The following is a 55,626-nucleotide window of genomic DNA, read 5'->3' on the forward strand; positions in this document are numbered from 1 at the left end:
GCCCCCGCCCTTCGCTCCGCTTCGGGCGGCCAGCGGAAAAACCTCTTTGCCTCGCAGAAAAAACCATAACGTACTTTAATGAGGCCTGAGCCTAGGCTGCGGCGGAGGAGTGCGCGTCCATGGAAGTCTCCTTTCTGTATGAGATCGTCATCATTTTCCTGCTTTCCATCGGCGTCACCCTCCTCTGCAACCGGCTCCGGCTCCCGGCGACGGTGGGCTTTCTGCTCACGGGCGTGCTCTGCGGGCCTTCCCTGCTCGGCATCGTCAACGATCACAAGGCCATCGACCAGGTGGCCGAGGTCGGCGTGGCGATGCTCCTGTTCACCATCGGCATGGAGCTTTCCGGCGATGCCCTGAGCCGGCTCAAGCGGCCGGTCTTTCTGGGCGGCAGCCTCCAGATCGGGCTGACGGTCCTGGCGGTGACGGGGCTGGCCCTGCTCTACGGCACCTCCTGGCAGCGGGGCGCCTTCTGGGGCTGCCTGGTGGCGCTCTCGTCATCGGCCATCGTGCTGCGTATCCTCCAGGAGCGCGGCACGGACAGCACGCCCACGGGCAGGCTCTCCCTCGCCATCCTCGTCTTCCAGGACATCATGGTGGCCCCCATGCTCCTTTGCGTGCCGCTGCTGGCGGGCACGCTGGATCTTTCGCTGGAGCACGCGGCCTTTTCCGTGCTCTGGGTGGCGCTTGTGCTCGGGGGCGTGCTCCTGCTGGCGCATTTCGGACTCAACCGCCTCATGGAGGCGGTCATGCGCACGCGCACGCGCGAGATCCTCCTGCTCACCACGCTGGGCCTCTGCCTCGGCATGGCCCTGCTCACCAGCGCGCTCGGCCTTTCGCTCTCGCTGGGGGCCTTTCTGGCCGGCCTGCTCCTGGCCCGCTCCCAGTACAGCATGAGCGTCATTTCCGGCATCCTGCCCTACCGGGATGTCTTCATGAGCCTGTTTTTCATCTCTGTGGGCATGATGCTCAATGTGGGCTATTTCGCCGCGCATTTTGCGGACATCGTGCTTGGCACCCTGCTTTTCGTGCTCATCAAGAGCGTGCTCACCCTGCCGGCCGTGCTCGTCCAGGGCTATCCGTTGCGCGCGGCCATCATCACCGCGCTCTCGCTTGCCCAGGTCGGCGAATTTTCCTTTGTGCTGGCGGCCCAGGGGCTGGGCGCCGGGCTTTTTGACATGGCCTCCTACCAGAATTTCCTCGCGGTGAGCGTCCTGACCATGATGCTCACCCCCGGACTCATCGCGGCGGCCCCGCGCGTGGCCGGAGCGGTGGAGCGCCTCCGGCGGCACGGCGCCCCCCCCGGCGGCGCGGAGGGCGGGAAAAAGCGGGACGGGCTGGAAGACCACCTCATCATCGTGGGTTTCGGCATCAGCGGGAAGCATCTCGCCCAGGTGGCGCAGGAATCCGGCATTCCGTACACCATCCTGGAGATGAATCCGGAGACCGTGCGCCGTTACCGCGACAAGGAACCCATCGCCCACGGGGATGCCACACAGCCCGTGGTGCTGGAGCATCTGGGCGCGGAGCGGGCGCGCGTGCTCGCCATCATCATTTCCGATCCCGCGGCGGTGCGCGCCATCACCATCGAGGCGCGCAGGCTCAATCCCAACCTGTATATCGTGGCCCGCACCCGTTTTGTGACCGAGGTCGGGCCGCTGCATCGCCTGGGCGCCAATGAGGTCATTGCCGAGGAGTTCGAAAGCTCCATCGAGGTCTTCAGCCATGTGCTCGCCCAGTATCTGGTGCCCCGGCAGGATATCGACGCCTTTGCCGCGCACCTGCGCCAGGCCAATTACCGCATGATCCGGCGCATGAGCAGTACGGTGGATTCGCTCACGGATGTGGCCGGGCGGCTCCCGGACATGGGCGTCCAGGCCATGCGCGTGGGACCGGAATCGCCCCTGTGCGGGCAGGAATTGCGGGAATGCGGCCTGCGTCCCACCTACGGGGTGACGGTGGTCGCCATTCTCCGCCATGACGAGGTGGAAGCCTCGCCCGGCGCGCACTTCCGCTTCGCGGTGGACGACGTGGTCTATATCTTCGGGCGCACGGACAGGCTCTATGCGGTCAAACCGGTCTTTTCCGGGCCTGTGCGCGGGCAGGAGGAGGCGGCCGCCCGGAACTCCCCGTCGCTTTCCTCGTAGAGCGTTTTCGCAAGGAAATTGCGTAACGTTCTGGTGGCTGCGCCGCCGCAAAACCCTTACGGGTTTTGTAGTGTCTACTTTTGCAAGTAGACACTAGGGGCTAGCCGTCCCGGGGGGCGGACTCTTCCCCGCACGCGAACGGCCAGTCCTCCACCGTGAGGGGCACGCTGGCCGCGATCTCTTCCAGCGCCAGCCGCACGGCCTCTTCCTCCTGCGGCGAGAACAGCACCTTGAGCAGGGCGGTCTTGCGCTCCAGCGTCGTGAACAGCGCGAGGTTGTCGTGCGCTTCAAGGTGAAAACGGAAGAGCGCCACATCTTCGGGAGCAAGGCGCACGAGCAGGCGCGCGCTGTGCCTGGGCGGCGCCCCGCACGGGCGGCTGCCGCGCATCAGACGAAGCCCGCCCAGCGGGCGAGGATGACCAGGCCGATGCCCACAGCGATGGTGACGAAATAGTTTTTCGTCTTCCAGGCCACGAGAAAGGTGGGGATGGAGACCATGAGGAAGAGATTGTCCGTGGAAAGGTCGAACCGGCCGTTGTAGATGAAGATGTCCGGTCCTACCAGGGCGGCCATGACCGCCACGGGCACAAAGTCCAGCCAGCGGCGCAAAAGCGGCGGCAGGCAGTCCCCCCGCAGAAAGGTCACGGGCAGCACCTTGGGCAGGACGGTCACGAAGGTGGCCGCGCCCACGCAGAGCAGGAGCGTTTCATGCCCGCGGAGCCAGAGGAGCCAGTCGCTCATGCCGCTTCCTCCGGCGCGCCTCGCCGTGCCCGCAGGGAGAGCGCAAGCCCGAGACTCGCCCCGGCCACCGTTGCCACCGCCACGTTCCACTGGCTCATGCCCCCGGCCTTGAGCGCCACGGACAGGGCGCCCGTGAACACGGCCACCAGCACATGGAGGCGGCTCGCGCACTGAGGCACGAGCAGGGCCAGGAACATGGCGGTGATGGCGTAGTCCAGGCCGAGCGGGCGCACGTCATTGACGAGGTTGCCGCAAAAGGCGCCGATGGCGCAGCCCCCCACCCAGGAGAGATGGGTGGTGGAGTTGCAGACATACATGGTGGCCGCGTTGAGGGTCCAGCCCTCCTGCAGGGCCGTGATATGCACGGCAAAGGTCTCGTCCGTGAGGCCGAGTCCAAGAAGGAAGCGCTGCGCGCGCGGAAGCCGGGAAAGCCATGGGGATTCCGCCGCGGACATGAGCAGGTAGCGCAGGTTGACGATGCCCACCGCCGCCGCCGTGGACAGGATGCCCGCGCCGCCGCCCCAGAGGCTGGCGAACACGAATTGCCCGGAACCGGAAAACATGAGCACGGCCATGGCTACGGCCAGGCCGGCCGGGATGCCGTTTTTCACCGCGAGAACGCCAAAGGCGAAGCCCACGGGCACATAGCCGAGGGTGATGGGCAGGGCGCGGCGCAGCCCCTCGGCCCAGGCCGGGCCGGAAAAGGAGCGCGCCGCGCCGGTTGTTTGTGACATGGAACTATCCTTGTGGAACGCGTCATGCCGGGGCCGTCCGCGCGTCGCTCCCGCGGGCCGCGCGGAGCACTCCGCATTGCCCCGGACGGTCAGGCCCGCGTGTCCGGCTCCCGGGGCGCGTCGATCTTGCGCACGATCCAGACGGAAAGGACAATGCCGAGCAGCAGGCCGACGCCCATGCCGGCAAAGAATATTTCACTGGCGCCGTCGACAAAGGGCTGGACCATGCGGAAAAAGAGGATGGCGAAGACCGTGGCGACGATGCCGAGGACGAAGGCAATGAGGAACTTGTGTCTCATGGCGATATACCTCCGGGATCGAGGGTACGGCGTCCCGGCAGAAATTTCAAGGAGTCCGGTTCTCTGCGCGTTCCACGCCCGCGCGCGGCGGCACGGTCCGGCGCGGGACCTGAGGAAAACTGTCCTGCGGCTGTTTCCCTCAGCAAAATGTCCTACTGGAACAGCGTGCTCATCCCCCGCAGGAGGTTGACGAACAGGGCGTCTAGGCCGCTGATGAATGCCTCCACCCTGTTTGCCATGATCACCAGCAAAAGGCCCACGAAGAAAAAGCCCACCCCGATCTTGATGGGAAAGCCGAATTCCATGATATGCACCTGGGGCGAAGTGCGCGCCACCAGCCCCAGGGCCACTTCCACCAGAAAAAGCGCCACCATGACCGGGGCCGCGATCTTGAGCGCGAGCACGAAAACCTGGGCGGAAAGGTCAAGCACCGTCCAGAGCAGGTCTTCACCGATGAAGAGCGCGCCCGGCGGCACAATGGCGAAGGAGGCGGCAAACCCCTTGATCATGTAAAGGTGCCCGTCGAGCACGAGAAAGGTGAGCAGCCCCACCATCCAGAGAAAAAACGCCGTGGCGCCGGTCTGGTTGCCGGTGAGCGGGTCGGCGAAGTTGATCATGGTGAAACCCATCTGGAAGCCGAGCAGTTCGCCGCCGGACTGGATGCCCATGAACAGAAAATTGACGGCCATGCCGAGCACCAGGCCCATGAAGACCTCTCCCAGGGCCATGAGCGCGAGGTCGAACGGATGCTGGGGCATGAGCGAGCCGGAAAGCGCCAGATGCGGCCACACCGCCAGGGAAAAGACCAGAGTGACGGCGGCCTTGACGAGCATCGGGATATTGTTGGTCGAAAAGACCGGGAGCATGAACATGACGATGCTCACGCGCATGATGGTGAGCAGAAGGCTCAGCACCGCGTTGGGATCGTAACTGAAAATGTCCATGCGGAACGGTATGCAATTCGTCTGCCAGGCGCAACGGGAGGGACGCGCCCGGCCGCCGGGTGTCCGCGTCTACTTGTTGTGCAGGCGTTCTTCCATGATTTCCTTGACGATCTTGTCCAGGCCCGCCAGATCGGGCTTGGAGACCTGCCTGTCCGCGCCCACCTTGATGCCCTTGGCGCGCAGCGCGTCCGTGATGAGCGAGGAAAAGAGCACCACCGGCAGCTTGTGCAGGGCGGGGTTCTCGCGGATCTTGGAGGTCAGGGCGTGGCCGTCCATCTCGGGCATTTCGATGTCCGAGATGACAAGGTCCACGATGTCGGAAAGCTCGCTGCCCGCCACACCCTGCCCGGACTGGCTCTGGGCCTGGGCGAGATTGCTCAGGTATTCCCACGCTTCGCGCCCGTTGCTCGCCGTGGTCACCTGGTAGCCGGACTTTTCGAGGAAGGACTTGACGATCTTGCGCAGCGAGCTGGAGTCATCCGCCAGGAGCAGGCGCACCTGCTCGGGCATTTCGGGATGGCCGGACTCCGGTTCCATGCGGGACATGTCGAGGGAGCTGTCGAGGCTGGCAAGGATCTTTTCCATGTCGAGGATGAAGATCACGCGTTCGTCGATACGCAGGATGCCGGTGATGCTGTCGCGGGAAAAGAGCTGGACGTACCTGTTCGGCGGCTCGATGCGCTCCCAGTCCAGCCGGTGGATGCTCAGCACCGAAGAGACGAGAAAGGCCGCCTTGACGCCGCAAAATTCCGTCACCAGCACCTTGTCGCTCTCGGTCACGGCCATGTCCTTGCCGAGCCACGCCGCCAGATTGAGCAGGGGCAGCACCTTGCCGCGCAGGTTGAACGAACCCATGACCGAGGGATCGTGCGTGCCGGGCATGGCCGTCACCTGGGGCAGGCGGATGATCTCCAGCACCTTGGCAACATTGATGGCATAGTGCCCGGTGTAGATGCCGCCGTCCTCCTGGCGCTCGTCCAGAAGAAATTCCACCACTTCCAGCTCATTGGTGCTGAGCAGGGGATTCATGCTCATGATCTGCCTCGTCCTGCGCGGCCGCCGGGTCCCGCCGCCGGTGCCGCATCGCGCGGCGGCTCCTGTCTGGGGCAGAAGGCTGCCATGGGGCACACATCGCACCCCGGTGCGCGTGCGCGGCAGACCTCCCGGCCGAACCAGACCATGCGGTGATTGACATCGCCCCATTCCTCGCGGGGAAAGATCGCCATGAGGTCACGCTCCACAGCCACCGGGTCCGTGGCGGCGGTCAGGCCGAGCCGGTGGCTGATGCGTTTCACATGCGTGTCCACGGCAAGACCCTCGTTGATGCCAAAACCCCCGAACAGTACCACATTGGCCGTTTTGCGCGCCACGCCCGGCAGGGTGACGAGTTCTTCCAGCGTGGCCGGCACCTCGCCCGCGAAGGCGTCGCGGACGCGCCGCGCCGCTGCGCGCAGGTTTTTGGCCTTGTTGCGGTAAAAGCCCGTGGAGTGGATGACCTCTTCCAGTTCCTCCTGGCCGGCTTCGGCCAGTTCCGCCGGGCCGGGCCAGCGCCGGAACAGTTCCGGCGTCACGGTGTTCACGCGCGCGTCCGTGCACTGCGCGGCCAGCACCGTTGCCACGAGCAGCTCCCAGGGGTTGCGGTAGTCAAGATGGGAAGCCGGCTCGGGGTAACGGGCGGCGAGTGCCTCAAGGACGCGGGCGGCCTGTGCGCGACGTTTCTGGAGTGTCATTCCAGCACTATGCCACAGGAGGCGCCGCCCCGCAAGGCGCCCTTGCCGCCATGTTTTCTCCATCGGCAGAAATGGCGAAGAGATAAGGGCCAAAGGCGGGACGTCTGTCTGTCGACCGCGCACGCGATGAGCTTGAACGGCGATGGCAGGCAAAGTGTTGCCGCCGCGCGTCGACGCACTCCTTCCAGAAAAATGACGAGATATGACGTGGATGATTACAACTGTCAGCAGTATTTCGCGGAGGTGCTCCGTCTTGCCGCAAGTTATGAAACGCCGGAACTCCCATTGGTTCTGTCGCATTAAAGCGTGAAGGCAGATTCATCTGATACGAACTGGATGCCAGCGGGCACGACAGCCGACATCCGGACTGTCGTGCCCGCTAGCATAAAATATGATGGTCAGCAATTTCCAAGGCCGATGGACAGAAGAAATGCTCCAATGCCTATGACTATGGAGAGATAAAATTTTGACAAGGCAATATATATAAAAAAGGTAATGAGTGGAATTTTTATAATGGATTTTAATATCGTCATTTCTTTAAAGAAAAGTGGTGAAAAAAGCAGTGAAAAGATGGCGGATATTAAGCCATCCAGTATATCCGGAGGTATGTGGCTTTCTCGTGTCAGGATTCTTAATGTGTTCGGATGTATATTAACTGTGCCAATTATATTGAAAAAAATCATTAATGCCAAAAGTGGAAGTATATAGATGAAGAGGCGCCGTTCGAGATGAAACTTTTTCAGCAAAAAGATGGAAGCAACGATTCCCAGGGTTCCAAGTGCCCAGTCAGGACTCTCATGCCAGAGAACTGGCGTGAGGCAGCGGCTCCCCACCGCCACAAGAACAAAGGCCACAAGCGGCCATTGGCGCCTGAGAAAGCGCCCCAGGTGGCGCGGAAGGGAGGGGGACTGCGGCGTTGCATCCATACTGCCTCCGCAGGGGTTTGATTCTGATGGAGTTCTTCAGCCATAGCAGCGGGACGCGAGAAAGACAATGCTCTTTCACAGGCAGAGATGGACGCGGGGCGGTAGTGAGATTTTTCAGGCGTACCACATGCGACGCGTCTGTTCTTTCCTCAAAAACAGTCCGCTTTTTTGACAGGTACTTTGGGCAATACTCATACATCGTAGGCACGGCATCAACGCAAAAGTATAACAGGGCCAAAGGAACAAGTTCTGGCGAAAGGTTCTGAAAATGGCGAGGAATTTTCAGAATTCTTTGCCGCGCAAGTTATAAGCATTATACGAGCGCAAGAAAAATGATATAAGAAAAAAATATCAATGTATAGAGTGACCAGTGAGCCAATGAGATGAAAAAAGAGAGAACTGGTATAAGTACAAGTGATTTGTAGAGGGAAAATTTTTTAAAGAAAAATGGAGAAAATGGAAGAGAATAGAGTGCCGCGCACAAACTGTTTTTGAATGATGCCGTTAATATGTCATTTGGGAAAAATATATTTAATATCTTATCATTTGTGACAAAAATTGAAACGATAAAAATAAAGAAAAATGTGGCAAGCAAGGGAAGGATATATAAAAAATACGAATGCTCCAGATGGAATTTTTTCAGAAGAAAAACTGAACAGACTGTTCCGAATATACACAGATGCCAGCACGGCTTGTCAACAAGATAGGTGCTCCCCAGCGCCACAAGAACAAAGACCACCAGCGGCCATTGGCGCCTGAGAAAGCGCCCCAGGCGGCGCGGAAGGGCGGGAAGCTGCGGCGTTGCATCCATGCTGCCTCCACGGCGGTTGTCAGGCCGGGCATTCAGGGAGTGCGCTGTTGTGCCTGCTTATCTGGCAATACCCAAAAAAAGCATCGCTAATACATATATAAATATCAGGATTGCATACAATGACCAGAGCGCCAGAGAGATGGAAAACATTAATAACACCATCGCAAACAATGTTCGACAAGAAAATGAACTTTTAAAGAAAAATGGCATGCAGGGCAACGAACAAATTGCGGCGATGAAACTATTATACAGAGAGGTAAAAATGCAATTTTGAGGAAAAATCATTGTGTAGATATGATCATAGGGAATAATGAAAAAGAGAATATTTCTGAACAGCATGTAAGCAATAAATGGTAATATATAGATGGACAGGCGTCGTTCGAGATGAAATTTTTTCAGTAAAAAGACGGAAGCAGCGATTCCCAGGGTTCCAAGTGCCCATTCCGGATTCTCATGCCAGAGAACTGGCGTGAGGCAGCGGCTCCCCAGCGCCACAAGAACAAAGGCCACAAGCGGCCATTGGCGCCTGAGGAAGCTCCCCAGGCGGCGCGGAAGGGAGGGGGACTGCTGCGTTCCGTCCATGCTGCCTCCACGGCGGTTCGGGAGTTCCGATGCAGGTTTTTAGTCATATCAGGGGGAAAAGGCAACGCGCGTCCCCTTATCCTGCCATGAAGTCCGGCGGTGCCATGGCAGCCCAACAGGTCTCCATGCCACGGCGCCTCATGAAGTGGCGATTCCAAGAAGAAACATCGATCCTGCATAGAAAATGAAAGAGATGCCTATAAGTGGCGTCAGTGCGAGCATCATGAAAAAGGAGATGAGAGGAATACGAAGGAATGCTTTGACAGGGGAAAATTTCTGAAAGAAAAAGGGGACAAAGGGCAATGAAGCGATGGCGGAAATACATGCCGTTCCAATTTGTGCGGAAAAATACTCTTTCCCGAGGAAAAATCTGCGAAGCTCAAGAATGAAGGTGGAAAATTCACTCAGAAAATCAAAAAGAAACAGGGCAAATACCGGAACCAGATAGATGCGCCAACAACGTTCACTATGAAATTTTTTTAACAAAACTCCGGAGCAGACGATGCCAGCCGCGCCGATCCTCCAATCGTAGCTGTTTTTCCCACAAAAAAAATAGAAGGCGTGGGCGCCGAGAGTTATGGCCGCAAAGACCACAAGCGGCCATTGGCGCCCGAGGAAGCGCCCCAGGCGGCGCGGCAGGGAGGGCGCTTCGGGGGTTTTGTGCATTTCGCCTCCGGAACGTCGGCAGCGCGTGCCGTCTCCACCCTTGTACCGGTATCCCTTGGGATTGCAAGGCCCGCGCTCTCCCGGCTCCGCTCCGCGGCAGTGGCACGCGGTTCGGGCCGCGCCGTCCCGTTCGGCGGGCCTGTGTCCGCATGGTGGAACCGTCTCCGTTCCTCTCGCGGTCATGCGGGCGCGCCCCTGGCGCGCATTTGCCATGCGGCGTCCGCTCTGCTAGGATGCATCGTTTCCCGGCAGGCGGATTTTCGCGCCGGGGACCCTCTTCCACCGACATCTGGAGTAGCCCATGGCCAAGAAACCGGCCGTCAGTCCCGAGGCCGCCCGCGCCGAAGCCCTCTCCACCGCGCTCACCACCATTGAGCGCAAGTACGGCAAGGGCGCGGTGATGAAACTTTCCGACGACATCCAGGTGGATGTGCCCGTCATCCCCACCGGCTCCATCGGCCTTGACCTCGCCCTGGGGGTGGGCGGCATCCCGCGCGGACGCGTGACCGAGATTTTCGGACCCGAATCCTCGGGCAAGACGACGCTCACCCTGCACATCATCGCCGAATGCCAGAAGCTGGGGGGCACCTGCGCCTTTGTGGACGCCGAGCACGCGCTGGACGTGGCCTATGCCCGCCGCCTGGGCGTGAACACGGACGAGCTGCTCATTTCCCAGCCGGATTATGGCGAGCAGGCGCTGGACATCGCGGACATGCTCGTGCGCTCCGGCGCGGTGGACCTGGTGGTCATCGACTCTGTGGCGGCGCTCATCCCCCAGGCGGAGCTGGAGGGCGACCTCGGCGAAACGCAGGTGGGCGGCCACGCGCGCCTCATGTCCCACGCCATGCGCCGCCTCACGGGCACCATCCACAAGTCGCGCACATCGGTCATCTTCATCAACCAGATCCGCATGAAGATCGGCGTCACGGGCTACGGCAGCCCGGAGACCACCACCGGCGGCAACGCGCTCAAGTTCTATTCCTCGGTGCGTATGGACATCCGCCGCGTGCAGACGCTCAAGGACAAGGACGAGGCCTTCGGCTCGCGCACCAAGGTCAAGGTGGTCAAGAACAAGGTGGCGCCGCCGTTCCGCATCGCCATGTTCGACATCCTCTACGGCCAGGGCATTTCCCGTTCCGGCGAGCTGCTGGACCTCGGCATCGAGGCCAAGATCATCGAGCAGAGCGGTTCGTGGTTCGCCTTTGGCGCGGAAAAGCTGGGCCAGGGACGGGAGAAGGTCCGCGCCCTGCTGGACGAGAATCCGGACCTGCGCAACGCCATCGAGTCCAAGGTCGTGGAATTTCTGGGGCTGCACCCCAGGGAGTTCACGCCCACCGCCGAGGAGCTGGACGAGGGCGTGGCCCCCGAATTCGACGAATCGTGACTGCGGGGATCCTTCGCGGGAGCGTGCGAGGATTTTTGCGGGATCGTTCAAAAACATGGTTTTTGCGAAACGACCCGGCCGCGCCGCCACGCGACCCGTACGGGTTTTGTCGTGTCCGCTTTTGCGGGCAGACACTGGCCGCAGGATTCAGCCCCGGCGCCGCCGCGCGCCGGGCGTCCCACGGATGGAGCATATGCTGACCGCACAGGAAATCCGCCGCCGTTACCTTGAGTTCTTCCATCGCCACGGGCACACGGTGGTGCCCTCCGGCCCGCTCATCCCGCCGCAGGACCCGAGCCTGCTCTTCACCAACGCGGGCATGGTGCAGTTCAAGGGCCTCTTTCTCGGCGAGGAAAAGGCCGCCTACACCCGTGCGGCCTCCTGCCAGAAGTGCCTGCGCGTCTCGGGCAAGCACAATGACCTGGAAAACGTGGGCCGCACCGCGCGCCATCACACGTTCTTCGAGATGCTCGGCAACTTTTCCTTTGGCGACTATTTCAAGCGCGAGGCCATCACCTGGGCGTGGGAGTTCGTCACGACGGAGCTTGAACTCCCGCGGGAGCGCCTCTGGGTCACGGTCTTCCGCGAGGATGACGAAGCCGCGGCCATCTGGAAGGAAGTGGCGGGGCTTCCCGACGAGCGCATCGTGCGCATGGGCGAGAAGGACAATTTCTGGACCATGGGCGATACGGGTCCCTGCGGACCCTGCTCGGAGATCTATATCGACCAGGGCGAAGACATGGCCTGCGGGCCGGAGTGCGGCATAGGCTCGTGCGACTGCGACCGCTTTCTGGAAATCTGGAACCTGGTCTTCACCCAGTTCGACCAGGCGAAGGACGGCAGCCGTTCCCCGCTGGCCGCGCCCAATATCGACACGGGCATGGGACTCGAGCGCATCGCGGCGGTCTGCCAGGGCAAGCGCTCCAACTTTGACTGCGACCTGTTCCAGGAGATCATCCAGTTCGCGGCGGCCCGCGCGGGCGTGACCTACAGCGCAAGCGCGCCGGACACCAACGACGTGGACACGGCCCTGCGCGTCATTGCCGACCACAGCCGCGCCGCGGCCTTTCTCATCGCCGAGGGCGTGCTGCCCTCCAACGAGAGCCGGGGCTACGTGCTGCGCCGGCTCATCCGCCGCGCCCTGCGCTTCGCCACGCTCATGGGCGTGGAGGAGCCGTTCCTGCACGCGGTGGCGCGCAAGGTCACGGAAGTCATGGGCGAGGCCTATCCCGAACTGGCCCGGCACGCGGAGTTCATCGCCCGCGCCGTGCATGAGGAGGAACGGCGCTTTGCCCAGACCCTGGGCAACGGCCTGCGCCTGCTGGAAGAGGAGTTGGCCCGGCTGGCGGAGCGGGGCGAGCGCGTCATTCCGGGCGAGGTCTGCTTCCGCCTCTACGATACCTACGGTTTCCCGCTGGACATCGTGAACGATGTGGCGGAAAAGCGCGGTTTCGCCGCCGATGCCGAGGGCTTCACCGCGCTCATGCGCGAGCAGCGCGAGCGCGCCCGCGCCAACCAGAAGGCCGAGGGCCTGTTCGGCCATGGCGGCGAGGACGAGATCATGGCCTCGCTCAAGAGTCTGGGCGAACGGCTGGAAAGCGTCTTTGTGGGCTACGAATCCCTTGAGGCGCACAGTCCCGTCCTTGCCCTGCTGGACGCGGGCGGCGCCCCCGCCGAGAGCCTGGGCGAAGGCGGCGCCGGTTTTCTTGTGGCCGCCCGCACGCCGTTCTATGCCGAGTCCGGCGGCCAGGCTTCGGACGCGGGCGTTATCGCCACGTCCACGGGCGAGGCGCGGGTGGAGGGCGTGCTCAAGGCCGGGCGCTGCATCGTGCAGCGGATCGCGGTCACGCGCGGCGAACTCCATGCCGACCAGGAGGCGCGCCTGTCCGTGGATGCTGACCAGCGCGCGGCCACGGCCCGCAACCACACCTGCACCCATCTGCTGCATGCGGCCCTGCGCCGCGTACTGGGCGAGCATGTCAAGCAGGCCGGCTCTCTGGTGGACGGGCATCGCCTGCGTTTTGACTTCTCGCATCTGGCGGCGCTCACGCCGGAGGAACTGGCGGCTGTGGAGCGCGACGTCAACCGCGCCATCATGGCCGACGTGCCGGTCCTGGCGCGCGAAATGCCGCGTGACGAGGCCCTGGCCGCCGGGGCCATGGCGCTCTTCAGCGAAAAATACGGCGATGTGGTGCGCGTGCTCACCGTGGGCCGCGAGGGCGCCGCGCCCGAATCCGTGGAACTGTGCGGCGGCACGCATCTCGCGCGCACGGGCGAGGCCGGGCTTTTCCTCATCGTCGCGGAAAGCGGCGTGGCCGCCGGCGTGCGCCGCATCGAGGCCGTGACGGGCTGGAACGCCTACAGCCTCGCCATCGGCCAGCGCGCCGAGCTTTCCGCCGTGGCATCCGCGCTCAAGACCCGGCCGGGGCAGGTGGGCGAACGCCTCCATGCCGTGCAGGACGAGGTGAAAAAACTGCGCCGGGCGCTGGAAAAGGGCGCCTCGGCCAGTGTGGACGGCGCGGAACTGGCGCGGCGCGCCGAGAGCGTGGGCGGCGTGCATCTGGTGGCCCAGCGGCTGGACGGCGTGCCCGTCAAGGCCCTGCGCGACCTCATGGACGACCTGCGCCCGCGGCTGGCGGCGCCCGCCGTCGCCTGCCTTGCCGCCGTGACGGACGGCAAGGTCAGCCTGCTGCTCCATGTTTCCAGGGATCTGCACGACCGTTTCACGGCTCCGGCGCTCATCAGAGACGTGGCCGCGCCCTGCGGCGGCTCCGGCGGCGGCCGCCCGGACCTTGCCCAGGCCGGGGGCACGAAGCCCGAAGGGCTGGATGCGGCGTTTGCGGCTCTGCGCGCGCTGGTTGGAGGCGGCAACTGATGATTGGCATTTCCAAGCTCTACTGCGGCCAGGTGGAACCTTCGGACGCGCTGCGCTACGGCCGGGAATCCGGCAGGCTGCCCTCGCATCTGCTCCAGTTTTCCCGGGACAAGAAGCCCGTGGTGGTCTGGAACATGACGCGGCGCTGCAACCTCAAGTGCGTCCACTGCTATGCCCAGGCGGTGGACCCCACGGCCGGCCGCGACGACATCAGCACGGAGCAGGCAAAGGCCATGATCGACGACCTGGCGGCCTACGGCGCGCCGGTCATGCTCTTTTCCGGCGGCGAGCCGCTGGTGCGGCAGGACCTGGTGGAGCTGGCGAGCCACGCCACCTCGCGGGGCATGCGTGCGGTCATCTCCACCAATGGCACGCTCATCACGCCGCAGAAGGCGCGGGAGCTGAAGCAGGTGGGCCTTTCCTACGTGGGCATTTCCCTGGACGGCATGGAGCAGGTCCACGACCGCTTCCGGGGCGTGCCGGGCGCGTTCCGCAAGGCGCTGGAGGGCATCGCCAACTGCCAGGCCGAGGGACTCAAGGTGGGCCTGCGCTTCACCATCAACCGGCGCAACGCGGGCGAGATCCCGGGCATCTTCCGGCTCCTGCGCGAGCTTGAGGTGCCGCGCGCCTGTTTTTATCATCTGGTCTATTCCGGGCGCGGCTCGGAGCTTATCAAGGAAGACCTCGACCACGCGGAGACGCGCGCCGTGCTCGACCTCATCATGGACGAGACGCGCGCCCTGTTCGAGGCGGGCGCGCCGCGCGAGATCCTCACCGTGGACAACCATGCCGACGGTCCCTATGTGTGGATGCGCCTCCAGCGCGAGGACCCGAAGCGCGCGGCCGAGGTCTTCGAGCTTTTGCAGTATAACGAGGGCAACAGCTCGGGCCGGGGCATCGGCTGCATCTCGTGGGACGGCAAGGTGCACGCCGACCAGTTCTGGCGCGGCCATGTGTTCGGCAACGTGCTGGAGCGCCCGTTTTCGGAGATCTGGGACGACCCGTCCATCGAACTTCTGCACAAGCTCAAGGACAAGAAGGCCCATGTGGGCGGGCGCTGCGCCAGATGCCGCCACCTGAACATCTGCGGCGGCAACTTCCGCGCCCGCGCCGAGGCGTATCACGGCGATATCTGGGCCGAAGATCCGGCCTGCTACCTGACGGACGAAGAAATCGGCCTGTGAACGGCCGTCAACCTGCCGAGGCACCTATGAACGCATTCCATCGCGGGCGCCGCCTGCGGCAAAGCCCCGAGCTTCGCGCCCTGGTGCGCGAGACCGCGCCCCTGCTGCGCGAAGAGCTTATCATGCCCTATTTTGTGGTGGAGACGGACGACGCCGCCTTCCGCAAGGAGATTTCCGCCATGCCCGGCCAGTTCCAGCTTTCGCTCCAGGAGCTGGAAAAACAGGTGGGTTCCGCCGTGGCCGACGGCCTTGGCGCCGTGCTGCTGTTCGGCATCCCGGCGGTCAAGGACGAGCGGGCCAGCGGCGCCTGGGCGCAGGACGGCATCGTGCAGCGTGCCGTGCGGCTGCTCAGGGAGCGCTTTCCCGCGCTGGTCATCATCACGGATGTCTGCCTTTGCGAATACATGAGCCACGGGCATTGCGGCATCCTGCGCCCCGACGGGGTGGTGGAGAACGACGCCACCCTGCCCATCCTCGCGCGCACCGCCGTGAGCCATGCCCGCGCGGGCGCGGATGTGGTGGCCCCGTCGGACATGATGGACGGCCGCGTGGCCGCCATCCGGGCCGCGCTGGACGAGGCGGGCTTTGCCGCCACGCCGGTCATGTCCTATGCCGTCAAGTATGCGTCGGCCTGTTACGGGCCGTTCCGCGAAGCGGCGGAATCCGCCCCGGCCTGCGGCGACCGCAAGGCCTACCAGATGGACCCCGGCAACGCGCGCGAGGCGCTGGTGGAGGCGTGGGCCGACCTCGACGAAGGCGCGGACATGCTCATCGTCAAGCCCGCCGGGCCGTATGCCGACATCCTGCGCGCGGTGCGCGACGCCGTGGACGTGCCCGTGGCCGCCTATCAGGTGAGCGGCGAATACTCCATGATCCGCGCGGCCGGACTCAACGGCTGGATCGACGAGCGCGCGGTCATGCTTGAAAGCCTGCTGGGGCTGAAGCGCGCGGGGGCGGACATGCTCATCACCTATTTTGCCGAGACCCTGCTGCGCGAAGGGCTGGCGCGCTGATGGCCGCCCGGCCAGCCGCAGGCGCCGCAGGCGCGCGCGCATCCGCCATGGGAGAGGGGCGGCCCGGCCACGGCGCGGCCGCCGGGCATCCCGGCGGTAGTGCCCCGCGCACGCTGGAGGACGGCAGCCCGGTCTGCCGCCTCATCGCCTGGGAGGTGACGCGTTCCTGCAATCTCGCCTGCCGCCACTGCCGCGCCGAGGCCCATCCCGAACCCTACGACGGCGAGCTTTCCACCGCCGAGGCCAAAGCCCTCATCGACACCTTCCCGCAGGTGGGCCGCCCCATCGTCATTTTCACGGGCGGGGAGCCGATGATGCGGCCCGATGTGTACGAGCTGGTGGCCCATGCGCGCGGCCTCGGGCTTACCTGCGCCTTTGCGCCCAACGGGACGCTCATCACCGCGGAAAATGCGGCCCGCCTGCGCGAGGCGGGCGTCAGCCGCTGCTCCATTTCCCTTGACGGCGCGGATGCGGCCAGCCATGACGCCTTCCGGGGCGTGCCCGGCGCGTTTGAGGCTTCCCTGCGCGGCATCGGCCATCTCCGGGACGCGGGCCTGCCTTTCCAGATCAACACCACGGTGACGCGCGGCAATCTGGCGAGCTTCAAGCGCATCTTCGAGCTGTGCGAGCGCCTGGGCGCGGCGGCGTGGCACATTTTTCTTCTGGTGCCCATGGGGCGCGCCGCCGGGCTGGCGGACGAAGTCATCAGCGCGGAGGAGTATGAGGACGTCCTCCACTGGCTCTATGACTTCCGCAAGGGCACGTCCATGCACCTCAAGGCCACCTGCGCGCCGCACTATTACCGCATCATGCGGCAGCGCGCCCATGAGGAGGGCCTGCCCGTCACGCCCGAGACCTTCGGCATGGACGCCATGACGCGCGGCTGCCTGGGCGGCACGGGCTTCTGCTTCATCAGCCATGTGGGGCGGGTGCAGCCCTGCGGCTATCTGGAGCTTGACTGCGGCAATGTGCGCGAAACGCCGTTTCCGCAGATCTGGCGCAAGAGCCGCCAGTTCCTCCGCTTGCGCCGTCAGGAGGAATATGCGGGCAAGTGCGGCGTGTGCGAATATCACCACGTGTGCGGCGGCTGCCGGGCGCGCGCGCAGAGCATGAGCGGCGATTACATGGGCGAGGAACCGCTGTGCAGCTATGTGCCCAGGGCACTGAGAAGCGGGTCCTGAGCGCGGCCGGCTGTGAAGGTTGCGTGAGGCCCGGGCGGGGTCCAGTGAGGTTCAGATGAGCGGGGAAGAACGCGAAATGACCGCGCAAACGGCGTCGGAGGCCGCGCGCGAGGATGACCGGCTGGACGCCACTGACCGGCGCATCCTCGATGTCATCCAGACGGACTTTCCCCTGGCGCCGCGCCCGTATGCGGTCCTGGGCGAACGCCTGGGGCTTGCGGAAGCGGAGGTCTTCGCGCGCGTGCGCGCCTTGCGGCGGCGCAGGATCATCCGGCGGCTCGGGGCCAATTTCCAGTCCGCGAAGCTGGGCTTCGTCTCCACGCTCTGCGCGGCCAGGGTGCCGGAGGAACGGCTGGAGGCGTTCATTGCCGCCGTCAATGCCGAGCCGGGCGTGACGCACAATTACCTGCGCGACCACGCCTACAATGTCTGGTTCACCCTCATCAGTCCGTCGCGCGAGGCGTCGCTGGCCGTGCTGGAAAGCCTCACGCAACGCACCGGCGTGCCCATCCTCAATCTGCCCGCCACAAAACTTTTCAAGATCCGTGTGGATTTCCGCATGGGCGGGGAGGCGGCGGAGTAGGGGCAGAGTCCCGATCGACGCGCGCATGGTCGATGCCGCAGGGGATATACCTGCCGAAATTTTCCATCAACAACGCCTGCGCGTGTTCCCCGAACCGCCGGGCGGCCGCTTGACAGCAACGGCATTTGCGGCGAAAAAATCAACGGGGCGGAACGGCACCCGCCGTTCCGCCCACCGCCTAGGATGGGGTGCTTCCGGAAAGCCGCGAAGGTTAGCTCGGCTTTCCGGAAAGTGCCCCATTTTTGGGCCACAGGCCCAAAATCCCCTTCAAACCTGGAGCATTTTGCTGAGGAAAATATCTGAACGACAGATATTTTCCTCAGGTTTCGCTGCCTTCATTTTGGCGGAAAAACGCGGTTTTCCGCCTTATTCCGGCGCGGGCGTCTGCTCTCGCAGCCGCCAGAGCGTTACGCAATGAAATTGCGTAGCGCTCTAGAACGAGTACACGAAGCTCGCGTTGATGTTCCAGGCGTCCTTGGTCTGCGGGATGGACCTGCCTTCGCGATGGCGGGCGCCCCACGCGGACTTGCTGGTGTCGAGCCACAGGGCAACGTAGTCGGCTTCCAGCTGCACGGTGAAGTTCTCGTACATCTTGTAGGTGTTGGTCAGGCCCAGCTCGAGGGCGGTGTCGCCAGTGGTGAGGTACATGGCTTCCATGCCGTCCATGCCGGAGTTGGCCCACTTGCCGTCAAGCGAGAGCTTCTTTGCCATGGACTTGCTGTTGGTGCCGCCCATGAAGTTGACGCGGAAGGTGTGCTTCAGGTCTTCGATGAAGCTCATGTCCTTCAAGCGCGCGCCCACACCCCAGGTGCCGGCCATGTTGTGACCGATGACCGTGTCACGGGCAATGAACGGATCGCCGTCAAAGGCGAAGGTGGAGTACTTGTTGGTGTTATCGGCGTCCAGGCTGGGCAGACGCTCGGAACCGTTGGCCGGGTTGTTGTCGTCGCCGGAGGCGTACCAGCCGTAGAGGCCGGGGGTGGCCCAGTCAAGCTTGTACTCGGCCAGCAGGGTGGCGAACCAGCCCTGACGGTTCAGGCGGCCGTCGTCTTCCCAGGTCACGGAGCCGTATTCGAAGTCCCACGCCAAGCGGAAGGGATCGAACATGGTCAGTTCGCCGGAGAGGCCGCCCCACCAGGCATTGCCATACGAGGTCAGCTTGCGGCTGGCAACGCCGTCGGCGCTGTCGAAGTTCTTGTGACGCGCGCCGCCCACCGGGAGGAGTCCGGCGCCCACAAGGCCCGAAGCGGTGCCGGTGATGTTGTCAAAGGCATCCCCGTCGGTAGCGCGGAAGGTGTTGGGACCGATGGCGGAATACATGCCCCAGGGGGTCACTTTCACGCCGTCAAAGGTCAGCGGCACGAGCAGGCCGAAGGCGTCCATATTGTCCATGTAGTTGGCGCGCCAGCCGTTCTTGTGGTCGGTGCCCTGATAGCCCTCGAAGTTGTCGTTGAAGGGCCGCGCCCAGAAGGCGGTCACGCCGACCATCTCGTTGATCTGGTAGCTGGCGACCACGGCGGCCACATCGGCGTTCAGCACGGAGTTGCCGGAGGCGTAGGCCGGGGTGATGAGGGGCTGGATGCCCATGCGGACCTTGAGGTCGGTCTCGGGCACCATCCAGTCGATGTAGGCCCAACGGAGCTTGATGACGTCGGTCTTGTCGGCGCCGAGTGCCGTGCCGGCGCTGTCCTTGCCCCACACGGCCTTGCCGATTTCAAAGGCCACCGTGCCGGAGAGGGATTCGGAAGCCACGGCGTCCAACTGCAGGCGCACGCGCTGGCGGGCCTCGAAGTCATCTTCCTTGCCGTTGAAACCGGTGGGGGTGTGGCCCTTGTATTTGCCCTGGAAGCTGCCGTTCTGGCCGTAGTCGAACGACATGATCCACTGGCCCTTGGCCTTGAAGTCGATGGCGCTGGCGCCGGTGGCGGCGCCGAACACCAGACCGGCCGCCAAAAGAAGCGTCGCGATCTTTTTCATTGTGTCCTTCCTTTCAGAAAAGGTTCCTGAATGCGGACCGTTCCCCGTGCCGTACAAATTTTTGCCCCCCGGGGGCAAACGCCCGACACATTGGTCCGTGGCCCATTACTAGGCTCTAGCCAAGTGGATGTCAAGGATTTCTAGGCTACATCCAAGCAAAAAGCCCGGTTCCGGAAGGGGGATGTATGCCTTTTGTAAGTAATCTCGGCAAGTTGATGCGTCAAAAAAATTTGACGTACGAAGAACTCCAGTTCCAGTCCAATGTGGGACCGGACACCGTGGCCCGCGCGCGCGACGGCCGCATCGCCACCTGCAAGCTCCAGACGCTGGAAAAGCTCGCCTCGGCCCTGGATGTGGAGGTGTCGGACCTGTTCGACTGGGAACGGTAGGAAGAGAACGGGCTGGATATGGAAAAAATGGGGACGGGGCTTACGGCTCCTGCGCGAGGATCAGCTCCACCTCATCCACGCTCAGGCCCGCGTTGCGGGCGATCTGGCGGCTGGAAAGGCCCTTGCGCCGGCCGTTGAGGATGATCTCGCGCAGGAACTGTGGCGAGCGGGAAATGCCTTCGGCCTGTTCCAGCAGGCGGCGCAGCTCGGTCACGCGTTCCGAGAGCTTCTCGTCCAGCTCGCGCAGTTCGGCCTGGCGCTGGGCGAAGGTCGCCACGATCTCCCGCTCCAGGCGGGCGTTCATCTCGATGCGCGCGAGCAGGCTCTGCTGGTTGTCCTGGAGGGTGTTGAGCAGGCTTTCGGAGCGGCGCAGGCGCAGATAGAAGACCAGCGCCCCGCCAAGCACGAGAAGCTCCAGCAGGGTGCAGGCGCCGAGGAAGAGGAGGAAGAGGAGAGTGTCGGGCATGGGGGAATTCCCGTCATCGTGGCTGCGCGTCTCCGGCGGCCCAGCCGCGCGGGAAGGCGCTATACCTTTACATTGAGCAGGTTGCCCACCAGCGGCGATGCGGAGGGGCGGGCCTCGTCCGGCTCTTCCGGCGCAAGCGGGCCACGCCGCGCCCGCCTGCGGCGGCTGCCGAACCAGGCGGAACCGCGGTGCCCGTCAGGCTGGATGTCCGGCCCTTCGGGCTTTTCGCTCTTTTCCACCTGCTGGCGCTCCATCCTGGCCTGCTCGGCGGCCAGGACCCGCGACATGGCAACCGCCGCCTGCGGCGCCACCACGGCGGCGTTGGCAACGGATGTGGAGAGTCCGCTCTGGGCGTAGAGCACGGCCATGGTGGTGTCGATGCTCACAGGCTCTCCTTTGCGGGCGGTCCGGCTTCCTGCCGCGCCGGGGGCGGCTCCCGCGGTGGTCTACTGGTTCAGATAGCTCTCGAACAGGATATCCTCGATCTTGCCCTGTGTCATGTAGTCATTGAGCACGCCCAGAAGATCCTTCTTGATTTCCGGGCCGTTGTGCGCATCCATGAGGAACGCGCTCTCCTTGCTGCGCAGGTAGTAATAGATGGCGTCGCGCAGGGAGAGCATGTGCTCGTCCATTTCGCGGCCGGTGCCCTCGTTCCTGATGATCGCCGAAAACTTGCAGACAAGAAAGCGCGTGCCGTCCTGGGCGTCCTGTGTGGGAACAACGAACGGCGCGAATTCCTTGATGATCTCCGGGGCGGATTGCGCGGGTGGGGTGGAAGGCACCACCACCACTTCCGGCTTGGGGGCTTCGGGGGGCGGAGGCGGCGGCGTGCGGAAGACGAACCACCACACGGCGGCGGCCGCCACCAGGAGCAGGACGCCGGCAGCCGCTCCCAGAATGAGGAGCTTCTTGCGCTTGCCGCCCGGGGCGGCGTCAGGGGCGTCGGACGTGGCCGGCGGGTCGGCATCGCGCGGCACGGGCGCGTCCGCCGGCTCCTCGGCCTGGAGGAAGGGGGCGTCGTCCAGGTCCAGCTCGACTTTTTTCAGCTGGGACCCCGCGCCCGCGCCGGCCACCTCCACCGTGGGGGGGGCCGCCTGTTTGAGATCGGTCTCTGCCACCTGCTCACTCCCGGCGCGCCACGGCTCTGGCCGCCCGCGCCCTCGTCAGCGGCCGTTTCCCGCCGTGAGCGGGGCGCCGCCGCGTCATGCCCGCGCGTCTCCTGCTCCGGGCGCTCCCCCGGGCGGGAGGAGCGGCGGGGCAAAACCGCGCGCGGTGCCGCGACCGCCCTAGGGGAAGATCTTGTCGATCTTCTGCTTCAGCGTGTCCGCCGTGAACGGCTTGACGATATAGTTGGAGACGCGCGCCTGGGCGGCTTCGATGATGTTTTCCTGCTGGGCCTCGGCCGTGACCATGAGGAAGGGCGTGTCCGCGAACTGCTCGCTCGCCCGCACCTTGCGCAAAAGCTCGATGCCCGTCATCTTGGGCATGTTCCAGTCCGAAACGATGAAGTCGATCTTTTCCCGGTTCAGGGTTTCCCATGCCGTGGTTCCGTCATCCGCCTCCACCACGTTGTTGAAGCCGAGCTGGCGCAGGATGTTGCGCACGATGCGGCGCATGGTGGAAAAGTCATCGACGATGAGGACGCGCATATTGGGATTGTATGGCATTGACAGTCTCCTTGCGGTTCAGACGTCGGATTCGCCGTAGTGGCTGACAAACTCCCGGCGCAGACGGTTCAGGGCCTGCGTGTGAAGCTGCGAGACCCGGCCCTCGGTGATGCCCATCACCTCGGCGGTCTCCCGCATGTTCAGCTCGTCGGTATAGTAGAGCGACAGTACCAACTTTTCCCTTGGCGTCAAGCGCTCGATAAGCGGGGCCACCCGTTCGGCAAGCTCGCGCATGGCGGTATTGCTGTAAGGCTCGCCGCCGTTTTCCGCGCTGTCGCCCGAGACGCTGTCCTGGATGGCGTCGAGCGAGAGCCAGAGCTGGTTCTGGAGGGCCTCCAGCCCCTGGCGCACCTCGCGCAGTTCCAGGCCGGTGATGCGTTGCAGCTCCTCTTCCGTGGCCTGGCGTCCGTGCTCGTGCTCCACGGCGCGCATGGCCTCGTCGAGCACGCGCACGCGCTGGCGCAGCGAACGGGGGAACCAGTCCAGCCGCCGAAGCTCGTCCAGCATGGCGCCGCGGATGCGGTTTTCCGCATAGGTCTCGAAGCGGATGCCGAGCTGGGGGCGGAATTTGCCCAGGGCCTCCATAAGGCCGAGCGTGCCCGAGCTGATGAGTTCGCCCAGTTCCACGCTCTTCGGCAGCTTGGCCTTGAGCCTGAGCGCAAGGAACCTGATCTTGGGCGCGTAATGGCGCACGATCTGTTCCTGCTCATGGGGCGAAAAATCTCCCCATTCCGTCGCGCCTGTTTCCAGCGATTCCCATGGCTGGACGACGCCGGAGCGCGCAGTGCCGCTTTTCATCGCATCCTTCCCGCGTTGTGCCTCTTCGTCTCCCGGCATTCGCATGCCATTAAGGTTGCCGCCGCCCATCTGCCCGCCCGGCCGGGCGGCGGAGTTTTGGTGTGCGCGTCCGGCAGCCTAGCCGAACAGGAGTTTTTTCCAGAAAAATTTGATGTTGCCGTCCGTCTGCCGGGGAGGTTCCCAGCGGGTGATGGCCGCGGCCAGCCCGTCCACCGCCAGCGCGGCGGGGCTTTCCGGCGCGCCGATGCAGAACGGCTCCTGGCGCACCACGGCCTCGCGCACCGCCGGGTCGCGCGGGATGATGCCCGTCAGCTCCAGCGATACCCCGCTCAGGAAGTGGTCGCAGGCCTGATAGAGGCGCGAAAAGACTTCCCGGGCGATTTTCTGGTCCTGCGCCATGTTGACGCAGACCTTGAAATGCTCCACCCCGTGCGTGAGCTTGAGCACCTTGATGAGGGCATAGGCATCCGTGAGGGAGGTCGGCTCCGGCGTGAGCACGAGCAGCCGTTCCTGCGCCGCCAGGTTGAAGTAGAGCACATTGTCGCTGATGCCCGCGCCGGTATCCACCACCAGATAGTCCAGTTCGTCTTCCAGTTCGCCCACGGCCTCCAGCAGCTCGAGCTTCTGCCCCGTGGACAGGGCAAGCATCTCGCCCACGCCCGACGACGCGGGCAGGATGCTGAAGCCGTAGGGCGTTTCAAAAAGCACCTCGCGCAGGGACGCGCCCTCGTGGAAGAGATGGAAAAGATTCTTCTGCGGGGTCAGCCCGAGGATGACGTCCACATTGGCAAGGCCCAGATCCGCATCCACGAGGACCACGCGCTTGCCCATGCCCGCCAGGCGGCAGGCCAGGTTGACCGAGAGATTTGTCTTGCCGACACCGCCCTTGCCGGAAGTGACGGAAAATACCATGGGTAGCGTGTCGCTCATCGCTCTGCTCCGCTATTCGCGCTCTGGACGGTTTCAGGCCGTGCGGCCGGTCAGCCTGGCGGACTCGCTCCCGGGGGCGGAGGCGCCGCCTTCCCCCCCCGGTCGGCCGGGGATCTGCCGTTTGAAAATCAGCCGCCAGATGAGCGGCTCCGTGGCCGGGGACAGGCTCTCCTTGAGTTCCGCGCCGTAGGAGAGCGCGGAAACGGGGATCTGCGTTCCGGCACCGACATTGACGATGGTCCCGAAGCTTACGGCTTCGTCAAGCTTGGCCCAGACGATGCTCGCCGGGCCGTCGGCGCGGTAGCGCCCGAGAAATTCCTCCACCTGGAGCGCATCGCAGAAGGGCGGCAGCACCAGATGGCAGGCGGCGTCGTCCGTGGCCGCCGTGTCCAGGCCCATGGCCGCGCGCCAGCGTGCCAGGGTCTCGCCGCGCGCCATGCCGGGCGTGTCGATGAAGACCGCATCGGCCTGAGCCGTGGCCGTCAGGGCGCGGGCCATGCTTTCGCGGTCGGCCGCCTCATGATAGGCAAAGCCCGAAAGCTCCGCCCAGTGCCGCAGGACCAGGCGCCCGTTGCCGCGCAGGCAGTCGGCGTTGACAAAGGCGATACGCAGGCCGGCATCGCGCGCCCTGAGCTGGAGCGCGAAGCGCAGGGCCGTGGTGGTCTTGCCCGCGCCGAAGGGACCCGTGACCAGATGGAGGCGCTGCGGCCATTCCGCCGCGCCAAAGGGCCGCACGGGCACCATGCCGCACAGGCATTCCAGCACCGAGGCGCCGGGATCGGCCAGCAGGCGCTTGTACAGGTCCACGGCAACGGCGTCGGCCACGCCCTCGCGCTGGAGGTATTCCAGGGCGATGCGCTGGCGCGGCGTGAGCCGCTCCAACTGGATGGCCGGCTTCATGAGGGCAAAGAGCTGATCCTTGATCTGCATCCATTCCCGGTGCCATTCGCTCCAGCCGCCGGGCGCGGCGTCCGGACCCGACGGCGCCGTGGGGGCGCCGGGCGCGTTGCGCTCCAGCCCGGCCGTGATTTCATGGCAGACCACGCCGTTTTTGCGGTAGGTGCGGTTGCCGAGGATGACGGCATCCGGACCCATTTCGGCCTTGACCCGCGCAAGGACTTCTTGCGACGAAGCGCCGGTGAATGTTTTTACCTGCATGGTCCGCTTCCTTTGCCGCGCGGCCGGGCCGCGTCTCGTGTGGTCGCCGTCCGTTTTCCGGCGGCACGCTAAAGTATGCAAAAAAGGGGCCAGTGTAAAACGGGATTTTCCGGCCGCCCTGCCCCGGCATGCCGGGGCCTTCTCCCCGCTCCGCATCCCCGGATGTCAAAAACCCGCCGGCCGGGATTCCGGCCGACGGGTCTCCTGCGCCTGGGGAAGAGATGGTTCCGCTACTCGGCGCCCACGGTGCCCACGGACTGGAGGCGGATGTCCGCCGGGATCTCGGCCTGGGAAATGACAGGCACGGTGGGCATGAAGCGGGTGATGAGCTGCGCCAGGTGCGGCCTGACCATGGGGCTTGCCAGGATGACGGGCTGGCCGTCGGTATTGACCGCGTTTTCCACCGCCGCGCTGATGTTCTGCATGAGCCGCTGGGCCGCCGCCGGATTGAGCGAGAGGAAGGCCGCGCCGTTGTCGGTCTGGCGGATGCCCTCCTGGACCATGCGCTCGGCGTTGCCGTTGAGCGTGAGCACCGGCAGCACGCCCTGGCTGTCGAGATAGGGGCGCACGATGGAGCGGGAGAGCTTTTCGCGCACATATTCGGCAAGCATTTCCGGGTTCTTGACGCTGCCGCCGAAGTCGCCCAGGGTCTCCACGATGGTCAGCATGTCGCGGATGCTCACGTTTTCCCGCACGAGCAGCTGAAGCACCTTCTGGACGCCGCCCAGACTGATGGTGCCGGGCACGAGGTCCTCCACGGCCTTGGGCGAGTGCTTCGCCACCGTGTCGAGAAGCCCCTGGACGGCCTGCCGGTCGAGGAAGTCGGCCAGATGGCGCTTGAAGACCTCGGTCAGGTGGGTGGCGATGACGGTGGCCGGGTCCACCACGGTGTAGCCCGCGAGCATGGCCTCCTCGCGCTGGCTTTCGGGTATCCAGAGCGCGGGCAGGTTGAAGGCGGGTTCGCGCGTTTCGATGCCGCTGATCTGGGTGGTCACGTTGCCGGGGTCCATAGCCAGGAAATGGTCCACGAGAATCTCCGCCGAAGCCACCTGATTGCCCTTGATGAGCAGGGAATACTGGCCGGGCTTGAGCTGGAGGTTGTCGCGCAGGTGGAGCGAGGGGATGACCACGCCCATGTCCAGGGCGAACTGCCGCCGGATGGAGCGGATGCGCGCCAGGATGTTGCCGCTCTGCTCCTCGTCCACCAGCGGGATGAGTCCGTAGCCCACTTCGAGTTCCAGGGCGTCGAGCGGCAGCAGGGCCTGCACTTCCTCGGGCGTGTCGGCCGTGGCCGGGGAGCCGGCGCCGCTCTTGCCCTTGCCCTTGCTCTTCTTGGCGTCGGCCGCGTCTTCGGCCTCGTTGGCGGCGGAGAACCGGGAGACGAGGAAGAGCAGGACCGCCAGCACGAGGAAGGGGATGGCGGGCAGGCCGGGCACCAGGGCAAAGATCACCAGAACGCCGGAGACCATCTTGAGCGCCTGGCTGTTGAACGTGAGCTGGGCCAGGAATTCTTCGCCCATCTTGGCTTCGGAGGCGGCGCGGGAAACGAGCAGGCCCGTGGCCGTGGAGACGATGATGGACGGGATGGTGGAGACGAGACCATCGCCGATGGTCAGGAGCGAATAGGTGGTGAGGGCCGAACCCCAGTCCATGTCCTTCTGGACGACGCCGATGATGATGCCGCCGATGATGTTGACCATGGTGATCATCATGCCCGCGTTCACGTCGCCGGAAACGAATTTACAGGCGCCGTCCATGGCGCCGTAGAAGTCCGCCTCCTTCCGCAGGGCGTGGCGGCGGTCGTTGGCTTCGTCCTCGTCGATGAGACCGGCGTTGAGGTCGGCCTCGATAGCCATCTGCTTGCCGGGCATGGCGTCCAGGGTGAAGCGGGCGGCCACTTCGGCGATGCGCGTGGTGCCCGCGGTGATGACCGTCTTGTTGAGGATGAACATGATCATGAAAATGACGCCGCCCACCACATAGCTGCCGCCCACCACAAACTCGCCGAAGGAGCGGATGACGCTGCCCGCCGCCTCCACGCCGGAATCGCCGTTGAGGAGGATGAGGCGCGTGGAGGCCACGTTGAGCGCCAGCCGCAAAAGGGTGGTGATGAGCAGGAGCGAGGGGAAGATGGTGAACTCGAGCGGCGAGTTCATGAACATGGTCGTCACCAGGACGAGCAGCGAAATGGAAATGCTCACGCAGAGCATGATGTCCATGAAGAAGGTCGGCAGCGGCACCAGCATGACGAAAAGGATGACCACCACGCCCGCCGCCAGGGCCAGTTCCCCGTGCTTGGAAAAACGGCTGTAATCGAATTGCGGAAGTCCTGTCGTTGCCATTTTCCTGACGCTCCCCATGGTTTGCCGGGTCGGCCCCCACCGTGTCCCGTTCGTCCATCCTTACCCGCTAGTTGGCCCTGGGCTTGAGTTTCCAGATGCTCGCCAGCAGGGTGGCAACCGCCTTGTACAGCTCTTCGGGAATCATGTCGCCGATTTCCACTGCTTTATACAAAGCTCGTGCCAACGGGACATTCTCGCGGATGGGCACGTTGTGTTCGCGCGCCACGGCCTTGATCTTTTCGGCCAGGTGGTCCGCGCCCTTCGCCAGCACCACGGGCGCCGGAAACTCATCGGCATTGTAGCGCAGGGCCACGGCGATATGCGTCGGGTTGGTCACGACCACATCCGCCTTGGGCACATTCTGAAGCATGCGCTGCATCACCACCTGCATCATCTTCTGGCGCTGCTTGTTCTTGATGACCGGATCGCCCTCGGCCTGCTTCTGTTCGTCCTTGACCTCGTCCTTGGTCATCTTCATGCCTTCCCTGTAGGCGAAGCGCGTTTGCCAGACATCGAACGCCGCGATGGCAAGGATGGGCAGGAGCGCGTAGGAGGCAAGCTTGAACGCCATCTGGAGCATGTAGGCGGCCACCCCCTCGGTGGTGGCATAGTACATGGGCAGGAAGTTCTCATGCTCCTGCCAGATGATCCAGCCGGGGATGAGGCAGAGGATGATGGCGAAGAGCAGGCTCTTGATGGTCCGCAGCACCGTCTGCGGCGAGAACATCATCTGCTTCAGGCCCTTGAGGATGTTGAAGCGCTGCCAGTTGAACTTGAAGACCTTGGTGGTCCAGAGCTTGCCCACCTGGATGCGCTGCGCGAGAAAGCCCACGAACGCCAGAAAGAGCAGGATGGGCATGATGATCTTGCACAGCTCCAGCATCAGCTCCTGCGTCAGGATATAGACGTTCTGCGGATTGGGATCGAACTCCCAGGAGTGGACGAGAAAGCGGCGGAAAATGTTCTTGATGGACTCGCTCATGGGTCCGATCCAGACAGAGAGCACCAGCATGCCGCCGGTCAGGCTCACGGCCTTGCCCAGCTCGGCGGACTTGGGGACATTGCCTTCCTGGCGCTGTTTCCTGATGCGCTTGGGCGTTGCCGGTTCCGTTCTGCTTGGGTCTTTCTGCGCTCCGAACATCTGTTTCCCCCTCCGATGTCCGCGCGGCCCGTGGTCTTCGGGCCGCGCGGGACGTCGTCAGAGGAATAGCAAGAAGAGTGCCAGAATGCCCGGGATGCCGTCGCCCGCGCGCCCCGGAACCAGAGCGTTCCCGAAAGGGTCCGCAGTACCCCCCCCCATGGCACGGCCGCGTCACCAACGCAAAAGTATAACAAAACCTCCCGAAACAGCCCCGGGCGGCGTTGCCGCTCAGTACAGCTTTTCCAGCACCTCCCGCTCGTCCTCCATGGAGTAGCAGTGCTCGGCCGCGGGAAAGCTTCCGTCGCGCACGGCCGTTGCATACTCGCTGAAGGCCGCGCGCATGGCATCGCCCACGGCGCCGAAACGGCGCACGAATCTGGGCGCCACGCGGTCGAACATGCCGAGCATGTCCTGCCACACCAGCACCTGGCCGTCGCAGTCCGGCCCGGCGCCGATGCCGATGGTGGGGATCTCCAGCTCCCTGGTGATGCGGGCCGCCAGCGCGGCGGGCACGCACTCCAGCACCAGGGCGAAGGCCCCGGCGTCCTGCACGGCGCGGGCATCGTCCAGCAGCTTTTGCGCCGCGGCGAGGCTCTTGCCCTGCACCTTGTAGCCGCCAAGCGCATTGACGGACTGCGGCGTGAGGCCGAGATGCCCCATGACCGGGATGGACGCGCGCACGAGAGCGCGGATCTCGGGGGCGAAGTCCGCGCCGCCCTCCAGCTTGACGGCCTGGGCGCGGCCTTCCTTGACGAGGCGCCCGGCGTTGCGCAGGGTGTCGTCCACGCCGCGCTGGGAACTCATGAAGGGCATGTCGCACACCACCAGGGGCGAGCCTGCGCCGCGCGCCACGGCCGCGCAGTGGTGGATCATGTCCTCCACGGTGACGGCGAGCGTGTCGGGATAGCCCAGCATGACCATGCCGAGGGAATCGCCCACCAGCAGGGCGTCGATGCCGCACTGGTCCATAATGTGCGCCACGGTATAGTCATAGGCCGTGAGCATGGTGAGCTTTCTTGCGCCCTTGGCCTGTCTGAAGCTGGCCGCTGTGGTCTTCACTGTGCGCCTCCTTGTGTGGTCGTGTCGCCGCCGCGCGCGGCCAGGGCCATGAGCAGGTGCGTGAGCCGCGCGGCCGTGTAGTCCGCATGGTGCAGCCCGGGGATGGGCGCAAGCTCCACCACGTCCAGTCCGGCCACTTCGCGCCCCCTGACGCAACGCTCCAGGATGAACTGCGTCTCCTTCCAGGTGAGTCCCCCCGGCGAGGGCGTGCCCGTGGCCGGCATGAGGGAGGGGTCCAGACCGTCCACATCAAAGCTGATATAGATGCGGCGCGGGAACCCTTCGGGCAGCGGCTGCTCGGGCAGGCCCACCCGGGCGAGAAAATAGGCGTCGTAGTGCGTGACGCCGCAGCGTCGCCGGACCTCCACTTCCTCGCGGCTGATCTCGCGCACCGCGAACTGCACCAGCGGCAGGCCGAGATCGGCCACGACCCGGCGCATGACGCAGGCGTGGGAATACGGGTCGCCGCCGTATTCGTCGCGCAGGTCGGCATGCGCGTCGAACTGGAGCACGCCGAGAGGCTCGTCGCGTTCGCGCGCATGGCGGGCGAGGGCGCGCAAGGCCCCGAGGGTGACGGTGTGTTCGCCCCCCAGCAGGACCGGGATGGACCCTGCCGCCACAGCCCTGTTCACGGCGTCCTCGATGCGCCCGAGCACGGCTTCGGGATGCCCGGACGCATCTATGGGCGGCGCGGTATAAATTCCTGACTCGCCCGGCGCCATGCCGTTTTCCATGGCCTCCAGCTGCTGCGACGCGGCCAGGATGGCCGCCGGACCGGCCGCCGTGCCGCCGCCGTAGGAAACACTGCGCTCCAGCGGCGCCGGGATGACGTGAAAGGCCGCCCTTTCGGGAGCGGCGGGGGGATATTCGGAAGCGAGGAACGCGTCACTCATGCGGAAACTCCTTGGGACAGGCGCGGCCACGGCGGCGCCCGATGCGCGCCATTCTCTCCCATCCGGCGCGAAACGGCAATGCCCGGCGGCGTGCCGCCGGGCGGAGGAGGCAAAAAAACGGCCCGCCGGGGATGCGGGCCGTTCTATTTGGAGGAGGCTGTCAGCAAAAGAAAGGAAGGTACTGAGAACATTGCAATGCTCATGCCAAGTTAAAGAATTGCGGGATTTTTTCTAACATACTTGAATTTCAGGAAAGTTTTTTTGTTTCTGTTTGGCTGTGCGTAAAAAAAATTAAACGTTTGCCACGCCGGCGGGGCATTTCGCTGCCCGGCGCGTAAAAAATCTTGTCCGCCGGAAGCGCGGCGCGGCAAACGGCCCGCGCCCCGCACGGAAAAACAGTCCCGCGCCAGCCGCGCGGGGCGGCCGCGAACAGTGGCAGTGCACACGGCATGCGTTGCGCGGGAGCGCGCTATTGCGGGCCGGCGCCTTCGGTGGCTGCCCGGCCCTGCGCGGCGAGCGCCAGCTTTTCCGCCAGGTCGCGCGCGCCCGGGGTGGCGCGCCACTGGCCGAACAGGGTGCGCCAGGCGCCGAATTCCTGAAAGCCCTGGTCCAGCTGTTCCTCGTGCAGCTGCACCCAGGCGTGGAACAGCTGGAGCTGGATCTGGAAGGTGGCGCTGCCGAAGACCACGGCCGCCATGTCCCTGGGCATGGTCTTGCCGTCCAGCTTTTCGAGGACGAAGGTGCAGACCGCGCGCCGCGAGGTCTCAAAGTCCACGGGGTGTCCGTTCATGTGTTCGGCCAGCGGCAGCAGGTGGGGATACAGCTCGCCGATGCGGGCCATGGCCTTTTCCGGCACGCGGATGCACAGGCGTTCCGCCTCTTCCGTTCCTTCCGGCGCGTCCCCGGCGGCAGTGGCCGGGTCGGGCGGCAGTTCCCCGATGAAATGGAAGCGGAGCCAGTTTTCGAACATCACGGCCTCCAGGGCCTGCTCCACGGCATTGCGAAATTCTTCCTGCGCTTCCGGCACGTCGCCCTCCCGGCATTGCTCGTTTGAAGATGGGGCAGCATAAGCGCGCCGTTGCCCCGCGTCAACGCGCGGCGCCGCGCTGTACCTTCCGGCGTCCCTGTGCTAGAAGATGCCGAATATCCATCGGTCCGTTCCGCGCCGCTGCGGGAGCCGCCGCGGGCGTCTGCGGCGCGGGGGAACTGGCGGCCACGGACAGATCCCGGGAAACGCTCATGATCGACTACGCCCAGGCGCTCAATGAGGCCCAGCTCGCGGCCGTCACCGCTGGAGACGGCCCGGTGCTGGTGGTGGCGGGCGCCGGCAGCGGCAAGACGCGCACCATCGTCTATCGTCTGGCATGGCTCGCCGAGCATGGCGTCCCGCCAGAGTCCATCCTGCTCCTCACCTTCACCCGCAAGGCCGCGCACGAGATGCTCCAGCGCGCCGGGGCGCTCCTGGGGCAGGGGCTTTCCGGCGTCCAGGGGGGCACCTTCCACGCCTTCGCCTTCAATGTCCTGCGCCGCTGGCGCCCGGCGTGGCTGGGCGATCGTCCGTTCACGCTCATGGATGCGGCGGACATCGCCGCGGCGGTCCGCCAGTGCAAGACCAGTCTCGGGCTGGGCAAGGGCGACCGTTCCTTTCCCAGGAGCGCGAGCGTGGTGGCCTTTCTCAGCAAGGCGCGCAACAAGGAACTGCCCCTGGCCGAGGTGCTGCGCCGCGAGGCCTTCCATCTGGAACCGTATGTGGAGCAGCTGGAACGCCTGGGCGCGGCGTATGACGCCTACCGGCGCGAGAACGGCCTGCTGGATTACGACGACCTGCTCTTCGAGCTGGAGGCCCTGCTGCGGAACGATGCGGCCGCGGCCGGCGCGCTGCGGGCGCGCTTCCGGCACATCCTGGTGGACGAGTATCAGGATACCAACCTCGTCCAGGCGCGCATCGTGCGCCTTTTGGCCGGGCCGCTGCCGGGTGCCCCGGCCGCGGAGGGAGCGGACCCGTCGCTGTGCAACGTCATGGCCGTGGGGGACGAGGCCCAGTCCATCTATGCCTTCCGTGGCGCCAATGTCCGCAATATCCTGGATTTTCCGAAACTGTTCCCCGGCACGCGCATCCTGCCGCTGGAGGAGAATTACCGCTCCACCCGGCCGGTGCTTGATGTCGCCAACAATCTGCTGGAACACGCGGCGGAATCGTTCAACAAGCATCTGTTCACGCGCCGGGAGGGCGGCGAACCCGTGCGGCTGGTGACGCCCCTCAGCGACGAGACCCAGGCCGCCCTGGTGACGCGGCGCATCGGCGAGCTTCTGGAAACCTACCTGCCGCACGAGATCGCGGTCCTGTTCCGGGCGGGTTTCCATTCCTTCGCGCTGGAGGTGGCGCTCAGGCGGGCGGGCATCCCGTTTCGCAAGTACGGCGGCCTGCGCTTTGTGGAGGCCGCCCACATCCGCGATGTGGTGGCCTTTGCCCGGCTGGCGCTCAATCCGCTGGACCTGCCCGCCTTTGCCCGCGTGGCGGCCATGCACAAGGGCGTTGGTCCCAGGACCGTGGAACGGCTGCACACGGCCCTGCGTACGGGCGAGCCGGGCGCGGTGGACAGGGCGTTCGCCCGTTTTCCCGAGTTGCGCGAGGACCTGCGCTTTGTGGAGGGCTTGCGCGCGGCGGCTCCGGCTCCGGCGGAGTTTTTCGATCAGGTGCTCGACCATTACCGCCCGCGTCTGGAAAGCCGCTATCCCGAGGATTGGCCGCGCCGCCAGCAGGGGCTGGAAGAGATCCTCCAGATGGCCTCGGGCTACGCCGCCCTGGATCTGTTCGTTGCCGACCTTGCCCTGGAATCGCCCGAGGAAGACGCGGACGACGGCCCGGACAACGGCGAGGGCCGCATCACGCTTTCCACCGTGCATTCGGCCAAGGGGCTGGAGTGGGGCGTCGTCCTGCTCATCGACCTGGTGGAGGACCGCTTCCCCTCGCGGCATGCGCTGACGCGGCCCGAGGATTTCGAGGAGGAGCGGCGCCTCATGTATGTGGCCTGCACGCGCGCCCGGCAGCGTCTTGAGCTGTACGCGCCCGCCACCATCTACGACCGCGCCGAGCGCGGCACCCTCCATGCGGCGCAAAGCCCCTTTGTGCGCGAGCTTGCGCCCGGCCTGGCCGAGGAGTGGGTCGAGGGCTTCGGCGGGCGTCTGGCCCGGCGCGGCGGGGGCGGACTCCGCTGCCGGCCGCCGCGCGCCGCCGTGGAAGGAGGGGGACCGGCATCCCGGCCGGAGGCGCCCGGGGAGGACTGCCAGCTGCCGCCGGAGGAATGGTCCCGTCCCGGCAGTCCGGCGCCCGCGGCATCCGCAGTATCCGCGGTATCCGCAGTATCCGGGGGGAGCGAAGCGTCCGGGGCGGCCGAGGCTCCGGAGGGTCCGCTCTGTCACTGCCGTCACCGCATTTTCGGGCGCGGCAAGATCGTGCGCCGCATCGCCCCTGACAAGGCGCAGGTGAATTTCCCCGGATTCGGGCTGAAGGTCATTCTCACGGACTATCTCATCATGGAGGACTGATATGCTGTCCCTGCCTTCCGAGGACGGCATCCTCGCCTGCCTCGGCCGTCATTTTCCCAATACCCATCCCTCCCTCCTGCTCGGGAGGGGCGATGATTGCGCCGTGCTGCGGGGGGACCGCCCCCTGTGCGTGAGCAGCGACCTCTTTCTTGAGGATGTGCATTTCCGCCGCGCCTATTTCACCCCGGAAGAACTGGGGCACAAGGCGCTGGCCGTCAACGTGAGCGATCTTGCGGGCTGCGGGGCCAGGCCCCTGGCCTTCACGCTCTGCCTCGGCCTGCCGGACTGGGCGGACATGGAGTGGCTCGACGCGTTTTTCCGGGGCATGGCGAAACTTGCCCGCGAGCAGCGCATGGCCCTTGCCGGGGGGGACCTGTCGCGCTGCGGGGAGCTGCATGTTTCGGTGACGGTCTGGGGCGAAAGCGTCCAGGCCGACCAGTCGCCCGTCTTTCTTTCCCGTGGCGGCAGCATGCCTGGCGATACGCTCTTTGTCGTGGGTCCTCTGGGGCTGGCGCGCGTGGGCCTGTCGGTGCTGGAGAGCCGGGGGCGCGCGGCCCTCGAGGACTGGCCCATGGCCTGCGCGGCCCATCTGCGGCCGGAGCCGCAGGTGGGCGCCGGACTCATGCTCGCCCGCGCGGGCTGCAATGCGCGGCCACCCGCGCTCATGGATCTTTCGGACGGTCTCATGCGCGACCTGCCGCGCCTGCTTGGCCTGTCCGGCGAGCTGGGCCTGCACGGCGATGCCCTGGGGGCGGATCTAGTCCTGCCGCAGCGTCTGCTGCATGCCGAACTGCTCCGATACGCCGCACAGCACGGCAAAAACCCGGTGCATGAGGCCCTGCTCGGCGGCGAGGACTATGCCCTGCTGGGCGCCTGCGCGCCTGACATGCTTCCGGCGCTGCACGCGGCCATCCCCGGCTTTTTCGCCATCGGCACGGTGACGGACGGCGGCGGCCTGGTCTGCAACGGCGAGTCGCTGGACGGCCTGCGCGGTTTCGACCATTTCGAGGCGGCGTGCGGCCGGACAACGGGGGAGGGAGAAGAGGCATGAAGAACGGGAACATGACGCCGCCGGCGGGACTGGCCGACCCCGGGAGCGTTTGCCGTTGCGCGGAGGAACTGCGCCGCGTCTGCCGCGACGCCTGGCGGGGGGGCCTGCTTTCCGGCTGCAACGGCAATGCGAGCCTGCGCCTGGAAAGCGCGGCGGGAGCGGAAACGGACAGCCTCCTTTGCATGACGCGCACGGGCGCGGCCAAGGGGCGTCTCACGCCCGCCGATGTCTGCCTGCTGGACGCGCGTTCCGGCCATTGCCTCGCCAACGGGCCGGCATCGTCCGAGGCGGCGGTGCATCTGGCGCTCTACGCTTCGCGGCCGGAGTGCCGGGCCGTGCTCCATACCCATCCGCGCCACCTGCTCGCCCTGAGCCTTGCCGGGCGCGCGCAAGGGACGACGGAGGAGTTTCTGCTCCGCATGCCGCTCTATGAGGCGGATGCCTGGCGGGTCCGGCTGGCCTTTGCCCCGGCGCTCCCCCCCGGCACCAGGGAGCTTGCCGATGCCGTGGCCGCCGCCGCCGCGTCGCTTCCCCCGGCAGCGGCGGGGGGCGCCGCCGGCGGGGCCGTGTGGATGGAGCGGCACGGACTCTGCTGCTTCGCGCCGAGCCTCTCCCTGGCCCTGACCATGAGCGAGGAGCTGGAACACCTTGCCGCCATCCAGCTTCTGGCGGGGTGACACCGCGCGCCGGGGCCTTTTCTTCATGATCCCCGGGCGTCCCGCTCCGGCGCGATCTGCGTAATTGCCGGCGTCCGGACGTTTCCTTGCTTCCCGCAGGCCCGCGACGGCCTGCGTCCCGCCTGCGTTCCCGGCGTTTTCCGCGCGCCGGAGGCCTCCCCGCCATATATCCCGCCTTTTCCGCGTCCCCGGGGATGCGACGCGCCTTCCCGCAGGCTGCCGTCCCGCCGGCCGGGCCTTCCGGTGTCCGGCAGCCTGTCCCTGGGTTTCCCCCGTGCATTCCGGCGTGCATTCCGGCGCGCATTCGTGAAACTTCCTTTCCGGCCCTGTCCAGACCCCCGCATCATCCTGGTTGTCGATTCTCCAGAGAAAACCGGGAGTCGCGGTCTGCCCGGATGGGCAGAGTGTTTTCAGTAATTACTTGAAATCATTATAAGAAAAATTATAGGTACAAAGGTTGACATTTTCTTCATTAATCACGTACTAAAAATTGTCGACAATAAACATTCAGCATGTCGCCAAAAGGGCGCCGGGCAGCGGCCGGACCCGTGGCGGCAGCGGCCACGACGGGGGTCCCTGTGGAAGAGAATGGCAGGCACACCTTCACCCAGCAGGTCATCGACTATGTTCGTGACGCGTTGCGCCAGGGCATCTTCAAGCCCGGTTCGCCCATCACCGAGCAGATGCTGGCCGATGCCTTGGGAGCCAGCCGGGCGCCTATCCGGGAAGCGCTCCAGACCCTGACCAACGAGGGGGTCATCTGCTCGTATCCCTACCGGGGGCGTGTCATCCGCGAGATGAACCCGCAGGAGATCCTCGACACTGCCTATCTGGTGGGCGTCATTGAAGGCGCCCTCGCGGTACGGGCGCTCCCGCATCTGACCGCCGTGGAGTTCGACCGGCTGGAAGCTTTGGTGGGCGCCATGGAACGCGCCGCGCGCACGGGCAGCGGCATCGACGAGATAGAGCGTCTGGGGAGCGAGTTCCACCAGCTGCTGTGCGGGGGCGGTCATCTAGCCGGTTTTGCCCTGCACACGCGCAAGATATGCAAGGATATCTCGCGCCTTCTCTATTATCGCTACTGGCGGGAGATTTTTAGCCTGGCGGAACGGGCGCGGCGTCACCGTTTTCTGCTGGAGGCGGTCCGCACCGGCGATGTCCTGTATATCGATGCGGTATTCAGACGGCATCATATGGAAGTGGGGGAGGGGATCTGCCGCATGCTGGCCGCGGAACTTTCGGCGCGGGAAGCCGGGGACAAGGGGGAACGGTCCCCCACGCCCGGTGTCGGGCACGGAGGCGCGGCATGAGGGTCGGTGTTGTGGGAAGTGGCGCCGTTGGGCGGAGCATCGCCGCATTTGCGGCCGGGGGCGGCGTTCCCGGCCTGGAACTTGCCGGCGTCTGTGACGCGGACGCGGGGCGCGCCGCTGCCCTGGCGGCGGAGCTTGGCGCGCCGGGACTCGACCTTGGGGCGTTGCTGCGTGAGTCCGATCTCCTTGTGGAGGCCACTGCGGCAGCCGCCATGCCCGGCATCGTGCGCCGGGCCGTGGCCGCCGGGACCCGGGTGCTCACCCTGAGCGTGGGCGGGTTCGCGCTGGATGACACGCTGCTTGCCTTTGTGCGGGAAAGCGGCGGCGAGGTGTATCTGCCCTCCGGCGGCATCGTCGGCATCGACGGTCTGCTGGCCCTGCGCGAGCTTGGGCTGGAACGCGTGGAGATCACCACCACCAAGGCCCCGCGCAGTCTCGCGGGCGCCCCCTATTTTCAGCGCCCGGAAAACAGCGCGCTGCTGGAGGGGCTGGATGGTCCCCGTCTGGTCTTCAGCGGCAGCGCCAGGGAAGCCATCGCGGCATTTCCCGCCAATGTGAATCTCGCCATTACCGTGAGCCTGGCCGGCATCGGCGTGGACCGCACGCGCATCAGCATCTACGCGGACCCGGCGGCAACAGTCACGCGCCAGCGCCTTTCGGCCGAAGCCGGCGGCTGCCGTCTGGAGACCGAGGTGACAGGGCCGCCCCTGCCGGAGAACCCGCGCACGAGCCTGCTGGCGGCCAATTCCGTCAAGGCGCTCCTGCGCGACCTGAGTTCCGCGGTGCGCGTGGGCACCTGAGCTTCCCGGCGCACAGCGGCCATGGTCCGGGCGCCACGGGCGCCCACACGAGTATCGACAATCAGGAGAGGACAATGCCCTGCACACTGGAGTGCCGCAGTTGCGGCAAGACCTTTTGTGAGACCGAACGGCGGATGGCCTGCCCGGACTGCCGTGAGCCGCTCTGGGTAAAGTACGATCTGGAGGAGTTGCGCCGCGCGCTCTCGCCGGTCATGCCCGGTCCCGAGGATACATTCCTGCGCCAGTGGCGCGCGCTTTTGCCGCTGGAGGACGAACGCCTCATCGACCGTGTCAGCCTTGGCGAGACGGAGAGTCCGCTCCTGCGCTCCCGCAGCATCGGCACGCGCCGGGGCATCGCCGACCTGCGCTTCAAGCTGGAGATGGGACCGACCCTGTCGCTCAAGGACCGGGGCACGGCGTTCTGCACGCTCAAGGCCCTGGAACATGGCTACGCGGGCGTGAGCATCGCCTCTTCGGGCAACAATGCGGCCAGCGTGGCCGCTTACGCCGCGCGCGCGGGCCTGCCCGCCGTGGTCTTCATCCAGGAGCAGGTTTCTCCTTCTAAGGTGATGAAGAGCATTGCCTACGGGGCGACGGTGGTGCGCGTCAGGGGCGGCATGCCCGAGGCCAGCCGGGTCTGCGCGGAACTCAGCGGGCGTTTTCGCTGGGTGAATTGCGGCGGTCCGAATCCTTTCCGCGTGGCGGCCAAGCGGCTGGCAGGCTATGAAATCGTGCGCCAGCTGGGGCACGCGCCCGATGCGGTGGTCGTGCCCTGCGGCGGCGGCGCCGGCCTGGTGGCAATGTACGAGTCCTTCAGGGAATTGCTGGACATGGGACTCATCAGGAAGCTGCCGCGGCTCTACGGTGTCCAGCTTTCGGCCTGCAATCCCACGGAAACGGCCTGGCTTGAGGGCCGCGATACCGTCACTCCGGTGGAAAAGAAGCCGTCGCTCTCGGATGCGATCATGAACAACGATCCGTTCTGGGGCAAGTATGACCTGGCGGTGGCAAAGCGGAGCGGGGGCGGCATCTTCAGCGTCAGCGACGAGGAATTTGTGCATATGATCCGTGAGCTGGGCCGTGAGGAGGGCCTGTTCACGGAACCCGCGGGCAGTGTGGCCGTGGCGGCGCTGGAAAAGATCAGGCGCCGCGACCCGGCGTTCGCTGCCTGCGAAAGCGTGGTCTGCACCCTGACCGGCCACGGACTCAATGCTCCCAAAGTGGCGGTGAGCGATGCCGAATTGCCGGATGCCGTTCCGGCCACGGCAGAGGCGGCCATCGCGGAACTCGAACGCCGGGGTGCCCTGTAGCTCCATCCACCAGTCCAAGGGAGGAACGCATGAAAAAGGTTCTTGGTCTCCTGGCGGCAGTCGCGCTCCTGTGCGCGACCTGCGTCCCCGCCGGCGCGGGGACATATCCGGACAGGCCCATCACCCTGCTCACCGTCTTCAGCCCGGGCGGCGGCAGCGACGCGGTCCATCGGCTGCTGGAGAAATACGCCAAGGGCATCATGCCCGTGCCCATTGTCATCACCTACAAAACCGGCGCGGGCGGCGAATTCGGCTGGACGGAACTGGCCGATGCCAATCCCGACGGCTATTTCATCGGCGGCGTGGACCTGCCGCACATCACCCTGCAACCCATGGTACGCAAGCCCGGCACGCCGGGCTACCGGACGGATCAGCTCCAGCCCATTGCCGGCCTGCTCATCGACCCCAACTGCATCATGGTGAACAAGAGCAGCAAGTGGCGGGATTTCGGGGAATTTGTGGAATACGCGCGGCGCAATCCCGGCAAGGTGCGGGCCGCCATCGTGGGCAAGCTCACCGGGGACCATATCTTCATCCTCAAGTTCGAGAAGGCCACGGGAACGAAGTTCAACATCATCCCGTACACGGGCGGTCCCAAGGTCGGCCCGGCGCTCCAGAGCGGCGAGGTGGATTGCTACTTCGGTTCGCTCAGCGGGCACTTCCGCATGGACAATACCCGCTGCCTGGCCGTGGGCACGCCGGAACGCTATGCGCTTGCCAGGGATATCCCCACGCTCAGGGAACTGGGCGTGGACGTGGTATCGGTCAAGCGCCGCGGCCTGGCGGGGCCGAGGGGCATCGCGCCGGAGCATGTGGCCTACCTGCAGAACGTGATCCGGAAAATCAATGACGACCCTGGCTATATCGAAGGCATGAAAAAGCTCGGGACCCTGCCTGTCTTTCAGACAGCCGAAGAATTCGGCCGGGAGATCCGGGAGGAGACGCTGAACAGCGCCGAAGTGCTCAAGAGTCTCGGCTACGGGCAGAAATAGGCGTCCTTTCCGGGCCGTCGGCGGCCTTTTGCCCTCCGGGCCGCCGACGGCCATGGCCGGAACATGGACACAGCAACCCAACACCGCCGCCGCGCGCGGCGCCTCGGGAGGAAACCATGAAGAAGCTTCTCGGTGTCATCGCGATGGTCCTCATTCTTGGCGGGACGGCCCTTGCGGCCGGGGCTGCCGGGTATCCGGACAAGCCCGTCACCCTGCTCACGGCGTTCAACCCCGGCGGCGGCAGCGATACTGTCCACCGGCTGCTGGAAAAATACGCCAAGGGCCTCATGCCCGTGCCCCTGGTCATTGTCTACAAGGCCGGGGCGGGCGGCGAACTGGGCTGGACGGAAGTGGCCGAGGCCAAACCGGACGGCTATTTCATCGCCGGGGTGGACCTGCCGAGCATCAATCTCCAGCCCATGGTACGCAAGGCAGGCACGCCCGGCTATCGCACCGAGCAGCTCCTGCCCATCGCCAACCTGCTCATCGACCCGAACTGCATCCTCGTAGCCAAAAACAGCAAGTGGAGGACCTTTCAGGAGTTCCTTGACTATGTGAAAAAGAATCCCGGCAAGGTCAAGGCCGCCATCGTGGGCAAGCTCAGCGGCGACCACACGTTCCTGCTGCAATTTGAAAAGCTGACCGGCACCAAGTTCAACATCATCCCCTACACCGGCGGTTCCAAGGTGGGACCCGCGCTCCAGAGCGGCGAGGCCGACTGCTATTTCGGCTCGCTGTCCAGCAGCTTCCGGCTGGAGAACACGCGCATCCTCGCCGTGGGCACGCCCGAACGCTATGAACTTGCCATGGATGCCCCCACGCTCAGGGAACTGGGCATCGACCTCGTTTCCATCAAGCGGCGCGGCATTGTGGGTCCGCAGGGCATGGCGCCGGAGCGCGTGGAATACCTCCAGGACCTCATCAGGAAGATCAACGAAAACCCCGCCTACATCGAAGACATGAAGCGCATAGGGCTTTTGCCGGACTATCAGGATGCGGCGGCCTTCGCGCGCATCATCAGCGACGAGACGGCCACCAGCGCCGACATCCTCAAGAGCGTGGGATACAAGAAGTAGAGTGGGTTGGGAATGAAAGTATCCAGGCCGCTTTGGCGGCGGTAACTGGCGCCCGCGCCGAATGGCGTCCAGACCGCGTTCCGGACGCGAAATGATGGCAGCGAAGTGAGGGAAAATGGATATTTCCCCCACAAAATGCTCTAATTGGCTGTTGCCCTGGCGCCCGCGCGAACCCGCGGGCGCCAGGTCCGGGAGTTCGCCATGCCCTTCGATCTGAGCCTGGCAGTTGCCTATCTCGTCGATCCGCTCCATCTGCTGCTCATGGCGGCATCGGTGGCATTCGGCATCATCATGGGGGCGGTGCCGGGATTGACCTCCACCCTGGGCGTGGCCCTGCTGCTGCCCTTCACCTTCGGACTGGACCCCACCCTGGCCCTCATCATGCTCGGTTCCGTCTATTGCGGCGGGGAATATGGCGGTTCCATCTCGGCCATCCTGCTCAATACGCCGGGCACCGCGGCCGCGCTCTGCACCACCTTTGACGGCCATCCCCTGGCGCGGCAGGGCAAGGCGGCCCTGGCGCTCAACGCGTCGCTCTTCGCCTCCGTCATCGGCGGTCTGGTGGGCGTGTGCGCCCTGTTCTTCTTTTCCCTGCCGCTGGCGGCCGCGTCCATGCAGTTCGGCGCCTGCGAGCAGTTCTGGCTTTGTGTCTTCGCGCTCACCGTGGTCGCCTCCCTGGCTTCCGGCAACCTGCTCAAGGGCATCATCGGCGCGCTCATCGGGCTGCTCCTCGCCTGCGTGGGCATGGACCCGGTCAGCGGCAGCGCCCGGCTGACGTTCAATACCCTGGCCCTGGCCGGCGGCATCAACGTGGTGCCCACGCTCATCGGCCTGTTCGCCATTCCCCAGGCCATCATCCTGGCAAGTTCCGCCAATGTGGCGGCCCAGCTCGCGCCGTACACGCCCACCCCCGGCGTTTTCTTCAGCACGCTCAGGAAGGTGTGCGGCAAGGTGAAGACCCTCGCCATCTCCAGCGTGGTGGGCATCATCGTGGGCATCCTGCCCGGCGCGGGGGGCAATATCAGCTCGTTCATCGCCTATAACGAATCCCGGAGATTTTCCCGCGAGCCGGAAAAATGGGGCACCGGCTATCTCGAAGGCGTCATCGCGCCGGAGTGTTCCAACAACGCCGTGGTGGGCGGCGCGCAGATCCCCCTGCTCACGCTGGGCATTCCCGGCAGCGCCCCGGCCGCCGTTCTTCTGGGCGCGCTCATGACCCACGGCATCAAGCCCGGTTTTTCGCTGTTCACGGAGAACGGCCAGTTCGTCTATACCTATATCGTGGGCCTGTTTGTGGCCTGTCTGCTCATCCTCGCCCTCGGCTCGCTGTTCATCCGCATCTTTGCCAAGATCCTCACCCTGCCGAAGATCTTTACCGTCACCACCATTTTCTGCCTGGCCGTGGCCGGGTCGTATTCCATCCGCGGGCTTTCCACGGATGTCTACAGCATGCTCGGCGCGGGCATTCTCGGGTACGGGCTGCTGCGGCTGAACTTCAATCTCGCGCCGGTGGCCCTTGGTCTCATCCTTGGCGGTACCATGGAGGAAGGGTTCAAGCTGAGCCTGCTCCTGGCCCAGTCGGAAGAGCATCCGTGGCTCTTCCTCGTCTCGCGGCCGCAAAGCCAGGTGCTCATTGCCCTAAGCCTCCTTTCCGTTGCCTATTCCGTCCACAAGGAACGCAAGGAGAAGAAGAACCATGCGCGCGGCTCATGCTGACTGCCTTTGCGCCCTGCTGCTGCTCGGCGCATGCCCTGTCCTTTGCTGGGAAATGCGCGAGGTGCCCTGGGAAGGGCAGGTGTTTCCGCTGGCGCTCATCGCCCTTCTGGCCGCGTGCGCCGTGGCGCTCGGCATTCGCGGCCTGCTGCGGCTCCGGCGCTGCCCGGACGGTCCCTTCCGCTTTTTCGGCGAGATCTCGCCGCAAAAATGGCTGATCATCGTTCTGGCGTTTTGCGCCTATGTGGTCTTTTCCATGAATGCGTCCTTTCTGTGCGGTACATTCGTTTTCGCCGGGCTGATGCCGGTCTTTCTTGAATGGCCGCCCCGGAGGAAGGGCTGGATCGTGGCGCTGCTCTACACTTCCGGGCTGACGCTCTTTTTCGATGTCTTCTTCATCCGGATCATGCATTTCAACTTTCCGGCCTTCTGACCTGCGCTTCCGCAACAGCAGAACGGCCGCCGTTTTCTGCAACGGCGGCCGTTTTCATGGCGGTATTGCGCGCGGGGTTCAGATGCGGATGCTGTCCCTGATATCCTCCAGACGCGCCTTGGCGAAGAGCAGCCAGGAGGTCACCAGTTCCCCGGAATTGAAGAACGAGGTGATGTAGAGCGGGTCATACTCGCAGATGCGGTTGAGGTAGCCCATGGCCGCGTTCATGTTTTCGGCGTTGTTCTTGGCGCTGATCTCGGGATAGAGCACATAGAGGGTGCTGATGAAGTCGCGCAGGACAAGCACGATGCCCTGCACCTCGTAGATGCGGTTATCCAGCTCGTAGAAGTGCATCTCCTGCGAATTTTCCAGCAGGCCCAGGGCATAGCCGAGCATGTTCTCGCCGGTGACGGTCACGAATGCGGCGTAGAGATCGTCGGTGCGGCAGTTGTAGACGCCCTTGCCCGTGTCCAGCGAGGTCTTGTACTGCTCCAGCAGCTTGAAGCCCTTCTTGTAGGCGCCTTCGGCCGAAGGGAACATGAAGCTGCGCGGATCGATGGAGAAGCTGTTGATGCGCGCCTTGTAGAGGTATTCGCTTTCGCGGTCGCTGGAACCGAGCTTGGCGATCTGGCTCGAATAGAGGTCCAGGAGGAACTTGGTGGCGTGATAGACGCCATACTGGCGGTAGGCGCGGTTATCCAGGAGGAAGCGGTTGAAGAGGATGTCGTTGAAGGTCCAGCCGAAGCGGGAATCCAGCTCCCGGCGCATCTGCCAGGTGATGGAATCCAGCAGGAGCTTGCCCTTTTCATTTTCGGTGAGGCTGGCCGCGTTTTCCGGCAGGGGCATGGCCTGCGGAAAGGTCGTTTCGTCCACGGCGGCGTAGAGCCGTTGCAGGCCCCAGAGCGCCACGAGGATGCCGAGCAGGATGCACAGCTGGATGCCCAGCGTCCTGAGCACGATGCGTGTCTTGTGTATACCGGGAAGTTCGTGAAGGTTCATTGACTGTCCTTTCTCACGTCAGGCGGGGAAGGCGGCGCGTCAGGCATCGGGTCCCGCGTCGTCGATCCAGGCCTTCAGCGTGTCCACGATCTTGCGGGCCTGCTCGGCGCTGGAGATATTGAACTTGGATTGCCTGCGGTATTCGCCGCCGGATTTCTTGTACCGCTGGATGACGTATTTGTCCGGCCCGTACTCGCCGGTTTCGGGTTGCCATTGCTGGTAGCGGAAGAGGATGGTCGTCCAGGCGCCCTTGCTCAGGACGGCCTTGTCCATTTCCCTGATGATGAGCTGGCCGTTGTCTTCATAGTCCACGGTGAGATCGTCGATGGATTCGTTCACTGCTGCCTCCGGTGTCGTTCTGGAGAGCGCGCGGCATGCTGTCCGCTGGAGGGGGAAAGAACGCGAGCCGGAAATCCGGTTTCCGGCCCGCGCGTCTGGATCCATCCCGGGGGAGGCTGTTCAGCCGACATAGCTTGCCAGAACGCCCTTGACTGTTTCGGGGAGTTCCGGCGGCGTGACCACCATGTCGGCCGGACCCGGGCCGTAGCGGTCGGCCGTGGTGGCTGCGGTGGCGGTCATGGCCATGAGCCGTTCGGACAGGGTCAGGGTGTGGCCTGAACCGACCTTGCGGCCGAGCATGGTCAGGATGTTGTCCGTGATGTCCACGGGCTGCGCGGCGGTGAACTCAACCATGATGCGGTCTCCTCGTTTTGCGGCTTTTTCGCGCGAGGGCGTCCTCCCGGGGGAACTGGCCTTCCGGGATGGCGCGCCCTCGGGGCCGCGTTAGCGCATTTTCCCGCCGGAACGGGAAAACGCCCTAGGATGCCAAACTACCGGATTCATCGGCACTTCGCAAGGAATCATTAGAGGATTTTTTCTTTTGGCGGAAAAACGTGGTTTTTCGCTTTTTCATTGCCGCGCCAGCATGAGCGTGAACCGCTCCACGGGCGCATAGTCATCGCGCAGCGGCGCGCCCGGCGGGATGGGGCGCTGGTAGCGGTGGGACTCCATGTCCTCTTCTTCCCGGGGAGCGCCGCCTGCCGGCGTACCGGACAGGACCTCGGGCCGGACCTCGGGAAAGGCCATGAGCATGAGGTTCTGGACGCGTTCGGGATGGGCCGGCCTGCCCACGCAATAGACGCGCACCTCCGCGAAGGCCCCGGCAAGCGCGCGCCGGATGCCCCGGAAGAGGCGGCCATCCGGCCCTTCCACGGCCGAAATGACGTTCATGAGCAGGGCGCCTCCCGGCGCCACGGCCCGGCGCAGGGCCTGGGCCGCTTCGACCGTGCCCATCTGGAAGGGGACGGAATAGTGGGAGTTGAACACATCCACAAAAACGAGGTCAAAGGCCGCGTCCTGGCGGTTCAGGAAGGCGCGGGCATCCTCGTGGCGCACCGTGAGGCGCGGGTCGTCCCGGAGTCCGAACCAGCGGCGCGCGCTTTCCGTCATGGCCGGGTCAAGCTCCACCACGGTGAGGCGAAAGTCGTCCCCAAGGCCGCTTTGGCCCGAGAGCAGCCACTTGGGCACGGAATAGCCGCCCCCGCCGAGCATGAGCAGGCGCCGCGCCCGCGGCACATGGCGCGGACCCAGGGCATAGTAGCGCGTATAGTCGAAATAGAGTTCGTCCGGCGCATCCACGAGCATGCCGGACTGACTGTAGCCCGGGTCCGTAGCCATGAGCCGCACGGCCTTGCCCCCGCGCGCGTAGTCCACCCCCTCCATGATGCGGATGCTGTTGTACGGGCTTTCCACCAGGCGTGTGCCGTTTTTTTCCGCCAGCCACTCGGCATAGAGGGTGTCCTGCCAGGCCAGCACGGCGCAGAGCAGGAGCAGGAGGACGCGCCCCCAGGGGCGCTGGCGGCTGTTGGCAAGCGAGAGCAGGAGCATGGCAATGGCGAGGCCCCAGAGGATGAGCGTGCTCCCGAACCAGGAAATGAGCACGAAGCCGCCGAGAAAAGTGCCGAGGATGCTGCCGGCGGTGGACAGGGCATAGAGCCGCCCCACCGTGGCGCCCGCGGTATCCACGCTGGCGATACGCAGGCGGATGATATAGGGCGTGATCATGCCGAAGAAAAAGGCGGGCAGGGCGAAGATGCCCACGGCGGCGGCCACGGCTGCGGCGTAAAGATTGCCCAGCGCGCCGGTCACGCCCGCGCCGATGGCCGTATGGCAAAAGGCCGTGATCCCGCAGCCCGCGCCCGCGCCCGCCAGCGCCTGGCCCAGCCCGCGCCGCGAGAGGGTCCTGTCGGCAAAGCGGCCGCCGGCCCAGGCGCCGAGCGCCAGGCACGCGAGCACCACGCCGATGAGGCTCGTCCAGACAATGGCCGAGGTGCCCACATGCGGCGCCAGCACCCTGCCGCCCACCATTTCCAGCACCATGACGAACGCGCCGCTCAGAAAGGCCGTCAGTTCCAGCATGAACTCCGCCTGTGGTTGTCATCTCCGGGCCTGAAAACACCGCCGCAAGAGCGCCGCGCACGCTTCGGAACGCACGCCGCCCATGTACCAGACGCTACGCCTGGAAACCGGCCCGTCCAGATATTCCGCGCGGGAGACCACGGCCCCGGCGGCCTCGTCCGCCGCGCCAAAGACCACGCCCGCCAGCCGGGCATGGACGATGGCCGCCGCGCACATGGCGCACGGCTCCAGCGTCACCACCAGGACGCAGCCCTCCAGCCGCCAGTTCTTCCGTTGTCGGGCGGCCTTCCGGATGGCGAGCAGCTCCGCGTGCGCCGTGGGGTCGGCGTCGCGCTCCACGGCGTTGCCGGCCCTGGCGGGGAGCGTGCCGTCAGGGGCCACGACGACGGCGCCCACCGGCACGTCGCCCCCCGCGAGGGCGGCTGCCGCCTCGCCCAGGGCCAGTTCCATGAGTCCTTCCCAGCTGCGGCCGGGCGGCGGCGCGGGCACAGGTCCCGCCGGGGCGAAGGCGCGCGGGCGATGCGGGATGGTTCCCGCCGCGACATCTTCCCGCATCCTGCGATCCTACAGGATGACGATCTTTCGCAGATGGTTGACCACTTCCTCCGGCGTGTCGCAGACCGTGAGGAGCTGGTCCAGCTCCTCCTCGCTGATGAAGCCCCCCGCGGCCATGCTCTTGCGGAGCCATTCGAGCAGCCCGCTCCAGAAGCGCGAATCGTAGAGGATGATGGGGAAGGGGCGCGTGCGCCCGGTCTGCGCGAGCACGAACGCCTCGGAAAGCTCGTCGATGGTGCCCATGCCGCCGGGCATGACCACATAGGCGCGGGCGTACTTCACGAACATGAACTTGCGGATGAAGAAATAGCGGAAGTTGCAGCGCGTGGTCACATAGGGGTTGCAGCCCTGTTCGTGCGGCAGCTTGATGTGCAGGCCCACGGAGACGCCCCCCGCCTCTTTGGCGCCCTTGTTGGCCGCCTCCATGACGCCGGGGCCGCCGCCGGTGATGACGCCGTAGCCCGCGTGCGCGAGCAGGCCGGCAAGCTTTTCCGCATCCTGGTATTCCTGGCTCCCGGGCTGGCTGCGGGCCGAGCCGAAAATGGAGATGCAGTTGACCTTGAGGGCATTGAGTTCGTCCAGGGCATTGACCATTTCCGCCATGATGCGGAAGGTGCGCCAGGATTCCGTGGTGGCGGAGGCGAGGTCGTCCACGATGTTCTGCTGAAATTCAGGCATGCCGGTTCCTTGAGACGGCGCGGGGTCCGGTCGCCGCCCGAGGGGGACGGCGGGCGGACCCCGCAAACCGTAGCGGTTGTCAGTTGACGGTGATGAGTTCGTACTGCGGATTGCCCATCCTGTGTTCGGCCATGGCCGAAAGCTGGCGCAGGCCGTGGCGGCTCTGGATGCGCTCGCGCAGATCCTTGCCGTCGGCGCTGGCAAAGACGAGGTCGCAGGCGGCCTGATCAATGGCGAGCAGGTCGCTGGAGGCAAGGATGCCGATGTCCCTGATACTGGGCGTCTGGGCGCGGGTGCCCGCGCAATCGCAGTCCACGCTCATGTTGCGGAGCACGTTGATATAGACGATGTGCTTGCCGAAATGATCAGCCACGGCCTTGGCGGAGTCGGCCATGAGTTCCATGAGCTTTTCCCTGGCGGGCCACTTGCTCCAGTCGGCGGGCGGGGTCCCCGTCACGCCGTGGACCTGGCGCTTGCCCACCTGCCCCGAGGCGCAGCCGATGGCGATGTTCTTCATGGAACCGCCGAAACCGCCCATGGCATGCCCCTTGAAGTGGGTGAGGACGATCATGGAGTCATAGTCCATGATGCCCTTGCCCATGGCGACTTCCTTGAGGTGGAAGCCATCGGCCACGGGCAGGCTGACGTCGCCGTGCTCGTCCATGATGTCCACGGGGCAGAAGGTCCAGCCGTTGACCTTGAGGGTCTCGCGGTGCTTGGCCGTGGTGTCGCGGCCGCCCTGATAGAGGGTATTGGTCTCCACGATGGTGCTGTCCGGCACCTGGGCCTGGAAGGCCTTCACCATGTCGCGCGGCAGGATGTTGGGACCGTTTGGCTCGCCCGTATGGAGCTTGATGGCGACCTTGCCGTAGATGTTTTCGTTGACGAGCGTATAGAGCTTGATGAGGCTCGCCGCGTCGATGACCGGCGAAAAATAGACCTTGGCCGCCGAACCCTTGTGCGGCGTGCCCGTGACGTTGCGCGAACCCACGACAGGCGCCTGGGCGTTGCCGGAAGCCTTGCCGGACGCGGGCGCTGCGCCGGAAGCCCCGGCCGCCAGGGTCGCGCCCGGCGTGAGGAACGCGGCGGCGGCAAGCAGGGCCGAACCCTGGAGCAGCTTGCGCCTGGAAACAGGGATGCTGTGCATGGTATCCCTCCTCTCCGCCCTGTGGGGCGGTTTCCGTTTCCCTTATCGCGTTCTCCCGGCCCTTGTCCATGCCCGTGGGTGGCTTCGGGAGGAGATTGCGGGAACGGCGGGTTTTTGCCGCGGGGCGCTTCGGGCGTTGCGCGGCATGATGTGCTGCCCCCGTTCTCCGTCAAAAACCGTCTTTTTGACGTTGGCGGCGTCACTGGACGATTTTTGTCGGTCATGTACATGAGTACACTCCCTCCAAAAATCGTCCACTTCCTTGCCAGCGCCGAAAAATCCGTATTTTTTAGGATTCCGGCGGCGACAGCCCCGCCCTGCGCTTCGCTCCGGGCGGATAGCGGAAGGGGCCGTTGCCTGTTGGTTTCGGAACTCTTGATGAAAAGACAAAAAGGAATCCTGCCCTTTCTCCGTTTCTCGCAATGCGGCGCATTGCGAGAAACGCGAACGGGGGTTTGGGGGCCATCGGCCCCCAACGGGGTGCGGGGCGGCGCCCCGCGACAAAAAAACGCCATTTCCTCCGGCCATTGCCCGCGGCGCCCCCGGCGTCAGGAGCCGATCCAGATGAGGCTGGCCTGCCGGCCGCTGCGCGCGTCGTGCCGGTGGGAGAAGAAGCGGTCCGCATTGAGGCTGGTGCAGATGTCCAGGCCGAAGATCTGGCGCGGGGGCACGCCGGCGCTTTCCAGCTGGCTGCGCGTCAGGCTCCAGAGGTCCATGCACATGGTCGCCGCATCCAGCCAGGGGCGGAAGCTCTCGTCCCATTCTTGCGTGAAGTTGACGAATTCCGCCCGGGAGGGTCCCAGGCTCGGGCCGCGCACGGCAAAAATATCCGCCGGGTCAAGCCCGCGCAGGGCGCAGAAGCGCCGGACGCCGCTGGCGGGAAAGTTGTGGCGGTTGCCGCGCCAGCCCACATGCAGGGCCGCCACATGCCTGCCGCTCCTGTGCGCGAGCAGGACGGGCTGGCAATCGGCGGTCTTGATGAGCAGGCCGCGGCCGGGCGTGGAGGTCAGCATGCCGTCCGCCTCCGGCGCCGCTTCCATGCGGTAGTCCGGCAGGGCGGCGGCCGGCGGCGCGGGCGGCTCGTCGGCCATGGCGTCGCCATGGACCTGGCGGACCTCCGCCCAGGTTTCAAGCCCCCCGGGGCGCAGGCGCGCCAGCAGGGCGGCGCGGGCGGCCCTGGTGGCGGCGGGATCGTCGCCGGCCCTGAAGGAGATGTTGCCGCCGGACCACGGGACAGGGGGGACAGGGGGAACCGGCGGGACGGGCGAAACCGGGGGAACTTGCGAAACGGGGGAAAAGCCGGGACCGCCGGACGCGTCGGCGCCGCGGCCCTGAAAGGCGCACCATACGCGGGGCACCCCGGGAAAGCGAAACCAGGTCAGCGCGATATCCAGAAGAGTTCTCCTTCCGTGCACAGGCCGTCCACGGGCTGATCCCACGCGGCGCGCGGGAGTTCTTCCACGATCTGGAAGCCGAAGCAGAAACCCAGAAGCGGGCAGGCCCGCGCGCTGCCCCCCGTCGCTTGGCGCATTCTGGCCCGGGCGCCGAGAAAGCGGTCATAAAAGCCGCCGCCGTGGCCCATGCGGCTACCGTGGCGGTCAAAGGCCACGCCCGGCAGCAGGAAGAGCTGCGGCTGAAAGGCCGCGTCGCCGGGTCCGGCGCCGGGCAGTTCCGGGCGCGGCTCGTTGAGTCCGAAGGCGCCGGGGCGCAGGCTCTCCGGTCCCGGGCAGCGGACAAAGTCCATGAGGCCGTCAGCCACGGAACGCACGCGCGGCAGCCAGACTTCGCGGCCGGTGGCCCAGGCCTCGCGGAGCAGGAGGTCCGTCGCCACTTCCCCGCGCACGCCCGCATACAGGGCCACCCGCGCGGCCTCCCGCCAGCAGGGCGAGGCCAGGAGCCGTTCCTGCGCCGCCAGCGAGAGTTCCGCCGCCCGGGCGGCAGGCTGCGCCCGCCTGCGGCTGAGCAGGGCGCGGCGCACTTCCTCCCTGATGCCGCCGGATGCCGGGGCGTCAGCGGGGGCTTGGGGCGAGGCCGGGGCGCCGGGCATGGCCTTTTCTTCCATGACGAGTTGTGGCAGAGTTGGAAAAGAGCGGCAAACCCCCGGGTTGCGCCCCTGAGCAGGCGCTCATGGGCGTGCCGCAATCCCCGTCAGCATAGCAAAGGACAGCATCCATGCCAAGCACGGAACAGCCCTCCGGTCCCGAAGCCGCGTCAGCCTCTGCTTCCGGGGCGGAAGCCCGACAGGATTATCTCTGGGTCGTCGTGGGCGACATTCACGACGCGCCGGAGAACTTTGCCGAAATTCCCGAACTGGCCCAGGCGGACGGGGTGCTCGTCACCGGCGACCTGACCATCACCGGCGGCGTGCGCCAGGCCGAGTCCGTCATGAAGGCCCTGGCCGCGCCGGGCCTGCCCGTCCTGGCCCAGATCGGCAATATGGACAGGCCCGAGGTGGACGCCTGGCTCAGCGAAAAGGGCTGCAACCTCCATACGCGGGTGCGCGAGATTGCGCCGGGCATCGCCGCCTTCGGGGTGGGGGCCTCCACCTTCACGCCCTTCGGGACGCCCAGCGAATTTCCCGAATCTTCGTTCGCCGCGTGGCTGGAAGCGGCCTGGCGCACGGCCAGGGCCTTTCCCCATACCATCCTGGTCTCGCACAATCCGCCCAAGGACACGGCCTGCGACGTCATCCCCGGCGATGTGCATGTGGGTTCCTCGGCGGTGCGCGAATTTCTGGAGGAGAACCAGCCGGACATGTGCCTCTGCGGGCACATCCACGAGGCCCGCGCCATTGACCGCATCGGCCGCACCGTCATCGCCAACCCGGGCGCGCTGGCCCAGGGCGGATATCTGGTGCTGCGCTCCAACGGCGGCCGGCTTTCCGTGGAGCTGCGCGTGCTCGGGGGCAAGGCATGATGGACTGGTCGCGCAAGCGCTGCGTCGTGCTGGATATGGACGGCACGGTCTATCTCGGCCATATCCCCATTCCCGGTGCCGTGGCGTTCATCCGGGAGCACTGGGACGAGCTGGATTTTCACTTTCTCAGCAACAATACCTCCAAGTCGCCGCAGACCTATGTGGACAAGCTCAACGGCATGGGCATCCCGGCGCGGCCGGAGCTTTTGCTCTCGCCGGTGACGCCGCTGGTGGACTTTTTGCGGGCCAATGGCATCAGCCGCGCCTATACCGTGGGCAACCGGGATTTTCAGCGGGACCTTCTGGGCCGCATGCCGGAGCTGACGCTGGGCGAAGAAGGCGCGCAGGCCGTCATCCTGGCCTACGACACCGAACTCACCTATGAAAAGCTCGCGCGTTCGGCCCTGCTGCTGCAAAAGCCGGAAACGCTCTTTCTGGCGACGCATCCCGACCTCGTCTGCCCCTCGCCCGAGGGACCGCTGCCGGATGTGGGCAGCATGATCGAACTCTATGCCACGGCCACGGGGCGGCGCCCGCAGCATATCTTCGGCAAGCCGGACCCGGCGGTGCTGGCGCCCCTGCTGGCGCGCTATGCGAAAAGCGACATGATTATGGTGGGCGACCGCCTGAGCACGGACAAGAAACTGGCGGAAAACGCGGGCATCGACTTTGCCCTGGTGCTCAGCGGCGAAGCCACGCGCGAGGACCTGGCCCGCGAGACGCGGCAGCCCACGGTGGTGCTGGAAGACCTGGGCCATGCGCGCTGGGGCGGCCGCTGAGACCATTCCCGCGGAAAGATCAGGGCCACCCGTTTTCCGGCGGGTGGCCCTTTTGTCTCCACAAGAGTTCCGCCGGCGCTTTGCGCCTGGCGCGCTTTTCCGCGTAACGGAAAGATCCCCTCATGCGCTGACGGGTCCTCATCCTGCGCCACCTGCGAAAAAAAGGGGAGCCGTGCGGCTCCCCTTTCGGATGCGATGTGGATTCGTTCAGGCGAATGCCTAGAAGGAATACACGAAGCTCGCGTTGATGTTCCAGGCGTCCTTGGTCTGCGGGATGGACTTGCCTTCCTTGTGGCGGGCGCCCCACGCGGAGGTGCTGGTGTCGAGCCACAGGGCGACGTAGTCGGCTTCCAGCGTGACCGTGAAGTTCTCGTACATCTTGTAGGTGTTGGTCAGGCCGAACTCCAGCGCGCTGTCGCCGGTGGTGAGGTACAGGGCTTCCATACCCATATCGGCCGAATTCCAGAAGACACCCTCACGGGACATCTTTTTGGCCATGGTGGTGCTGTTGGTGCCGCCGATGTAGTTAACGCGGAAGGTGTGCTTGAGGTCTTCGATGAAGCTCATGTCCTTCAAGCGCGCGCCGATGCCCCAGGTGCCGGCCATGCCGTGGCCCACGACGGAATCACGGGCGATGTACGGATCACCGTCAAAGGCGAAGTTGGAGTACTTGTTGGTGTTGTTGCCGTCCAGGCTGGGCAGGCGCTCGGAACCGTTGGACGGGTTGTTGTCGTCGCCGGAGGCGTACCAGCCGTAGAGGCCGGGGGTGGCCCAGTCAAGCTTGTACTCGGCCAGCAGGGTGGCGAACCAGCCCTGGCGGTTCAGGCGGCCGTCGTCATCCCAGGTCACGGAGCCGTATTCGAAGTCCCACGCGAGGCGGAAAGGATCGAACATGGTCAGCTCGCCGGAGAGGCCGCCCCACCAGGCATTGCCATAGGAGGTCAGCTTGCGGTTGGCGATGCCGTCAGCTTCGCTGAAGTTCTTGTGGCGCGGGCCGCCCGCCGGGAAGAGGCCGGAATTCACATAGTTGCGGCCGGCGCCCATATTGGCGAGGTTACCCGCCCAGTTGTCTTGGGCATCGCGGAAAGTATTGGGACCGATGGCGGCATACATGCCCCAGGGGGTCACTTTCACGCCGTCAAAGGTCAGCGGCACGAGCAGGCCAAAGGCGTCCATGTTGTCCATGTAGTTGGCGCGCCAGTTCTTCTGGCCGCTATGCGTGGTGCCCGCGTAGTTGTCGTTGTAGGGACGCGCCCAGAAGGCGGTCACGCCGACCATCTCGTTGATCTGGTAGTTGGCAACGATGCCGGCCACGTCGTCATTGAGCACAGAGTTGCCGGAGGCGTAGGCGGGCGTGGTGATGTTCTGGATGCCCATGCGGAACTTGAGGTCAGTCTCGGGCACCATCCAGTCGATATACGCCTGCTTCAGCTTGACGACACTGTTATCGTCAGCGCCGAGAGCCGCGCCGCGGCCCGTGCCGGTGGCTTTGCCCCAGAAGCTTTCGCCGATTTCAAAGTAGACCGTGCCGGAGAGGGACTCGGAAGCCACGGCGTCCAACTGCAAACGCACGCGCTGGCGGGCCTCGAAGTCATCCTGGCTGTTGTTCCAGCCGGTGGGCTTGTGGCCTTTGTACTTGCCCTGGAAAGTGCCATTCTGGCCGTAGTCGAACGACATGATCCACTGGCCCTTGGCCTTGAAGTCGATGGCGCTGGCGCCGGTGGCGGCGCCGAACACCAGACCGGCCGCCAAAAGAAGCGTCGCGATCTTTTTCATTGTTGAACCTTCCTTGTTTTGCCCGCCCCACAATGGGGAAGACGAAGTTGCTGAAACCTCGGGGAACCCTTCTCCCCGTGAGGGCAAAATACGCAATCCCCGGAGGGGATGCAAGCGTTTTCGTGCAAAAATTTTTACCCTTGCGGGATCATCCGGCGCGGGGAAAATTCTTTTCCTGCGTTATCAGCAGGTTACAGATTTTCCCCGCCGAAAAAAATTTTTATCGCCCCGTGGGACCGGCCTTGCCCTGGCGCACGAGTTCGGCCACCTGTTCCACATCCTTGTCGCCCCGGCCGGAAAGATTGACGAGCAGCACCGCGTCCCGCCCCATGCCGGGGGCCATCTTCACGGCCTGGGCCAGGGCGTGGGAAGATTCGAGCGCGGGCAGGATGCCCTCGTGCCGCGAGAGGAGGAAGAACGCCTCCAGCGCCTCCTCATCGGTGACGCTCACATAGTCGGCGCGCCCCGCGTCCTTGAGCTGGGCGTGTTCCGGACCCACGGAGGGGTAGTCCAGCCCGGCGGAGATGGAGTAAACGTCGCCCGCGCCGCCCTCGGCATTCTTGATCATGTAGGAGTTGAAGCCGTGGAGCACGCCCGGCTCGCCCAGGCAGAGCGAGGCCGCGTGCTCGCCGTAGGCGTTGCCCCGGCCGCCAGGTTCCACGCCCACCAGGCGCACCCCGGCGTCATCGAGAAAGCCGGCGAACATGCCGATGGCGTTGGAACCGCCGCCCACGCAGGCCAGGCACGCATCAGGCAGGCGGCCAAGCTCCGTGAGCATCTGGGCGCGGGCCTCGCGGCCGATGACGCTCTGGAAATGGCGCACCATATAG

At 65.3% G+C, this 55,626-nt stretch carries 55 protein-coding genes (1 of these 55 only partly in view); 20 read left to right on the forward strand and 35 right to left on the reverse strand.

The genetic code is table 11. The features are described from left to right. Window positions 1-119 precede the first annotated feature (119 nt). Window positions 120-2,144: a monovalent cation:proton antiporter family protein gene (locus QZ294_RS05510; protein WP_297047754.1), complete on the forward strand. Its 2,025-nt coding sequence runs from the start codon at window positions 120-122 to the stop codon at window positions 2,142-2,144. Between the two features lie 100 nt (window positions 2,145-2,244). Here the strand turns inward: QZ294_RS05510 and QZ294_RS05515 are convergent, their stop codons facing one another. The 11 genes from QZ294_RS05515 to QZ294_RS05565 all read right to left on the reverse strand — a co-directional run bounded on the left by QZ294_RS05515 (window position 2,245) and on the right by QZ294_RS05565 (window position 9,577). Continuing rightward, window positions 2,245-2,532, reverse strand: a complete 288-nt coding sequence (locus QZ294_RS05515) for a DUF4911 domain-containing protein (RefSeq protein ID WP_297047756.1) — start codon at window positions 2,530-2,532, stop codon at window positions 2,245-2,247. Then, a complete protein-coding gene (locus tag QZ294_RS05520; protein ID WP_297047758.1) occupies window positions 2,532-2,885 on the reverse strand; it encodes an AzlD domain-containing protein in 354 nt (117 codons plus the stop codon). The genes QZ294_RS05515 and QZ294_RS05520 overlap by 1 nt, the downstream gene beginning before the upstream one ends. Further along, window positions 2,882-3,619: an AzlC family ABC transporter permease gene (locus tag QZ294_RS05525; protein WP_297047761.1), complete on the reverse strand. Its 738-nt coding sequence runs from the start codon at window positions 3,617-3,619 to the stop codon at window positions 2,882-2,884. The genes QZ294_RS05520 and QZ294_RS05525 overlap by 4 nt, the downstream gene beginning before the upstream one ends. Window positions 3,620-3,708: 89 nt before the next feature. Beyond that, entirely contained in the window at window positions 3,709-3,918 is a 210-nt protein-coding gene (locus tag QZ294_RS05530) for a hypothetical protein (protein ID WP_297047765.1), read from the reverse strand. A 152-nt stretch (window positions 3,919-4,070) separates the two neighbouring features. Beyond that, window positions 4,071-4,862 (reverse strand): flagellar biosynthetic protein FliR, encoded by a 792-nt coding sequence (gene fliR / locus QZ294_RS05535; RefSeq protein ID WP_297047769.1) that lies wholly within the window; start codon window positions 4,860-4,862, stop codon window positions 4,071-4,073. 69 nt (window positions 4,863-4,931) lie between these two features. Continuing rightward, window positions 4,932-5,897 carry a chemotaxis protein gene (locus QZ294_RS05540; protein ID WP_297047772.1) on the reverse strand — a complete coding sequence of 322 codons (966 nt, stop codon included), beginning with the start codon at window positions 5,895-5,897 and terminating at the stop codon, window positions 4,932-4,934. Then, on the reverse strand, window positions 5,894-6,592 hold the full coding sequence (gene nth / locus QZ294_RS05545) for an endonuclease III (protein ID WP_297047775.1): 699 nt from the start codon (window positions 6,590-6,592) through the stop codon (window positions 5,894-5,896). Before nth ends, QZ294_RS05540 begins: the two co-directional genes overlap by 4 nt. A 398-nt stretch (window positions 6,593-6,990) precedes the next feature. After that, entirely contained in the window at window positions 6,991-7,518 is a 528-nt protein-coding gene (locus QZ294_RS05550; RefSeq protein WP_297047777.1) for a hypothetical protein, read from the reverse strand. Between the two features lie 313 nt (window positions 7,519-7,831). Beyond that, a complete protein-coding gene (locus tag QZ294_RS05555) occupies window positions 7,832-8,329 on the reverse strand; it encodes a hypothetical protein (protein WP_297047778.1) in 498 nt (165 codons plus the stop codon). A 57-nt stretch (window positions 8,330-8,386) separates the two neighbouring features. Next, entirely contained in the window at window positions 8,387-8,911 is a 525-nt protein-coding gene (locus tag QZ294_RS05560; RefSeq protein WP_297047781.1) for a hypothetical protein, read from the reverse strand. 138 nt (window positions 8,912-9,049) lie between these two features. Beyond that, complete coding sequence (locus QZ294_RS05565; RefSeq protein ID WP_297047783.1) at window positions 9,050-9,577, reverse strand: hypothetical protein; 528 nt, start codon at window positions 9,575-9,577, stop codon at window positions 9,050-9,052. Window positions 9,578-9,878: 301 nt separating this feature from the next. Here QZ294_RS05565 and recA point away from each other — a divergent pair, with 301 nt between their 5' ends. The 6 genes from recA (at window position 9,879) to QZ294_RS05595 (ending at window position 17,797) form a co-directional block, all read left to right on the forward strand. Beyond that, the gene (recA, locus tag QZ294_RS05570; protein ID WP_297047786.1) at window positions 9,879-10,961 is read left to right on the forward strand and encodes a recombinase RecA; all 1,083 of its coding nucleotides are present in this window, start codon (window positions 9,879-9,881) and stop codon (window positions 10,959-10,961) included. Window positions 10,962-11,154: 193 nt separating this feature from the next. Further along, window positions 11,155-13,836, forward strand: coding sequence for an alanine--tRNA ligase (gene alaS / locus QZ294_RS05575; RefSeq protein ID WP_297047788.1), 2,682 nt, complete (start codon window positions 11,155-11,157; stop codon window positions 13,834-13,836). After that, a complete protein-coding gene (gene ahbC, locus QZ294_RS05580; protein ID WP_297047789.1) occupies window positions 13,836-15,020 on the forward strand; it encodes a 12,18-didecarboxysiroheme deacetylase in 1,185 nt (394 codons plus the stop codon). Before alaS ends, ahbC begins: the two co-directional genes overlap by 1 nt. A gap of 26 nt (window positions 15,021-15,046) precedes the next feature. Continuing rightward, complete coding sequence (gene hemB, locus QZ294_RS05585; RefSeq protein WP_297047792.1) at window positions 15,047-16,033, forward strand: porphobilinogen synthase; 987 nt, start codon at window positions 15,047-15,049, stop codon at window positions 16,031-16,033. Window positions 16,034-16,080: 47 nt separating this feature from the next. Continuing rightward, window positions 16,081-17,214 carry a heme b synthase gene (gene ahbD / locus QZ294_RS05590; RefSeq protein ID WP_297047948.1) on the forward strand — a complete coding sequence of 378 codons (1,134 nt, stop codon included), beginning with the start codon at window positions 16,081-16,083 and terminating at the stop codon, window positions 17,212-17,214. Between the two features lie 76 nt (window positions 17,215-17,290). Further along, window positions 17,291-17,797: an AsnC family transcriptional regulator gene (locus QZ294_RS05595; RefSeq protein ID WP_297047950.1), complete on the forward strand. Its 507-nt coding sequence runs from the start codon at window positions 17,291-17,293 to the stop codon at window positions 17,795-17,797. A gap of 432 nt (window positions 17,798-18,229) precedes the next feature. Here the strand turns inward: QZ294_RS05595 and QZ294_RS05600 are convergent, their stop codons facing one another. Beyond that, a complete protein-coding gene (locus QZ294_RS05600; protein ID WP_297047794.1) occupies window positions 18,230-19,774 on the reverse strand; it encodes an outer membrane homotrimeric porin in 1,545 nt (514 codons plus the stop codon). Window positions 19,775-19,959: 185 nt separating this feature from the next. Here QZ294_RS05600 and QZ294_RS05605 point away from each other — a divergent pair, with 185 nt between their 5' ends. After that, window positions 19,960-20,163: a helix-turn-helix transcriptional regulator gene (locus tag QZ294_RS05605; protein WP_297047796.1), complete on the forward strand. Its 204-nt coding sequence runs from the start codon at window positions 19,960-19,962 to the stop codon at window positions 20,161-20,163. A 40-nt stretch (window positions 20,164-20,203) separates the two neighbouring features. Here the strand turns inward: QZ294_RS05605 and QZ294_RS05610 are convergent, their stop codons facing one another. From QZ294_RS05610 to QZ294_RS05665, 12 genes are all read right to left on the reverse strand, one after another. Next, entirely contained in the window at window positions 20,204-20,629 is a 426-nt protein-coding gene (locus tag QZ294_RS05610) for a hypothetical protein (protein ID WP_297047799.1), read from the reverse strand. A 59-nt stretch (window positions 20,630-20,688) separates the two neighbouring features. Beyond that, window positions 20,689-21,015, reverse strand: a complete 327-nt coding sequence (locus QZ294_RS05615) for a hypothetical protein (RefSeq protein WP_297047801.1) — start codon at window positions 21,013-21,015, stop codon at window positions 20,689-20,691. Window positions 21,016-21,075: 60 nt separating this feature from the next. Beyond that, complete coding sequence (fliL, locus tag QZ294_RS05620) at window positions 21,076-21,747, reverse strand: flagellar basal body-associated protein FliL (protein WP_297047803.1); 672 nt, start codon at window positions 21,745-21,747, stop codon at window positions 21,076-21,078. A gap of 168 nt (window positions 21,748-21,915) precedes the next feature. Then, entirely contained in the window at window positions 21,916-22,296 is a 381-nt protein-coding gene (locus QZ294_RS05625) for a chemotaxis response regulator CheY (protein WP_297047805.1), read from the reverse strand. A gap of 18 nt (window positions 22,297-22,314) precedes the next feature. Next, window positions 22,315-23,094 carry a FliA/WhiG family RNA polymerase sigma factor gene (locus QZ294_RS05630; protein ID WP_297047806.1) on the reverse strand — a complete coding sequence of 260 codons (780 nt, stop codon included), beginning with the start codon at window positions 23,092-23,094 and terminating at the stop codon, window positions 22,315-22,317. Window positions 23,095-23,211: 117 nt separating this feature from the next. Continuing rightward, on the reverse strand, window positions 23,212-24,024 hold the full coding sequence (locus QZ294_RS05635; protein ID WP_297047808.1) for a MinD/ParA family protein: 813 nt from the start codon (window positions 24,022-24,024) through the stop codon (window positions 23,212-23,214). A gap of 33 nt (window positions 24,025-24,057) precedes the next feature. Next, a complete protein-coding gene (locus QZ294_RS05640; RefSeq protein WP_297047810.1) occupies window positions 24,058-25,182 on the reverse strand; it encodes a flagellar biosynthesis protein FlhF in 1,125 nt (374 codons plus the stop codon). A 230-nt stretch (window positions 25,183-25,412) separates the two neighbouring features. After that, window positions 25,413-27,524, reverse strand: coding sequence for a flagellar biosynthesis protein FlhA (flhA, locus tag QZ294_RS05645; RefSeq protein ID WP_297047811.1), 2,112 nt, complete (start codon window positions 27,522-27,524; stop codon window positions 25,413-25,415). Window positions 27,525-27,591: 67 nt separating this feature from the next. Beyond that, the gene (flhB, locus tag QZ294_RS05650; protein WP_297047813.1) at window positions 27,592-28,665 is read right to left on the reverse strand and encodes a flagellar biosynthesis protein FlhB; all 1,074 of its coding nucleotides are present in this window, start codon (window positions 28,663-28,665) and stop codon (window positions 27,592-27,594) included. Window positions 28,666-28,893: 228 nt separating this feature from the next. Continuing rightward, the gene (gene panB, locus QZ294_RS05655) at window positions 28,894-29,724 is read right to left on the reverse strand and encodes a 3-methyl-2-oxobutanoate hydroxymethyltransferase (RefSeq protein WP_297047815.1); all 831 of its coding nucleotides are present in this window, start codon (window positions 29,722-29,724) and stop codon (window positions 28,894-28,896) included. After that, window positions 29,721-30,617 carry an agmatinase gene (gene speB / locus QZ294_RS05660; protein WP_297047817.1) on the reverse strand — a complete coding sequence of 299 codons (897 nt, stop codon included), beginning with the start codon at window positions 30,615-30,617 and terminating at the stop codon, window positions 29,721-29,723. The genes panB and speB overlap by 4 nt, the downstream gene beginning before the upstream one ends. A gap of 469 nt (window positions 30,618-31,086) precedes the next feature. After that, complete coding sequence (locus QZ294_RS05665; RefSeq protein ID WP_297047820.1) at window positions 31,087-31,644, reverse strand: hypothetical protein; 558 nt, start codon at window positions 31,642-31,644, stop codon at window positions 31,087-31,089. Between the two features lie 212 nt (window positions 31,645-31,856). On the opposite strand from QZ294_RS05665, the gene QZ294_RS05670 reads away from it, so the two are divergent. From QZ294_RS05670 to QZ294_RS05715, 10 genes are all read left to right on the forward strand, one after another. Next, complete coding sequence (locus QZ294_RS05670; RefSeq protein ID WP_297047822.1) at window positions 31,857-34,166, forward strand: ATP-dependent helicase; 2,310 nt, start codon at window positions 31,857-31,859, stop codon at window positions 34,164-34,166. 1 nt (window position 34,167) lies between these two features. Continuing rightward, window positions 34,168-35,217 (forward strand): thiamine-phosphate kinase, encoded by a 1,050-nt coding sequence (gene thiL / locus QZ294_RS05675; RefSeq protein WP_297047824.1) that lies wholly within the window; start codon window positions 34,168-34,170, stop codon window positions 35,215-35,217. Continuing rightward, a complete protein-coding gene (locus QZ294_RS05680; protein WP_297047827.1) occupies window positions 35,214-35,894 on the forward strand; it encodes a class II aldolase/adducin family protein in 681 nt (226 codons plus the stop codon). The genes thiL and QZ294_RS05680 overlap by 4 nt, the downstream gene beginning before the upstream one ends. Window positions 35,895-36,472: 578 nt before the next feature. Next, a complete protein-coding gene (locus QZ294_RS05685) occupies window positions 36,473-37,204 on the forward strand; it encodes a GntR family transcriptional regulator (protein WP_297047829.1) in 732 nt (243 codons plus the stop codon). Further along, complete coding sequence (locus QZ294_RS05690; RefSeq protein WP_297047832.1) at window positions 37,201-38,004, forward strand: aspartate dehydrogenase domain-containing protein; 804 nt, start codon at window positions 37,201-37,203, stop codon at window positions 38,002-38,004. Before QZ294_RS05685 ends, QZ294_RS05690 begins: the two co-directional genes overlap by 4 nt. Window positions 38,005-38,078: 74 nt before the next feature. Beyond that, window positions 38,079-39,314, forward strand: coding sequence for a pyridoxal-phosphate dependent enzyme (locus QZ294_RS05695; protein ID WP_297047834.1), 1,236 nt, complete (start codon window positions 38,079-38,081; stop codon window positions 39,312-39,314). A 29-nt stretch (window positions 39,315-39,343) separates the two neighbouring features. Further along, a complete protein-coding gene (locus tag QZ294_RS05700; RefSeq protein WP_297047836.1) occupies window positions 39,344-40,306 on the forward strand; it encodes a tripartite tricarboxylate transporter substrate binding protein in 963 nt (320 codons plus the stop codon). Window positions 40,307-40,422: 116 nt separating this feature from the next. Beyond that, on the forward strand, window positions 40,423-41,382 hold the full coding sequence (locus QZ294_RS05705; RefSeq protein WP_297047839.1) for a tripartite tricarboxylate transporter substrate binding protein: 960 nt from the start codon (window positions 40,423-40,425) through the stop codon (window positions 41,380-41,382). 201 nt (window positions 41,383-41,583) lie between these two features. Beyond that, the gene (locus QZ294_RS05710) at window positions 41,584-43,098 is read left to right on the forward strand and encodes a tripartite tricarboxylate transporter permease (RefSeq protein ID WP_297047841.1); all 1,515 of its coding nucleotides are present in this window, start codon (window positions 41,584-41,586) and stop codon (window positions 43,096-43,098) included. Then, a complete protein-coding gene (locus tag QZ294_RS05715) occupies window positions 43,079-43,528 on the forward strand; it encodes a hypothetical protein (protein WP_297047844.1) in 450 nt (149 codons plus the stop codon). Before QZ294_RS05710 ends, QZ294_RS05715 begins: the two co-directional genes overlap by 20 nt. Window positions 43,529-43,606: 78 nt before the next feature. Here QZ294_RS05715 and QZ294_RS05720 read toward each other — a convergent pair whose 3' ends face one another. The 9 genes from QZ294_RS05720 to QZ294_RS05760 form a co-directional block, all read right to left on the reverse strand. Further along, the gene (locus QZ294_RS05720) at window positions 43,607-44,527 is read right to left on the reverse strand and encodes a DUF2333 family protein (protein WP_297047845.1); all 921 of its coding nucleotides are present in this window, start codon (window positions 44,525-44,527) and stop codon (window positions 43,607-43,609) included. A 39-nt stretch (window positions 44,528-44,566) separates the two neighbouring features. Continuing rightward, window positions 44,567-44,866: a hypothetical protein gene (locus tag QZ294_RS05725; RefSeq protein ID WP_297047847.1), complete on the reverse strand. Its 300-nt coding sequence runs from the start codon at window positions 44,864-44,866 to the stop codon at window positions 44,567-44,569. A 120-nt stretch (window positions 44,867-44,986) separates the two neighbouring features. Next, window positions 44,987-45,220, reverse strand: coding sequence for a hypothetical protein (locus QZ294_RS05730; RefSeq protein WP_297047849.1), 234 nt, complete (start codon window positions 45,218-45,220; stop codon window positions 44,987-44,989). A 216-nt stretch (window positions 45,221-45,436) separates the two neighbouring features. Beyond that, window positions 45,437-46,945: a fused MFS/spermidine synthase gene (locus QZ294_RS05735; RefSeq protein ID WP_297047851.1), complete on the reverse strand. Its 1,509-nt coding sequence runs from the start codon at window positions 46,943-46,945 to the stop codon at window positions 45,437-45,439. An 18-nt stretch (window positions 46,946-46,963) separates the two neighbouring features. Then, the gene (locus QZ294_RS05740) at window positions 46,964-47,500 is read right to left on the reverse strand and encodes a nucleoside deaminase (protein WP_297047852.1); all 537 of its coding nucleotides are present in this window, start codon (window positions 47,498-47,500) and stop codon (window positions 46,964-46,966) included. A 9-nt stretch (window positions 47,501-47,509) separates the two neighbouring features. Next, window positions 47,510-48,178, reverse strand: coding sequence for a TIGR00730 family Rossman fold protein (locus QZ294_RS05745; protein WP_297047854.1), 669 nt, complete (start codon window positions 48,176-48,178; stop codon window positions 47,510-47,512). 79 nt (window positions 48,179-48,257) lie between these two features. Further along, window positions 48,258-49,325, reverse strand: a complete 1,068-nt coding sequence (locus tag QZ294_RS05750; protein WP_297047856.1) for a DUF362 domain-containing protein — start codon at window positions 49,323-49,325, stop codon at window positions 48,258-48,260. A 548-nt stretch (window positions 49,326-49,873) separates the two neighbouring features. After that, complete coding sequence (locus tag QZ294_RS05755) at window positions 49,874-50,740, reverse strand: polyphenol oxidase family protein (protein WP_297047857.1); 867 nt, start codon at window positions 50,738-50,740, stop codon at window positions 49,874-49,876. Beyond that, window positions 50,704-51,372 (reverse strand): 5-formyltetrahydrofolate cyclo-ligase, encoded by a 669-nt coding sequence (locus QZ294_RS05760; protein ID WP_297047859.1) that lies wholly within the window; start codon window positions 51,370-51,372, stop codon window positions 50,704-50,706. The genes QZ294_RS05755 and QZ294_RS05760 overlap by 37 nt, the downstream gene beginning before the upstream one ends. 125 nt (window positions 51,373-51,497) lie before the next feature. Between QZ294_RS05760 and QZ294_RS05765 the strand changes: the two genes are divergently transcribed. Next, window positions 51,498-52,241 carry a metallophosphoesterase gene (locus QZ294_RS05765; RefSeq protein WP_297047861.1) on the forward strand — a complete coding sequence of 248 codons (744 nt, stop codon included), beginning with the start codon at window positions 51,498-51,500 and terminating at the stop codon, window positions 52,239-52,241. Continuing rightward, window positions 52,241-53,020, forward strand: a complete 780-nt coding sequence (locus QZ294_RS05770; RefSeq protein WP_297047952.1) for an HAD-IIA family hydrolase — start codon at window positions 52,241-52,243, stop codon at window positions 53,018-53,020. Before QZ294_RS05765 ends, QZ294_RS05770 begins: the two co-directional genes overlap by 1 nt. A 219-nt stretch (window positions 53,021-53,239) precedes the next feature. Here QZ294_RS05770 and QZ294_RS05775 read toward each other — a convergent pair whose 3' ends face one another. Both QZ294_RS05775 and trpB read right to left on the reverse strand, forming a co-directional pair. Further along, the gene (locus QZ294_RS05775; protein ID WP_297047863.1) at window positions 53,240-54,796 is read right to left on the reverse strand and encodes an outer membrane homotrimeric porin; all 1,557 of its coding nucleotides are present in this window, start codon (window positions 54,794-54,796) and stop codon (window positions 53,240-53,242) included. 220 nt (window positions 54,797-55,016) lie between these two features. Further along, window positions 55,017-55,626: the final stretch of a tryptophan synthase subunit beta gene (gene trpB / locus QZ294_RS05780; RefSeq protein WP_297047865.1), read on the reverse strand. The gene runs 623 nt beyond the window's last position; only the last 610 of its 1,233 coding nucleotides appear in the window; the start codon falls outside the window, past its right edge — the gene reads right to left on this strand; the stop codon is at window positions 55,017-55,019.

Origin of the sequence: uncultured Desulfovibrio sp., from assembly GCF_910584445.1 — a bacterium.
GTDB lineage: Bacteria > Desulfobacterota > Desulfovibrionia > Desulfovibrionales > Desulfovibrionaceae > Desulfovibrio.

Excerpts from the sequence above, each read along its gene's own strand:
- QZ294_RS05560 (WP_297047781.1), bottom strand. The coding sequence starts at position 8,911 with ATGGACGGAACGCAGCAGTCCCCCTCCCTTCCGCGCCGCCTGGGGAGC.
- fliR (WP_297047769.1), bottom strand. The coding sequence starts at position 4,862 with ATGGACATTTTCAGTTACGATCCCAACGCGGTGCTGAGCCTTCTGCTC.
- QZ294_RS05715 (WP_297047844.1), top strand. The coding sequence starts at position 43,079 with ATGCGCGCGGCTCATGCTGACTGCCTTTGCGCCCTGCTGCTGCTCGGC.
- QZ294_RS05630 (WP_297047806.1), bottom strand. The coding sequence starts at position 23,094 with ATGAAAAGCGGCACTGCGCGCTCCGGCGTCGTCCAGCCATGGGAATCG.
- ahbC (WP_297047789.1), top strand. The coding sequence starts at position 13,836 with ATGATTGGCATTTCCAAGCTCTACTGCGGCCAGGTGGAACCTTCGGAC.
- QZ294_RS05625 (WP_297047805.1), bottom strand. The coding sequence starts at position 22,296 with ATGCCATACAATCCCAATATGCGCGTCCTCATCGTCGATGACTTTTCC.
- QZ294_RS05735 (WP_297047851.1), bottom strand. The coding sequence starts at position 46,945 with ATGCTGGAACTGACGGCCTTTCTGAGCGGCGCGTTCGTCATGGTGCTG.
- QZ294_RS05670 (WP_297047822.1), top strand. The coding sequence starts at position 31,857 with ATGATCGACTACGCCCAGGCGCTCAATGAGGCCCAGCTCGCGGCCGTC.
- QZ294_RS05765 (WP_297047861.1), top strand. The coding sequence starts at position 51,498 with ATGCCAAGCACGGAACAGCCCTCCGGTCCCGAAGCCGCGTCAGCCTCT.
- QZ294_RS05775 (WP_297047863.1), bottom strand. The coding sequence starts at position 54,796 with ATGAAAAAGATCGCGACGCTTCTTTTGGCGGCCGGTCTGGTGTTCGGC.
- QZ294_RS05515 (WP_297047756.1), bottom strand. The coding sequence starts at position 2,532 with ATGCGCGGCAGCCGCCCGTGCGGGGCGCCGCCCAGGCACAGCGCGCGC.
- QZ294_RS05510 (WP_297047754.1), top strand. The coding sequence starts at position 120 with ATGGAAGTCTCCTTTCTGTATGAGATCGTCATCATTTTCCTGCTTTCC.
- QZ294_RS05530 (WP_297047765.1), bottom strand. The coding sequence starts at position 3,918 with ATGAGACACAAGTTCCTCATTGCCTTCGTCCTCGGCATCGTCGCCACG.
- QZ294_RS05720 (WP_297047845.1), bottom strand. The coding sequence starts at position 44,527 with ATGAACCTTCACGAACTTCCCGGTATACACAAGACACGCATCGTGCTC.
- QZ294_RS05565 (WP_297047783.1), bottom strand. The coding sequence starts at position 9,577 with ATGCACAAAACCCCCGAAGCGCCCTCCCTGCCGCGCCGCCTGGGGCGC.
- QZ294_RS05705 (WP_297047839.1), top strand. The coding sequence starts at position 40,423 with ATGAAGAAGCTTCTCGGTGTCATCGCGATGGTCCTCATTCTTGGCGGG.
- thiL (WP_297047824.1), top strand. The coding sequence starts at position 34,168 with ATGCTGTCCCTGCCTTCCGAGGACGGCATCCTCGCCTGCCTCGGCCGT.
- QZ294_RS05695 (WP_297047834.1), top strand. The coding sequence starts at position 38,079 with ATGCCCTGCACACTGGAGTGCCGCAGTTGCGGCAAGACCTTTTGTGAG.
- QZ294_RS05605 (WP_297047796.1), top strand. The coding sequence starts at position 19,960 with ATGCCTTTTGTAAGTAATCTCGGCAAGTTGATGCGTCAAAAAAATTTG.
- alaS (WP_297047788.1), top strand. The coding sequence starts at position 11,155 with ATGCTGACCGCACAGGAAATCCGCCGCCGTTACCTTGAGTTCTTCCAT.
- recA (WP_297047786.1), top strand. The coding sequence starts at position 9,879 with ATGGCCAAGAAACCGGCCGTCAGTCCCGAGGCCGCCCGCGCCGAAGCC.
- QZ294_RS05525 (WP_297047761.1), bottom strand. The coding sequence starts at position 3,619 with ATGTCACAAACAACCGGCGCGGCGCGCTCCTTTTCCGGCCCGGCCTGG.
- QZ294_RS05700 (WP_297047836.1), top strand. The coding sequence starts at position 39,344 with ATGAAAAAGGTTCTTGGTCTCCTGGCGGCAGTCGCGCTCCTGTGCGCG.
- ahbD (WP_297047948.1), top strand. The coding sequence starts at position 16,081 with ATGGGAGAGGGGCGGCCCGGCCACGGCGCGGCCGCCGGGCATCCCGGC.
- nth (WP_297047775.1), bottom strand. The coding sequence starts at position 6,592 with ATGACACTCCAGAAACGTCGCGCACAGGCCGCCCGCGTCCTTGAGGCA.
- QZ294_RS05640 (WP_297047810.1), bottom strand. The coding sequence starts at position 25,182 with ATGCAGGTAAAAACATTCACCGGCGCTTCGTCGCAAGAAGTCCTTGCG.
- QZ294_RS05610 (WP_297047799.1), bottom strand. The coding sequence starts at position 20,629 with ATGCCCGACACTCTCCTCTTCCTCCTCTTCCTCGGCGCCTGCACCCTG.
- QZ294_RS05740 (WP_297047852.1), bottom strand. The coding sequence starts at position 47,500 with ATGCGGGAAGATGTCGCGGCGGGAACCATCCCGCATCGCCCGCGCGCC.
- QZ294_RS05635 (WP_297047808.1), bottom strand. The coding sequence starts at position 24,024 with ATGAGCGACACGCTACCCATGGTATTTTCCGTCACTTCCGGCAAGGGC.
- QZ294_RS05730 (WP_297047849.1), bottom strand. The coding sequence starts at position 45,220 with ATGGTTGAGTTCACCGCCGCGCAGCCCGTGGACATCACGGACAACATC.
- QZ294_RS05540 (WP_297047772.1), bottom strand. The coding sequence starts at position 5,897 with ATGAGCATGAATCCCCTGCTCAGCACCAATGAGCTGGAAGTGGTGGAA.
- QZ294_RS05550 (WP_297047777.1), bottom strand. The coding sequence starts at position 7,518 with ATGGATGCAACGCCGCAGTCCCCCTCCCTTCCGCGCCACCTGGGGCGC.
- speB (WP_297047817.1), bottom strand. The coding sequence starts at position 30,617 with ATGAGTGACGCGTTCCTCGCTTCCGAATATCCCCCCGCCGCTCCCGAA.
- QZ294_RS05770 (WP_297047952.1), top strand. The coding sequence starts at position 52,241 with ATGGACTGGTCGCGCAAGCGCTGCGTCGTGCTGGATATGGACGGCACG.
- flhB (WP_297047813.1), bottom strand. The coding sequence starts at position 28,665 with ATGTTCGGAGCGCAGAAAGACCCAAGCAGAACGGAACCGGCAACGCCC.
- hemB (WP_297047792.1), top strand. The coding sequence starts at position 15,047 with ATGAACGCATTCCATCGCGGGCGCCGCCTGCGGCAAAGCCCCGAGCTT.
- QZ294_RS05750 (WP_297047856.1), bottom strand. The coding sequence starts at position 49,325 with ATGCACAGCATCCCTGTTTCCAGGCGCAAGCTGCTCCAGGGTTCGGCC.
- flhA (WP_297047811.1), bottom strand. The coding sequence starts at position 27,524 with ATGGCAACGACAGGACTTCCGCAATTCGATTACAGCCGTTTTTCCAAG.
- QZ294_RS05520 (WP_297047758.1), bottom strand. The coding sequence starts at position 2,885 with ATGAGCGACTGGCTCCTCTGGCTCCGCGGGCATGAAACGCTCCTGCTC.
- QZ294_RS05680 (WP_297047827.1), top strand. The coding sequence starts at position 35,214 with ATGAAGAACGGGAACATGACGCCGCCGGCGGGACTGGCCGACCCCGGG.
- QZ294_RS05745 (WP_297047854.1), bottom strand. The coding sequence starts at position 48,178 with ATGCCTGAATTTCAGCAGAACATCGTGGACGACCTCGCCTCCGCCACC.
- QZ294_RS05690 (WP_297047832.1), top strand. The coding sequence starts at position 37,201 with ATGAGGGTCGGTGTTGTGGGAAGTGGCGCCGTTGGGCGGAGCATCGCC.
- QZ294_RS05600 (WP_297047794.1), bottom strand. The coding sequence starts at position 19,774 with ATGAAAAAGATCGCGACGCTTCTTTTGGCGGCCGGTCTGGTGTTCGGC.
- QZ294_RS05595 (WP_297047950.1), top strand. The coding sequence starts at position 17,291 with ATGACCGCGCAAACGGCGTCGGAGGCCGCGCGCGAGGATGACCGGCTG.
- QZ294_RS05760 (WP_297047859.1), bottom strand. The coding sequence starts at position 51,372 with ATGCCCGGCGCCCCGGCCTCGCCCCAAGCCCCCGCTGACGCCCCGGCA.
- QZ294_RS05555 (WP_297047778.1), bottom strand. The coding sequence starts at position 8,329 with ATGGATGCAACGCCGCAGCTTCCCGCCCTTCCGCGCCGCCTGGGGCGC.
- QZ294_RS05710 (WP_297047841.1), top strand. The coding sequence starts at position 41,584 with ATGCCCTTCGATCTGAGCCTGGCAGTTGCCTATCTCGTCGATCCGCTC.